The organism is Cupriavidus phytorum (assembly GCF_003254285.1).
Lineage (GTDB): Bacteria > Pseudomonadota > Gammaproteobacteria > Burkholderiales > Burkholderiaceae > Cupriavidus > Cupriavidus phytorum.
Genome location: NZ_QKZN01000002.1, coordinates 1 through 57,147 on the forward strand (window position 1 = coordinate 1; position 57,147 = coordinate 57,147).

Genomic DNA, 57,147 nt, shown 5'->3' on the forward strand with positions numbered 1-57,147 from the left:
AGCTCGGACTTCGTCGGCAGCTTGCCGTGCACCAGCAGGTGGGCGATTTCCTCGAACTCGCAGGTCTCGGCGATATCGAGGATGTCGTAGCCGCGATAGTGCAGGTCGTTGCCGGTGCGGCCGACGGTGCACAGCGCGGTGTTGCCGGCGGTCACGCCCGACAGCGCGACGGATTTCTTGACCCGCGGCGCGGCCGGCACGCTGGCCCCGGAGTCGGGTGCGGGATCGAGCGTGGGGTCGGTTGCGGCAAGCTTCGAGGCAGGCATCCGTGTCTCCTTGGGCACTGCGGATGAGGGTGGGGATGGGTTTGGGGGCTTCAGCCGAAGAACAGCGCTTCCACGTTGGCCGGCAGCGGCGTGCCGGTGGCCTGCGCGCGCTGCAGCAGCGACCAGTAATAGCGGTAGCTGGCGCGGTCGTGCAGCTGCCCTTCATGGCGGATCGGCGCCCAGTTGTTCTCGTGCGCGGCCAGCAGGATCTGGCTGGCGGCGCCGATCTCGTCAGCGCCGGGGCGGAACGCCGCCACGATCGGCGCGATCTGGCCCGGATGGATGCTCCACTTGCGCAGGTAGCCGAATTCGCAGCGCGCACGCAGCGCATCGTCGCCGGCGCGCTGCGGCGCCTGCACGTCGGTGCTGACGTTGTGCGACGGCACCTTGCCGTGGCGGTGGCAGGCCGCGGAAATTTCCAGCATGGCCCGGCGCACCAGCGGGTGTTCGAACTGCTGCGGCGAGCGCATGGCGTCGCCGGGAATCGCGCCGTGGTGGGCCGAGACAAAGTCCATCAGCCCGAAGCTCAGGCATTCCACCTGCACCAGCGCGGCGATATCGAAGGCCTGCTCCAGCGCGGCGTGGGTTTCGATCAGCACATGGATCGGGATATGGCGGGCAATGCCGGCGCTGCGCGCGACCTGGTTGACATGGTCGGTCACGCGCGCGACCTCGACCACGTCGGTGACCTTGGGCACCACCACATAGGCCAGCCGCGCCCCGGCGGCGCGGACCAGCACGTCGACGTCCTGGCGCCAGCTGGGGTGGGCCGGGTCATGGATGCGCACGCCCACGCGGTTGTGGGCATTGAGCGGGCCGTTGACCAGCTGCGCGCACAGTTCGGCGTGCTCGCGCTCATGGCCCACGGCGGCGCCGTCCTCGCAGTCGAAGGTGATGTCGAAGACCGGGCCAAGCTCTTGTTGCAGGGCCAGCGACTTGCGCATCAGCTTTTCGCTGCCCGCGTAATGGTCACACACCGGCAGCTGGACCGGGATGGCTTCGCCCTGGAACAAGACCTCGGAAGGATGCACGTGGATTCAGAAAGTTGAAGTTGGCGGACAGGCAGGGCCGCACGGCCGCTGCCTATGAAAAAACCGGGGTCCGCGCCGATTCATGAATCGTTGCGGAACCCCGGTCTTTCGTCGAGCGTTGGGAAGATCAGCCCAGCAGATGCTGCACGCCGGCCTTTTCTTCTTCCAGTTCCTTCAGGGTGATGTTGATCTTTTCCTGGCTGTAGGCGTCGATCTCCAGACCCTTGACGATTTCGTACTTGCCGTTGGCGGTGGTCACCGGGTAGCCGAACATGGTGTCGGCCGGGATGCCGTACTCACCGTTGGACGGGATGCCCATGGTGACGACCTTGCCGTTGCTGCCCAGCACCCAGTCGCGCACGTGGTCGATCGCGGCATTGGCGGCCGAGGCGGCCGACGACAGGCCACGCGCCTCGATGATGGCGGCGCCGCGCTTGCCGACGGTCGGCAGGAACACGTCGTTGTTCCACACCGGGTCGTTGATCAGGTCCTTGACGCTCTGGCCGTCGACGGTGGCGTAGCGGTAGTCGGCGTACATGGTCGGGCTGTGGTTGCCCCACACGAACAGCTTCTCGATCGACGACACCGGCTTGCCGGTCTTGGCGGCGATCTGCGACAGCGCGCGGTTGTGGTCCAGGCGCAGCATCGCGGTGAAGTTCTCGCGCGGCAGGTTCGGGGCCGACTTCATGGCGATGTAGGCATTGGTGTTGGCCGGGTTGCCGACCACCAGCACCTTGACATCGCGGCTGGCGACCTCGTCCAGCGCCTTGCCCTGCACCGTGAAGATCTGGGCGTTGGCTTCGAGCAGGTCCTTGCGCTCCATGCCCTTGCTGCGCGGACGGGCGCCCACCAGCAGGGCCACGTCGGCGTCCTTGAAGGCAACCTTGGGGTCATCGGTGATGACCACGCCGGCCAGCAGCGGGAACGCGCAGTCTTCCAGTTCCATCACCACGCCCTTGACGGCTTGCTGGGCTTGCGGGAGGTCGAGCAGTTGGAGGATGACCGGCTGGTCTTTGCCCAGCATGTCGCCATTGGCGATGCGGAACAGCAGGGAGTAGCCGATCTGGCCAGCGGCGCCGGTCACTGCGACGCGCATTGGGGCTTTAGCCATGAGTAAATCTCCAAACGATAGAAGGGGGGATGCCGGTCGGTGGCGCGCCGGCGCCATGCAGGGGCGCGCGGTGTGTCACCGGGTGCTGGTTGTCGCCACAGCGGGGAGCGGCCGTCCGCCGGAGCCAGGTGGCGGGGCCGGTGGGGGAGAGCCACAACGGGTCATGGTGATGCAACAAAGCGTTAGTCTACTGCGAAGCGAGGCGCCATTTCCAGACCGTGCCGCCGCGGGCGCGGTACATTTCCGTCCTGGGGCGGCAGCTGGCGGGCCTGGAGGCGGGCGATCGCGGGCGTGGACCAGCGCGAGTGTAGGCCCGGCTTCTCCATCCTGTCAATTCATATGTCTTATATAAGACATAAGACAATTAACGTAAGGCTGGACGTTACTCGCCCTTTTGTGGTGAAATCGCGCTATGTCCTCCCTGCCTACGTCCCTGACCGGCGCAGCCACACCCGGCGCGCAGGAATCTGGCGCCGCCACGCCTGGCGCCGGGACGCAGCCGCTTTCGCCGCCGGCGCCCGCGCCGGCCGCTGCGCCGCAGGCCGCTCCGCAAACTGGTGCCGCTTCAGGTGCCTCTCCTGGTCCCGCTTCTGGTCTGCAGTCAGTGCCATCGCCCACGTTCAGCCCGCTTTACCAGCAGATCAAGGCGCTGATCACGCGCAGCCTGCAATCCGGCGAATGGAAGCCGGGCGAGATGATTCCCAGCGAGATGGAGCTGGCGTCGCGCTACAAGGTCAGCCAGGGCACGGTGCGCAAGGCCATCGACGAACTCGCCGCCGAGAACCTGGTGGCGCGCCGCCAGGGCAAGGGCACCTTCGTGACCACGCACCATGAAGACGTGGTCAAGTTCCGCTTCCTGCGCCTCGTCCCGGACGAGGGCGAACCCCATTATGGCGCCAGCCGCGTGCTCGAATGCAAGCGCCTGCGCGCCCCCGCCGAAATCGCGCGGCTGCTCGATATCCGCACCGGCGACAGCGTGGTGCAGATCCGCCGCGTGCTGACTTTCTCCGGCGAGTCGACCGTGCTGGACGAAATCTGGCTGCTCGGCGCCAACTTCAAGGGCCTGACCGCGGAAAAGCTGACCGAATGGAAAGGGCCCATGTATGCATTGTTCGAGGCCGAATTCGGTACGCGCATGATTCGCGCCTCGGAAAAGATCCGCGCCGTGCCCGCCGACGAGACCGCCGCCGAGCTGCTGTCCGTGCCGGTGGGCGCGCCGCTGCTGTCGGTCGAGCGCGTGTCCTACACCTATGGCGACCGCCCGGTGGAAGTGCGCCGTGGGCTCTACGTCACCACCCGGCACTATTACCAGAACGACCTGAGCTGAAATGACGGCGCCGCGCCAGGTGCGCGCGCGCCGATTATTGTGGGCCTGGCCATGGTATTGCCGGCGGTTGCGTGACGCGCTGGTTGTCGCGTGAAGTGGCGCGCCGGATGTGCGAAGTGTGCGATTGTCGGGCGGCGCTTGTCGGGCCGTGATAGCAGAAAATTATTGGTGCAGCGCGCAACAAAGGCGCTAAAATCTCATGGATTTGCCCTAATGCATCCCGTTGCATGCAGGCAATGGCAGTTTCGTTTCTTTGTTTACCGCTAATGGGGTCTCGCATGGCTGAAGCCGTCAAACAAGCCAGGCCGGAGTTCCGGAATATCGGTATTTCGCAGATCGCGAAATACCGGTTGCCCTGGGCCGGCAAGGTATCCATCCTGCATCGCGTGAGCGGTGCACTGATGTTCCTCCTCCTTCCCTTCGTCCTGTATCTGTTTGAGCAGAGCATCACCTCCGAACTGAGCTTCGCAAAGTTCTCGGCCCTTCTGTCCGGCGGCTTTGTCAAGCTGGTTGTGCTGGCCCTGATCTGGGGTTATCTGCATCACTTCTGCGCCGGGATCCGCTTCCTGCTGCTGGACGTGCACGTTGGTGTCTCCAAGCCCGCCTCGGCCAAGTCTGCCGTCAGCGTGCTGGTTGTGAGCCTGCTGCTTACCCTGATTTTCGGCCTGAAGCTGTACGGCCTGTTCTGAGGAGAATCAAGGTGGCAAATAACAATATCGGTCCCAAGCGTCTTGTCGTCGGTGCGCACTACGGTCTGAAAGACTGGCTCGCGCAACGCGTCACCGCCGTGGTCATGGTGGTCTTCACCGTGATCCTGGCGATTGCCTTCCTGCTGTCGAACGGCGCTTCTTATGAAGCGTGGGCAGGGCTCTTCGCCAACCAGTGGATGAAGATCATCACGTTCCTGACCATCCTGTCGCTGCTGTATCACGCCTGGATCGGCGTGCGCGATATCTGGATGGACTATGTGAAGCCGATGGCGGTGCGCCTCGTGCTGCAAGTTCTTACGATTCTGTGGCTCGTCGGTTGCGCGGGCTACGCTGCTCAGATTCTCTGGAGGGTGTAATAAATGGTCGCAGTCAAGACTGGATTGCCGCGTCGCCGCTTTGACGTGGTCATCGTCGGTGCTGGCGGCGCCGGGATGCGCGCATCCCTCCAGCTCGCGGAAGCCGGCCTGAACGTGGCCGTGCTGTCCAAGGTGTTCCCGACCCGCTCGCACACGGTGGCGGCGCAGGGCGGCATCGGTGCCTCGCTCGGCAATATGAGCGAGGACAACTGGCACTATCACTTCTACGACACCATCAAGGGCTCGGACTGGCTGGGTGACCAGGACGCGATCGAGTTCATGTGCCGGGAAGCGCCGAAGGTCGTGTACGAGCTCGAACACTTCGGCATGCCGTTCGACCGCAACCCGGACGGCACCATCTATCAGCGTCCGTTCGGCGGCCACACCGCCAACTACGGTGAAAAGCCGGTGCAGCGCGCCTGCGCCGCGGCCGACCGTACCGGCCACGCGCTGCTGCACACGCTGTACCAGCGCAACGTGCGCGCCAAGACCCACTTCTTCGTCGAATGGATGGCGCTGGACCTGATCCGCGACCAGGACGGCGATGTGCTGGGCGTGACCGCGCTGGAAATGGAAACCGGCGAGGTCTACATCCTCGAGGCCAAGACCACGCTGTTCGCGACCGGCGGTGCCGGCCGCATCTACGCCGCTTCCACCAACGCCTTCATCAACACCGGTGACGGCCTGGGCATGGCCGCACGCGCCGGCGTGCCGCTGGAAGACATGGAGTTCTGGCAGTTCCACCCGACCGGCGTGGCCGGCGCGGGCGTGCTGATCACCGAAGGCGTGCGCGGCGAGGGCGGTATCCTGCGCAACAAGGACGGCGAGCGCTTCATGGAGCGCTACGCGCCGACGCTGAAGGACCTGGCGCCGCGCGACTTCGTCTCGCGCTCGATGGACCAGGAAATCAAGGAAGGCCGCGGCTGCGGCCCGAACGGCGACTACGTGCTGCTCGACCTGACCCACGTCGGTGCCGAGACCATCATGAAGCGCCTGCCGTCGATCCGCGAGATCGGCCTGAAGTTCGCCAACGTCGACGCGATCAAGGAACCGATCCCGGTGGTCCCGACCATCCACTACCAGATGGGCGGCATCCCGACCAACTACCACGGCCAGGTGGTGGTGCCGAAGAACGGCAACCCGAACGAAGTGCTCAACGGCTTCTACGCGATCGGCGAATGCTCGTGCGTGTCGGTGCACGGCGCCAACCGCCTGGGCACCAACTCGCTGCTCGACCTGGTGGTGTTCGGCCGCGCCGCCGGCAACCACATCATCGCGCAGAACCTGAAGCAGAAAGAGCACAAGCCGCTGCCGGCGGACGCCGCCGACCTGGCGCTGTCGCGCCTGGCCAAGCTGCAGGCCTCGTCGTCGGGCGAGTACACGCAGGACGTCGCCAACGACATCCGCAAGAACATGCAGTCGCATGCCGGCGTGTTCCGTACCCAGAAGCTGATGGACGAAGGCGTCGAGCGCATCCTGGAAGTGACCGAGCGTGCCGCCAACATCCACCTGAAGGACAAGTCCAAGGTCTTCAACACCGCGCTGGTGGAAGCCCTGGAAGTGGCCAACCTGGTGGAAGTGGCCAAGGCCACCATGATCTCGGCCGCGGCGCGCAAGGAATCGCGCGGCGCCCACGCGCACAGCGACTTCCCCAACCGCGACGACCAGAACTGGCTCAAGCACACGCTGTTCTACAGCGAAGGCAACCGCCTCGACTACAAGCCGGTGAAGATGGAACCGCTGACGGTGGAAAGCGTGCCGCCGAAGGCCCGTACGTTCTGAGCACCGCATCGTAGAGACAACAGGACCCACAGAAATGAAGCGTATTTTCGAAGTCTACCGCTACGATCCGGACAAGGATGCGGCGCCGCGCATGCAGACCTACGAGGTCGAGCTGGACGGCCACGAGCGCATGCTGCTGGACGCGCTGGTGAAGCTGAAGAAGCTGGACGAGACCATCTCGTTCCGCCGTTCGTGCCGCGAAGGCGTGTGCGGCTCGGACGCGATGAACATCAACGGCAAGAACGGCCTGGCCTGCCTGACCAACATGCGCGAGCTGCCGGACCGCATCGTGCTGCGTCCGCTGCCCGGCCTGCCGGTGGTGCGCGACCTGATCGTCGACATGACGAACTTCTTCAAGCAGTACAACTCGATCAAGCCGTTCCTGATCAACGACGAGCCGCCGCCCGAGAAAGAGCGCCTGCAGTCGCCGGAAGAGCGTGACGAGCTGGACGGCCTGTACGAGTGCATTCTCTGCGCCAGCTGCTCGACCTCGTGCCCGTCGTTCTGGTGGAACCCGGACAAGTTCGTCGGCCCGGCCGGCCTGCTGCAGGCTTACCGCTTCATCGCGGACAGCCGCGACCAGGCCACCAGCGAGCGTCTGGACAACCTGAACGACCCGTACCGCCTGTTCCGCTGCCACAGCATCATGAACTGCGTCGACGTGTGCCCGAAGGGTCTGAACCCGACCAAGGCCATCGGCAAGATCAAGGAGCTGATGGTCCGCCGCGCGGTGTGATCGCGCGGCTGTCTAAGTAGTAAGCGGCGCGTCAGCCAGAGCGGCTATATCTGGCGGGCGCGCCGAAAGTAGGAAGCCATGACTGAGAGTCCTGCCACCACCTTCTCCCATCAGGCCGATCCGCACAAGCGCGCCCGGTTGCGCTGGCGTGCCCGCCGCGGCCTCCTGGAGAACGACATCATCGTCGAACGTTTCTTCAACCGTTACGAGGAGAGCCTGTCCGACGAGGATGTGGCTGCGCTGAGCCAGCTGTTCGAGCTCAGCGACAACGAGTTGATGGACCTGCTCCTTGCGCGCAAGGAACTGGACGGTGAGCTCGACACGCCCCCGATGCAGCGAGTCATCGCCCTGCTGCGTACGGTCTGAGTTTTGGTCAACATTATTATTCACAGCATTTGAAGGATCCGACATGACGCCGTCCGATGTGAAAGCCACGCTATCGTTCTCCGATGGTTCCCCCAGCGTTGAGCTGCCGATCTACAAGGGTACGGTTGGCCCGGACGTGATCGACATTCGCAAGCTGTACGGACAAACCGGTAAGTTCACCTACGACCCCGGTTTCATGTCGACGGCTTCGTGCAATTCCAAGATCACCTATATCGACGGCGACAAGGGCGAGCTGCTGTACCGCGGCTACCCGATCGAGCAGCTGGCGCAGAAGTGCGACCACCTCGAGACCTGCTACCTGCTGCTGAAGGGCGAGCTGCCCAACGCCAAGCAGAAGGAAGAATTCGTCGGCCATGTGATGAACCACACCATGGTCCACGAGCAGATGCAGTTCTTCATGCGCGGTTTCCGCCGCGATGCGCACCCGATGGCCGTGCTGACCGGCATGGTCGGCGCCATGAGCGCGTTCTACCACGACGCCATGGACATCGACGATCCGCACCAGCGCGAGATCTCGGCCATCCGCCTGATCGCCAAGATGCCGACCCTGGTGGCGATGGCGTACAAGTACAACATCGGCCAGCCGTACATCTACCCGCAGAACGACCTGTCCTACTCGGGCAACTTCATGCGCATGATGTTTGCCACGCCGTGCGCCCCGTACACCGTGAACCCGGTGCTGGAGCGCGCGCTGGACCGCATCTTTATCCTGCACGCCGACCACGAGCAGAACGCGTCGACCTCGACCGTGCGCCTGGCCGGTTCGTCGGGCACCAACCCGTTCGCAGCGATCGCCGCGGGCGTGGCCTGCCTGTGGGGCCCGGCCCACGGCGGCGCCAACGAAGCCGCGCTGAAGATGCTGGAAGAAATCGGCAGCGTCGACAACATCAACGAGTTCATCAAGCAGGTCAAGGACAAGAACTCGGGCGTGCGCCTGATGGGCTTCGGCCACCGCGTGTACAAGAACTACGATCCGCGCGCCAAGCTGATGCGCGAAACCTGCCATGAAGTGCTGAACGAGCTGGGCCTGCACAACGACCCGCTGTTCAAGCTGGCCATGGAGCTGGAAAAGATCGCGCTGGAAGACGAGTACTTCGTCAGCCGCAAGCTGTACCCGAACGTCGACTTCTACTCGGGCATCGTGCAGCGCGCGCTGGGTATCCCGACCTCGCTGTTCACCTGCATCTTCGCGCTGGCCCGCACCCCGGGCTGGATCTCGCAGTGGGAAGAGATGATCACCGATCCGGAATACAAGATCGGCCGTCCGCGCCAGCTGTTCGTCGGCGCCGCCACCCGCGACGTGCCGGACGTGGCCAAGCGCTAAGCTGGTCCGCCGCTGCGCAGCGCAGCAATTCCAGACGCCCCGGCCCCGCCGGGGCGTTTGTCTTTGTGGCGCGGGCGCGGTTGTGCACTGCGGCGGCGGAAAGGGCAGGAAATTGCACCCTGAATGGTCCGGGGCGCAATTTGTGGAGGATTGTGTCGCGTTTTCCCAAATCCCTTCCGCATAAATTGTGCGATAGTCGCGTGCGGCAGGAAATTTGACCCTATAATGCGGGCTGCTTTGCCGACGGCAGCCGGGCCACCCTTCCGGCATGCGGTGCGGCAAGCGGGGCAGGCGAATCGCTTGCGCAATAGAGAACGCATCAAACGTTGTCTTTCCGAACCTTGGTCCCCATACCTCAGCGGGACTGACACTTGCCGGGCCCCGCATACGCTGTCTCTTCCTTGCTGGCCCGACTTCCGCGTCTCGGGTGGCGCTTTTCGCCAATCCCGATCCCAGTCGTCCGCGGGTGTTGTTCGATTGCGCAGGTCATACCGTTTCTGCCCGGATGACCCAAACATAAATCGAGGAGCTCCTGATGACGCTGTCCCGTCTTTCCACCATTTCGCTGGCTGCCATGCTGGCTACCTTTGGCGCCGCCGCCAATGCCGAAACCGTGAAGATCGCCATTGCCGGCCCGATGAGCGGCTCGGTGGCGCAGTATGGCGACATGGTCAAGGCCGGTGCGCTGACCGCCGTCGAACAGATCAATGCAGCCGGCGGCGCCGGCGGCAACAAGTTCGAGGTGGTGCTGATGGATGACGCCTGCGAGCCCAAGCAGGCGGTGGCGGTGGCCAACAAGATCGTCAGCCAGAACATCAAGTACGTGATCGGCCACGTGTGCTCGGGCTCGACCATTCCGGCCTCGGACATCTACGAGAACGAAGGCATCGTGATGGTCACGCCGTCGGCCACCGCGCCGCAGCTGACCGAAACCAAGAAGCGCAACTTCATCTTCCGCACCATCGGCCGCGACGACCAGCAGGGCCCGGCCGCCGCGCAATACATCATCGGCAAGGTCAAGCCGAAGAAGGTCGCGGTGCTGCACGACAAGCAGTCGTACGGCCAGGGCATCGCCAGCTCGGTGAAGAAGGACCTGGAAGCCGCCAAGATCCCGGTGGCCGTGTTCGAAGGCATCAACGCCGGCGACTCGGACTACTCGGCCGTGATCACCAAGCTCAAGTCGCAGGGCGTGGACTTCGTCTACTTCGGCGGCTACCACCCGGAAATGGGCCTGCTGCTGCGCCAGGCGCGCGAGCAGGGCGTGAAGGCCACCTTCATGGGCCCCGAGGGCGTGGGCAACAAGGACGTGACCGCGATCGCCGGCCCGTCGTCGGAAGGCATGCTGGTGACGCTGCCGGCCGACTTCTCGGCCGATCCCGCCAACGCCGGCCTGGTCAAGGCCTTTGCCGACAAGAAGCGTGACGCCAACGGCCCGTTCCAGATGCCGGCCTATGCCGCCGTCAAGATCATCGGCGACGCCATCGCCGGCGCCAAGAGCACCGATCCCACCAAGGTCGCGGCGTACATGCACAAGAACGCCTTCACCACGCCGATCGGCAAGGTCGAGTACGACGCCAAGGGCGACCTGAAGTCCTTCAAGTTCGTGGTCTACACCTGGCACAAGGACGCCAGCAAGACCGCCGCGAACTAAGGCGCTTGCTCTCCCGACGGGTTGCTCCCCTCTCCCGCTTGCGGGAGAGGGGCAGGGGGTGAGGGCGGGCGGGTCAAAGGCTGAGGCCGGCGGGTAAAACCGTTGGCCCCGCTTGATGTGGCTCCCCGCTAAACCACCCCTCACCCCGGCCCTCTCCCCATGCGGGGAGAGGGCGAACACCTTGCTTTGGCAAGTTCGAATGGTTTGGGCGCACCCCGCCTGGGCCAGTTCCGGCGCCTACGAGGCTTCCCCAATGAATGAATTCCTTCCACAGTTCACCCAGCAACTGGTCAACGGCCTGACGCTGGGTGCGATCTATGCGCTGATCGCCATCGGCTACACAATGGTCTACGGCATCATCGGCATGATCAATTTCGCGCACGGCGAGATTTACATGATCGGTGCCTATGTCGGGCTGGTCACGCTCACCGCCATCGGCGCCCAGGCAGGCTACCCCCTGCCACTGGTGCTCGGCGCCGCCTTGCTGGTGTCGGTGATGGTCACCGGCGTCTACGGCTATGCGGTCGAGCGGGTGGCATACCGCCCCTTGCGCGGCGGGCCGCGGCTGGTGCCGCTGATCTCGGCCATCGGCATGTCGATCTTCCTGCAGAACTATGTCCAGATCGGGCAGGGCGCGCGCGATGTGTCGGTGCCGGTGCTGATCTCGGGCGCCATCGAGTTCCAGATGGGCGGCGACTTCACCGTGACGGTGCCATACTCGCGCCTGCTGATCGTCGGCGTGACGCTGGCGCTGATGGTGGCGCTGACGCTGTTTATCGGCCGCTCGCGCATGGGCCGCGCCTGCCGCGCCTGCGCCGAGGACATGCGCATGGCCAACCTGCTGGGCATCGACACCAACAAGGTGATCTCGTTCACCTTCGTGCTGGGCGCGATGCTGGCGGCGGTGGGCGGCGTGCTGATCGGGCTGACCATCGGCAAGCTCAATCCCTTCATCGGCTTCATTGCCGGCATCAAGGCCTTTACCGCGGCGGTGCTGGGCGGCATCGGCAGCATCCCGGGCGCGATGCTCGGCGGCGTGCTGCTGGGCCTGGCGGAAACCTTCGCCTCGGGCTACATGCCGGCCGAATACAAGGACGTGGTCGCTTTCAGCCTGCTGGTGCTGGTGCTGCTGTTCCGTCCGACCGGGCTGCTGGGCAAGCCCGATGTCGAAAAGGTCTGAGGGGAGGGTGAGACCATGACCAACAATGTTTCCGCAATGCCGGCGGCAAAGGCCGCCGCGCGCGGCGCCACGCCGGGCCAGTCGCTCAAGAACGCGATCACGGCGGCGGTGGTGACCGCCATCCTGACCATTCCCATCCTGGGCCTGCAGCTGAAGCTGGAAGGCTATCAGGTAGTGCTCGAACCGCACTGGCGGCCGGTGTGGCTGGCGGTGGCGGCGGTGTTCCTGTTCCAGCTGTTCAAGCCGGTGCTGTCGCGCGCCGGCAGCGCGGTGCGCCTGCCGGCGCTGCCGCAGCTGGGTGCTCAGCAGCAGCGCGTGGCGGTGTGGGTGCTGCTGGCGGTGGGGCTGGTGTGGCCGTTCTTCGGCTCGCGCGGCGCCGTCGACGTGGCCACGCTGGCGCTGATCTACGTAATCCTGGGCCTCGGCCTCAACATCGTGGTCGGCTATGCCGGCCTGCTCGACCTGGGCTATGTCGGCTTCTATGCCGTGGGCGGCTACACCTACGCGCTGCTGAACCAGTACTTCGGCCTGAGCTTCTGGGAATGCCTGCCGATCGCGGCGGCGCTGTCGGCAGGCTTCGGTTTCCTGCTCGGCTTCCCGGTGCTGCGGCTGCGCGGCGACTACCTGGCGATCGTCACGCTCGGCTTCGGCGAGATCATCCGCCTGCTGCTGAACAACCTGACCAGCCTGACCGGCGGCCCGGACGGCGTCTCGGGCATTCCCAAGCCCAGCGTGTTCGGCCTCGAGATGGCGCGCAGCGCCAGCGTCGAGGGCACGCGCACCTTCCACGAGCTGATCGGCCTGGACTACGCCAGCCAGCACATGGTGATCTTCCTCTACCTGATCGCGCTGCTGCTGGTCGGCTTCACGCTGTTCGTCACCAGCCGCCTGATCCGCATGCCGATGGGCCGCGCCTGGGAGGCGCTGCGCGAGGATGAGATCGCGTGCCGCTCGCTGGGCCTGAACCCGACCCGCATCAAGCTGTCGGCGTTCACGCTGGGGGCATCGTTCGCCGGCCTGGGCGGCGCGTTCTTCGCCGCGCGCCAGGGCCTGGTCAATCCGGAATCGTTCACCTTCATCGAATCGGCGCTGGTGCTGGCCGTGGTGGTGCTGGGCGGCATGGGCTCGCAGCTGGGCGTGATCCTGGCGGCGATCCTGCTGACGGTGCTGCCCGAAGTGGCGCGCGGCTTTGCCGAATATCGCATGCTGATCTTCGGCCTGGTGATGGTGCTGATGATGATGTGGCGTCCGCAGGGCCTGCTGCCCGCGAGCCGCCCGCACGTGGAGCTGCCCCGATGAATGCGCCAATGAATGCTTCGATCAATACATCGGCCGAACTGCTCCGGGTGTCGGGCCTGCAGATGCGCTTCGGCGGCCTGCTGGCCGTCGACGGCATCGACTTCGATGTGCGCAAGGACGAGGTCTTCGCCATCATCGGCCCGAACGGCGCCGGCAAGACCACGGTGTTCAACTGCGTCGGCGGCTTCTACAAGCCGACCGCGGGCGACGTCACGCTCGACGGCCATGCCATCGCCGGCCTGCCCAGCCACATGGTGGCGCGCAAGGGCCTGGTGCGCACCTTCCAGAACATCCGCCTGTTCAAGAACCTGACCGTGGTCGAGAACCTGATGGTGGCGCAACACCTGCAGGTGCAGTCCGGCATCCTGCGCGGGCTGTTCGCAACCCCGGCCTACCGCCGCGCCGAACGCGAGGCGCTGCAGCGCGCCGCGCAATGGCTGGAGCGCATGGGCCTGACCAGCGTCGCCAACCGCGAGGCGGGCACGCTTTCCTACGGCCATCAGCGCCGGCTCGAGATCGCGCGTTGCATGATCACCCGGCCGCGCCTGCTGATGCTGGACGAGCCCGCCGCCGGCCTGAACCCCCAGGAAAAGCTCGAGCTGTCGCAGCTCATCGACCAGTTGCGCAAGGAGTTCGGCATTGCCGTGCTGCTGATCGAGCACGACATGAGCCTGGTGATGGGCGTGTCCGACCGCATCCTGGTGATGGAGCACGGCAAGCCCATCGTGATCGGCAAGCCCGAAGAAGTGCGCAACGACCCGCGCGTGATCAAGGCCTACCTGGGAGAGGACTGATGCTGAAGCTGGAACAGGTCCATACCCACTACGGCGCCGTCGAGGCGCTGTCGGGCGTATCGATCGAAGTCAACAAGGGGGAGATCGTCACCCTGATCGGCAGCAACGGCGCCGGCAAGACGACGCTGATGATGACCGTTTGCGGCACGCCGCGCGCCTCGAGCGGACGCGTGCTGTTCGAAGGGCAGGACATCACCCATCGCTCGACCCACGAGATCATGCGCCTGGGGCTCGCGATCTCGCCCGAGGGCCGGCGCGTGTTCCCGAGCCTGACGGTGCTGGAAAACCTGAAGATGGGTGCGTTCTTCGCCAGGCGCGATGAAATCGAGGCGGGCATCGAGCACGTGTTCAAGCTGTTCCCGCGCCTGAACCAGCGCGCCGGCCAGCGCGCCGGCACCATGTCGGGCGGCGAGCAGCAGATGCTGGCGATCGGCCGCGCGCTGATGAGCCGGCCGCGCCTGCTGCTGCTGGACGAGCCCACGCTCGGCCTGGCGCCGCTGATCATCGCGCAGATCTTCGACATCATCCGCACCATTCGTGACGAAGGCGTCACCGTGTTCCTGGTCGAGCAGAACGCCAACAAGGCGCTGCAGGTGGCGGACCGGGGCTATGTGCTGGAGACCGGCAAGGTGGTGCTGGCCGATACCGGCGCCAACCTGCTCGCCAACGACCGGATCAAGGCCGCCTACCTCGGCGGCTGATGCCGGCTGGCCGCCGCGCCCGGCGCGGCGGCCACTTTCTTCCCTTTCCGCCTTTTCGCCATCCGCGAAATCCCCCTTTCGTCAATCACATTACATTTCCACCCCGACCCGGCCCGGCCCGGCCCCCGAGCGGTGGCATAATCGATTGCCAAGTCAAGCATCGCAGCAACGCTTGAAATAACGCTCGCTTCAGGCGGCTTCCGGCGCGATCTCGTCGTCGTCCGGCTCGTCACCGCGACGAAGCGGAAAACTACCCCTGCAAACTACTGCGCGGTCCCCGCGGTCCGGCCTGCCAAGGCACGGTCATCGGTCCCGCCATCGCATCATGGCCAAGACGCTCTACGACAAACTCTGGGATGACCACACCGTCCACGTCGAGGAAGACGGCACCACGCTGCTCTATATCGACCGCCACCTGCTGCATGAAGTGACCAGCCCGCAGGCGTTCGAGGGCCTGAAGATGGCAGAGCGTCCGGTGTGGCGCATCAGCGCCAACCTGGCGGTGTCGGACCACAACGTGCCGACCACGGACCGCAGCCAGGGCATTGCCGATCCGGTGTCGAAGCTGCAGGTCGATACGCTCGATGCCAACTGCGACAGCTACGGCATTACCCAGTTCAAGATGAACGACCACCGCCAGGGCATCGTGCACGTGATCGGGCCGGAGCAGGGCGCGACGCTGCCGGGCATGACCGTGGTGTGCGGCGACTCGCATACCAGCACCCACGGCGCCTTCGGCGCGCTGGCGCACGGCATCGGCACCTCGGAAGTCGAGCACGTGCTGGCCACGCAGACGCTGCTGGGCAAGAAGGCCAAGAACATGCTGGTCCGGGTGGAAGGCAAGCTGCCGCGCGGCTGCACCGCCAAGGACATCGTGCTGGCCGTGATCGGCAAGATCGGCACCGCGGGCGGCACCGGCTACACCATCGAGTTCGCCGGCTCGGCCATCCGCGACCTGACCATGGAAGGCCGCATGACGGTCTGCAACATGGCGATCGAGGCCGGTGCGCGCGCCGGCCTGGTGGCCGTGGACGATGTCACGCTCGAATACGTCAAGGGGCGTCCGTACGCGCCGCAGGGCGTGGAGTGGGAGCAGGCCGTGGCCTACTGGCGCACGCTGCATTCGGATGCCGGTGCCAAGTTCGACCAGGTGGTCGAGCTGCGCGCGGAAGACGTGCGCCCGCAGGTGACCTGGGGCACCTCGCCGGAAATGGTGATCAGCATCGAAGACCGCGTGCCGGATCCGGAGAAGGAAAAGGACCCGAACAAGCGCAACGCGATGGAGCGCGCGCTCGAATACATGGGCCTGCAGCCCAACGTGCCGGTCGAGAGCATCAGCATCGACAAGGTCTTCATCGGTTCCTGCACCAACAGCCGCATCGAAGACATGCGCGCCGCCGCCTGGGTGGTGCAGAAGCTGGGCCGCAAGATTGCATCGAACGTAAAGCTGGCGATGGTGGTGCCGGGCTCGGGCCTGGTCAAGGAACAGGCCGAGCGCGAAGGCCTGGACCAGATCTTCAAGGCCGCCGGCTTCGAGTGGCGCGAGCCGGGCTGCTCGATGTGCCTGGCGATGAACGCCGACCGCCTCGATGCCGGCGAGCGCTGCGCCTCGACCTCGAACCGCAACTTCGAAGGCCGCCAGGGCGCGGGCGGGCGCACCCACCTGGTGAGCCCGGCGATGGCCGCCGCGGCCGCCATCGAGGGCCACTTCGTCGATATCCGCAAGCTGGGCTGAACAAGCAAGGACAGAGCACATGGAAAAGTTCACCGTACACAGCGGCCTGGTCGCGCCGCTCGACCGCGAGAACGTCGACACCGACGCCATCATCCCGAAGCAGTTCCTGAAGTCGATCAAGCGCACCGGCTTCGGTCCCAACCTGTTCGACGAGTGGCGCTACAAGGATGTGGGCGAGCCCGGCATGGACAACAGCAAGCGTCCGCTGAACCCGGACTTCGTGCTGAACCAGCCGCGCTACCAGGGCGCGTCGATCCTGCTGGCACGCCGCAACTTCGGCTGCGGCAGCTCGCGCGAGCACGCGCCGTGGGCGCTGACGCAGTACGGCTTCCGCGCCGTGATCGCGCCCAGCTTCGCCGACATCTTCTTCAACAACTGCTACAAGAACGGCCTGCTGCCGGTGGTGCTGAGCGAGCAGCAGGTCGAGCACCTGTTCAACGAGACCAATGCGTTCAACGGCTACCAGCTGACCATCGACCTCGACAAGCAGGTGGTGCTGACGCCGTCGGGGCAGGGCTACGAGTTCGACATCGCGCCGTTCCGCAAGTACTGCATGCTGAACGGCTTCGACGATATCGGCCTGACCCTGCGCCATGCCGACAAGATCAAGGCCTTCGAGGCCGAGCGCGTGGCGAAGATGCCGTGGCTGAACAACCGCCTGGTCGGATAAGGCTCTACGAGGAAAGACAACAATGAAGATCGCAGTCCTGCCGGGTGACGGCATCGGTCCCGAAATCGTTGCAGAGGCCGTCAAGGTCCTGAACGCGCTCGACGAGAAGTTCGAACTGGAAACCGCGCCGGTGGGCGGCGCCGGCTACGAGGCCGAAGGCCATCCGCTGCCGGAGAACACGCTCAAGCTGGCCAAGGAGGCCGACGCCATCCTGTTCGGCGCCGTCGGCGACTGGAAGTACGACAGCCTGGAGCGCTCGCTGCGCCCCGAGCAGGCCATCCTGGGCCTGCGCAAGCACCTGCAGCTGTTCGCCAACTTCCGCCCGGCGATCTGCTATCCGGAACTGACCGGTGCCTCGAGCCTGAAGCCCGAGCTGGTGGCCGGCCTCGACATCCTGATCGTGCGCGAGCTGAACGGCGACATCTACTTCGGCCAGCCGCGCGGCCTGCGCGAAGCGCCGGACGGCCTGTTCCAGGGCGCGCGCGAAGCCTTCGACACCATGCGCTACAGCGAGCCGGAAATCCGCCGCATCGCTCACGTGGCATTCCAGGCCGCGGCCAAGCGCGGCAAGAAGCTGTGCAGCGTCGACAAGGCCAACGTGCTCGAGACCTTCCAGTTCTGGAAGGACATCGTCATCGACGTCAGCAAGGAATATCCCGAGGTCGAGCTGTCGCACATGTACGTCGACAACGCGGCCATGCAGCTGGTCAAGGCGCCCAAGAGCTTCGACGTGATCGTCACCGGCAATATGTTCGGCGACATCCTGTCGGACGAGGCGGCGATGCTGACCGGCTCGATCGGCATGCTGCCGTCGGCGTCGCTGGATGCCAACAACAAGGGCCTGTACGAGCCCTCGCACGGCTCGGCGCCGGACATCGCCGGCAAGGGCATCGCCAATCCGCTGGCCACCATCCTGTCCGCGGCGATGATGCTGCGCTACTCGCTGAACAAGGCCGAGCAGGCCGACCGCATCGAGAACGCCGTCAAGAAGGTGCTGGCCCAGGGCTACCGCACCGGCGACATCCTGACGCCGGGTTGCAAGCAGGTCGGCACCCGCGAGATGGGCGAGGCCGTGCTGGCGGCACTGTAAGTCACACGCAAGCCACGCGCAAAAGGGCACCGCAATGCGCGGTGCCCTGCGTTTTATTTGTCCCCAATTTGCACGCTGCGGCAGCGCCGCAAAATCGTGTAGACTCTGCCGATGGCCCGATTTTCCCAGTCCACCCTGACTGCTGTTGTCGCCCTGACCGCTACCCGCGGCCCGGTTGGCACGATTTCGCTCGGCCAGACCGCAACGACGATTAAAACCACTATTAAAACCGCGATCGCCTAGATCCGTTCGTCGTGCCTGCCCGTCTTCCCCGCGCAGCCACGCCGGGCGAGGAAAATGGCGGGGAAGTAAAAATCACATCCGAGGTAAATCATGATTGTAGGTCTCGTCGGTTGGCGGGGAATGGTCGGCAGCGTCCTGATGCAGCGCATGCAGGAAGAGCGTGATTTCGACCATATCGAGCCCGTCTTCTTCAGCACGTCCAACGCCGGCGGCAAGGCGCCCGCCATGGCCAAGAACGAAACCACGCTCAAGGATGCCAACGACATCGAGGCACTGAAGAAGTGCGACGTGGTGCTGACCGCCCAGGGCGGCGACTACACCAACGAGGTCTTCCCCAAGCTGCGCGCGGCGGGCTGGAAGGGCTACTGGATCGACGCGGCGTCGTCGCTGCGGATGAAGGACGATGCCATCATCGTGCTCGATCCGGTCAACCAGGGTGTGATCAAGGACGCGCTGTCCAAGGGCGTCAAGAATTTCATCGGCGGCAATTGCACCGTCAGCTGCATGCTGATCGGTCTCGGCGGTCTGTTCCAGGCGGACATGGTCGAATGGATGACCTCGATGACCTACCAGGCGGCCTCTGGCGGCGGCGCGCAGCACATGCGCGAACTGCTGACCCAGTTCGGCACGCTCAACGCCTCGGTCAAGCCGCTGCTGGACAACCCGGCGTCGGCCATCCTGGAGATCGACCGCCAGATCCTGTCGACCCAGCACGGCCTGTCGGCGGAAGAAACCAAGCAGTTCGGCGTGCCGCTGGCGGGCAACCTGATTCCCTGGATCGACAAGGACCTGGGCAACGGCCAGTCCAAGGAAGAGTGGAAGGGCGGCGCCGAGACCAACAAGATCCTGGGTCGCGGCGAGGGCTTCCTGGGCGCGACCGGCGCCACGCCGATCGCCGTCGACGGCCTGTGCGTGCGCATCGGCGCGATGCGCTGCCACTCGCAGGCGCTGACCATCAAGCTGCGCAAGGATGTGCCGCTGGACGAGATCGAAGGCATGCTCGCCGCCCATAACCAGTGGGCCAAGGTGGTGCCGAACACGCGTGAGGCCAGCATGACCGGCCTGACCCCCGCGGCCGTGACCGGCACGCTGACCATCCCGGTCGGCCGCCTGCGCAAGATGCAGATGGGCGGCGAGTACCTGTCGGCCTTCACGGTCGGCGACCAGCTGCTGTGGGGCGCGGCCGAGCCGCTGCGCCGCATGCTGCGTATCCTGATCGAGTCCTGATCGCAGGCCGCCGCCTGAGGCCTGGTTGCGCCCGTTGCAGCCAGGCAACAGAATGCAGCGCTTTGCTTACGACGCCGCGCCCATGCGCGGCGTTGTTGTATCCGGGCGCCTATTTTGCTGGGCGATGCGTCACAATACGCCGGCATGCGCCCCGCGCCCGCAGGGACGGGCGCCTGCGCGCAGGCTGGCAAAGGGGCCGTTCAGAATGCCCCGCCGGCCGGGCGGACCTGGTTAATGGAGTCGGTTGTCGGGGTCGGTTTGTCGATTCATATCGCTACTAAAACATAACGGAGCACAAGGTGAGTGTGAGCCAACATCGCCGGAAAGATGCGCCTACTGCCCGTCAGCGCTGGTCAACGCTGGCCGTCACGGCACTGGGCCTGCTGCTTGCGCAGCCGGCCGCGTATGCCGCGGGGTTCGGGCAATTGCGGGTTCAGTCGAATCTGGGGCAGCCGCTGCAGGCTGAGATCGACATCAGCGGGGTCACCCCCGAAGAAGCTGCGGGGCTCAGCGTCAGGCTGGCGCCGCCCGGCGCCTATGCCGCGGCGGGGTTGACCTATCTGCCGAGCGTCGGCAACCTGCGCCTGGAACTGGAGCGCCGCGCCAATGGCAGCTACGTGGCACGGGTCCGCTCCAGCCAGCCGATCAGCGAGCCCTTCGTCGATATCCTGGTCGACATGAGCTGGGCCAGCGGCAAGGTCTCGCGCGCCTACACCTTCCTGCTCGACCCCGCCGGGGCCAGGGCATCCAGCCAGACTTTCTCGCCGGCACCGGTGGTGCAGGCCGCCACGCCCGACGCACCGGCCGCGCCGGCACCTGCCGCCGCGCCACCCGCGCCGGCGCAGGCCGCGCCCAGTGCCGAGGCGGAGCCGGCCCGGCCGGCCGCACCGGCCCGTCCCTCGCGCCGGCGCGCCGCGGCGACGCCGGCAGCAGGCACCGACATGGCCCCCGGCGGTGGCTATACCGTGCAGCGCGGCGACACGCTCTATGGCATCGCCGGCGAAGCCGTGCAGGGCCAGGAATCGGTCTCGCTCGACCAGATGCTGGTGGCGCTCTATCGCAACAATCCCAACGCCTTTATCGGCGGCAACATGAACCGGCTGCGTAGCGGCGCGGTGCTGCAAGTGCCGACCCAGCAGCAGGCGCAGGCGGTCACGCCCAGGGCGGCGCGCCGCGAAGTGGTGGCACGCACGCAGGGCTTCGACGCCTACCGCAGCCGGCTGGCCAGCGCCGCCGCGGCCAAATCGGTCGAACCCGACAGCGGCCGCCAGCAGTCCGGCAACGTGACCGCGCGCGTGCAGGAGCAGGCGGCGCCGAGCGACGGCCCGCGCGATGAGCTGAAGCTGAGCAAGGCTGCGCGTGGCGCGCAGGCCGACGCCGCGGCGAAGGCCGAAGCCGAGGTCGCGCGCGAGCGCCAGCTGAAGGAAGCGGAGGCGCGCCTGGCGCAGCTGCAAAAGAATGTCGGCGACATGCAGAAGCTGCTCGAGCTGAAGAACGCCGAGATCGCCAAGCTCAGCCAGTCCAACCAAGCGGCACTGGCCGACAAGGAAAAGGCCGACGCCGCCGCCAGGGCGGCAGCCGCCGCGCCCGCCGTGGTGCCGGCCGAGCCGCCCAAGGCCGACGCCGTGGCGGCCACCGCAGCGGCCGCGGCAACCGCAGCCGCTGCGGCGAATGCAGCGAGCGCACCTGCCGCGCCAGCGGCCGGCGCCAGTGCCGCGGCCGCCGTGGCGCCCGCGGCAGCCTCCGCCGTGGCCGCGGCCCCCGCCTCGCAGCCTGCCGCCGAGGTGGCAGCCAACGCGACACAGGGCGCCGCATCGATGCCTGCGGCCAAGCCTGTGCCGCCGGTGGTCGCGCAGCCCGAGCCGATGCCCGAGCCGTCGTTCCTCGATGGCCTGCTGGCCAACCCCATGCTGCTGCCGGGCGGCGGCCTGGTGGTGGCGCTGCTGGGCGTGTACGCGATCTATCGCCGCCGCCAGAAGCAGAAGGAGGGCGAGGCCACCGGCTTCGGCGACAGCATCCTGTCGCAGGAGAGCACGGTGATGGCCGGCGCCAACTCTTTGTTCGGCACCGCCGGTGGCCAGAGCGTCGACACCTCGCAGCACAGCGTGTTCGGCGCCGACTTCCGCATCGGCAACAACACCCCGGAAGCCAACGAGGTCGACCCGATCGCCGAGGCCGAGGTCTATATCGCCTACGGGCGCGATGTGCAGGCAGAGGAAATCCTGCGCGAAGCCCTGGAGAAACACCCGGAGCAGCAGCCGGTACGGCTCAAGCTCCTGGAGATTTACAGCAACAGACAGGATGTGGAAGGGTTCCGCGTGATTGCAGAGGAAATGTTCGCCCAGACCGGCGGACACGGAGCGGAATGGCTTAAGGCCGCGGAAATGGGGCGCGCGCTGGAGCCCGGCAACGCGCTGTTCATGGTGGTGACGCCGGAGGCGGCGGGCCCCGACACGGCATCGCCGGCGACCGACCAGTGGCGCACGCAGGATCCGTCGCAGAATCCCGCCTCGATCGCGCGGCTGGAGCCGTCGCTCGGCGACCTGTCGCTGCCGCTGGATGCCTTCCCGGCACCGGCCGCCGGCGACCCCATCGTCGCGCCGGCCTCGGCGGCGATGGTGTTCGGCGCCGAGACGCCGCAGCCGGGCGAGGCGGTGCGCCTCGACATGGGCCTGCCGGGCGCCGATCCGCTCGCCGACGACGACGTGCCGACGCTCGACACGCCGACCCGCGGCCGCCCGCTGGAGTTCGACATGTCCGGGCTGTCGCTGGACCTGGGCAGCGCGCCGCAAGGCAATGTCGCCGTCCCCGCCGCGCTGGACGAGGCCTCGGTGCCGCTTCCCGCTACCACCATGCTGCGCGACGGCAAGCTGGCCGAGCCGATCGACCTGTCGCGGGTGGCGCCGGATACTGCCGGCGGCCTGGGCCAGAGCGTGTCGCCGAGCACGCTGTCGACCGACGGCATGGACGGCGGGCGCGACATGCAGATCAAGCTGGACCTGGCGCGCGCCTATATCGAGATCGGCGACAAGGAGGGCGCGCGCGAACTGCTGCAGGAAGTGGTCGAGCAGTCGCAGGACCCGCTGCAGGCCGAGGCCCGCTCGCTGCTGCTGGAAGTGGCCTGAGCTATCATTGGCGGTCCGGCCGCGGCATGCGCTGCCGCGGCCCGAAGCGATGCGCCGGAAGCGTCCCTTCCGGCGCATTTGCTTTTTCGGCGCACATAGCCGGCGCGCCATGCTTTTTCCCCTGACATGAACCGCATCGCCCTTGGCCTGCACTACGACGGCGCCGCCTTTTCCGGGTGGCAGTCGCAGCCGCACCGCAATACCGTCCAGGACCACCTCGAAGACGCCATCGAGCGCTTTGCCGGCGTGCGCCTGCCGACCACGGTGGCGGGGCGCACCGATACCGGCGTGCACGCGCTGGGCCAGGTGATCCACCTGGATACCGAACTGGCGCGCGAGCCCTTTTCCTGGGTGCGCGGCGTCAACGCCTTCCTGCCGCCGTCGATCGCGCTGCAGTGGGCGCTGCCGGTCGACGATGGCTTCCATGCCCGCTTCCTGGCGTACGAGCGCATGTATTACTACGCGCTCTACACCGGTCCGCACCGGGTGCCGCTGGTGCATGGCCGCGCCGGCTACCAGATGCTGCCGCCGGGGCAACGGCTCGACGTGGACGCCATGCGCGCAGCCGCGGCGCACCTGATCGGCGAGCACGACTTTTCCGCGTTCCGCGCTGCCGAATGCCAGGCCAAGTCGCCGGTCAAGACCATGTATGACGTCACCATCCGCGACGACGGCAACTGGGTGTTCCTGCGCTTTCGCGCCAGCGCCTTCCTGCACCACATGGTGCGCAACCTGATGGGCTGCCTGGTGGCGGTGGGGCGCGGGCGCTACCCGCCGCAGTGGCTGGCGCAGGTGCTGGCCGGACGCGACCGCAAGCTGGCGGCGCCGACCTTTATGCCGGATGGCCTCTACCTGGTCGGGGTCAAGTATCCTGATGCTTACCCGATCCCCGCGGCCGACCCGTCCGCGAGCCTGTTCCATGGAGTGTTCGATGACGCACCCTGAGGGCAGTGCGGCGCACCTGCCGCAGCGCACCCGCATCAAGATCTGCGGCCTGACTCGCGAGGACGACGTCCGCGCCGCCGTCGACGCCGGCGCGGACGCGATCGGGCTGGTGTTCTACCCGAACAGCCCGCGCTACGTCGACGTGGCGCAGGCCGCGGCGCTGGCCGAGGCCGCCGGGCCGTTCGTCACGGTGACCGGCCTGTTCGTCAACGCCGACCTCGAAGACATCGCCCACGTCGCCGAGCGGGTGCCGCTGACGCTGCTGCAGCTGCACGGTGACGAAACCCCGCAGTTCTGCACCCAGGCCGCCCAGCGCTGCGCGTTGCCGTTCCTGCGCGCCGCCCGTGTCCGTGCGGGGCTCGATTTGGTAGAATTCGCCGATCAATACCGTGATGCCGCTGCCTTGCTGCTCGATGCCTTCGTCGAAGGCTATGGCGGTGGCGGCCACGTCTTCGACTGGACCCTGATTCCTCCGGCATGGCTTCCGCCCAATCCCCCGGTTATGGCAACCGGCAACCCGAACGCAAGCGGCGCTCCTCGCATCGTTTTGAGTGGTGGGTTGAACGCGCAAAACGTCGCTGGCGCGATTGAACGCGTGCGCCCCTACGCCGTCGATGTCAGCAGCGGGGTAGAGGCCGCCAAGGGCGTGAAGGACCACGCCCGCATTGCCGAGTTCGTGCGCGCTGTCCGCAGCGCCGAGGCCGGATGAGCCGGATCGAAGATCGACCCTTGTTCCCCACCGTGTCCCGCCGCTTCCCGGCGGCCGTCGCGCACCCAGTCAACCACGCGCCCTTGCCGGCTGAGGCAAGGCCGCTGTTCCGAAGAGCCTAGACATGTACGACCTGCCCGATTCCCGCGGCCATTTCGGCCCCTATGGCGGCACCTTCGTGTCCGAAACGCTGGTGCACGCGCTCGATGAGCTGCGCGACGCCTATGCGCACTACCAGAAGGATCCCGAGTTCGACGCCGAATTCCGCCGCGAGCTGAAGCACTTCGTCGGCCGCCCGTCGCCGATCTACCACGCGCAGCGCTGGAGCGAGACGCTCGGCGGCGCGCAGATCTACTTCAAGCGCGAGGACCTGAACCACACCGGCGCGCACAAGATCAACAACGTCATCGGCCAGGCGCTGCTGGCAAAGCGCATGGGCAAGCCGCGCGTGATCGCCGAGACCGGCGCAGGGCAGCACGGCGTGGCCACCGCCACCATCGCCGCGCGCTTCGGCATGGAGTGCGTGGTGTATATGGGGGCCGAGGACGTCAAGCGCCAGGCCGCCAACGTCTACCGCATGAAGCTGCTGGGCGCGACCGTGGTGCCGGTGGAAAGCGGCTCGCGCACGCTCAAGGACGCGCTCAACGAGGCCATGCGCGACTGGGTCACCAACGTCGAGAACACCTTCTACATCATCGGCACCGTGGCCGGCCCGCACCCGTACCCGATGATGGTGCGCGACTTCCAGTGCGTGATCGGCGAGGAAGCCAAGGTGCAGATGCCAGAAATGACCGGGCGCCAGCCGGATGCGGTGATCGCCTGCGTCGGCGGCGGCTCCAATGCCATGGGCATCTTCTACCCGTACATCGAGCACAACGATGTGCAGCTGATCGGCGTCGAAGCCGCCGGCGACGGACTGGACACCGGCCGCCACGCGGCCTCGCTGACCGGCGGCACGCCGGGTGTGCTGCATGGCAACCGCACCTACCTGCTGCAGGACGACAACGGCCAGATCATCGAGACCCATTCGGTCTCCGCCGGCCTCGACTACCCGGGCGTCGGCCCCGAGCATGCCTGGCTCAAGGACAGCGGCCGCGCGCAGTACGTGCCGGTCACCGACGAGGAAGCGCTCAAGGCCTTCCACGACTGCTGCCGCATCGAGGGCATCATCCCGGCGCTGGAATCGAGCCACGCCATCGCCTATGCCTGCAAGCTGGCGCCGACGCTGCCCAAGGACAAGCTCTTGCTGGTGAACCTGTCCGGCCGCGGCGACAAGGACATGCACACCGTCGCCGAGCGCGCGGGGCTCAAGCTCTGATGCGCGCGCTGCCTCCGACCGGACTTGCCGTGGGCGGCGCCGGCGCGCCGGATGCTGCCGGCGCCCCCGACTCCGCCGCGCTGCGCCTGTTCCAGGAAGACATGTTCGACGGCATTGCGCGCCTGCCGGACGGCTCGGTCGACCTGATCGTCGCCGATCCGCCGTACGGGCTGGGCAAGGACTACGGCAACGATTCCGACCTGCTGTCCGGCCAGGCCTACCTGGACTGGTCCGAGCGCTGGATGGACGCGGTGGTGCCCAAGCTCGCGCCCAGGGGCACGCTCTACCTGTTCTGCACCTGGCAGTACTCGCCCGAGCTGTTCGTAATGCTGAAGCGGCGCCTGACCATGATCAACGAGATCATCTGGGATCGCCGTGTGCCCAGCATGGGCGGCACCACGCGCAAGTTCTCGTCGGTGCACGACAACATCGGCTTCTTCGCCAGGGCGCGCGACTACTACTTCGATCTCGACCCGGTGCGCATCCCGTACGACCCCGAGACCAAGAAGGCGCGCAGCCGGCCGCGCTTCGAGGGCAAGAAGTGGCTGGAGGTGGGCTACAACCCGAAGGACCTGTGGAGCGTCTCGCGCATCCACCGCCAGGACCCGGAGCGCGCCAACCACCCGACGCAGAAGCCGCTCGAGATCGTCGAGCGCATGGTGCTGTCGAGCTGCCCGCCGGGCGGCCTGGTGCTGGATCCGTTCGCCGGCAGCGGCACCACCGCGGTGGCCTGCCTGCGCCATGGCCGGCGCTTTGTCGGCTACGAGATCAACCCCGAGTACGTGCAGGTGGCGTGCGGGCGCGTGGCCGCTGCTGCCGAGGCCATGCCCGCGATCGAGCCCGATGGTGCCCCAAGCCTCGCCACCCCAACCCTGGCCGCCGCCAACGACGATGTCTCGCCGGCGCCGCGGCCTCACCTGATTCCCTGATATGTCCCGTATCCAGAAGACGTTCGTGGCGCTGGCCGCGCAGCAGAAGAAGGGCCTGATTCCGTTTATCACCGCCGGCGATCCGGAGCCCGGCCTGACCGTGGCGCTGATGCACGCGCTGGTGGCGGGCGGCGCCGACGTGATCGAGCTGGGCGTGCCGTTCTCCGACCCGATGGCCGACGGCCCGGTGATCCAGCGCGCCTCCGAGCGCGCGCTCGCGCAGGGTGTGTCGCTGACCCAGGTGCTGCAATGGGTGCGCGAGTTCCGCCAGACCAATGCGGATACGCCGGTGGTGCTGATGGGCTATGCCAACCCGATCGAGCGCATGGGCGAGGACGCCTTCGCCAGGGCCGCCAGCGCCGCCGGCGTCGACGGCGTGCTGGTGGTCGACTATCCGCCCGAGGAGTGCGAGTCGTTTGCCGGGCTGATGCGCGACCACGGCATGGACCCGATCTTCCTGCTGGCGCCGACCTCGACCGATGCGCGCATCGAGGCGGTCGCGCGCGTCGCCAGCGGCTACTTGTACTACGTCTCGCTCAAGGGCGTGACCGGCTCGGCCGCGATCGACCTCGACAGCGTGGCGGCGCGCCTGCCGCTGATCAAGCAGCACGCCAACCTGCCGGTGGGGGTGGGCTTCGGCATCCGCGACGCGCAGACCGCGCGTGCGATCGGCAGCGTGGCCGATGCCGTGGTGATCGGCAGCCGCCTGGTGCAGTTGCTGGAAGACACGCCGCGCGAGCAGGCGGTGGCGGCGCTGCAATCGTTCATCGCCGAAATTCGCCAGGCGCTGGACGCCTGAAGTGACCCATTGCCGGCTTCGGGTGAGGCGGCAGGTGCGTTATCCTGCGCAATTCGTGCGTTGCGCTTCGAGCTCACCGGGCCGGCATGGTAAATTCGCGGGTTGATTCCCTGCCTTCCGCCAACCGGCGCCCCGACCATGGGCCTGCCGGCGGAGCGCAGTCATCCGAAAGGAGCTTTCATGAGCTGGTTGGATAAACTCCTGCCCCCCAAGATTCAACAGACCGACCCCAGCACCCGCAAGGGCATCCCCGAGGGGTTGTGGGTCAAGTGCCCGTCGTGCGAGTCCACCCTGTACCGGACCGACGTCGAGGCCAACCTGCACGTCTGCCCCAAGTGCGACCACCATATGCGCATCAGCGCGCGCGCGCGCCTGGACGCGCTGCTCGACGCCGAAGGCCGCTATGAGATCGGCCAGGAGATCGTGCCGGTCGACGCGCTCAAGTTCAAGGATTCCAAGAAGTACCCCGACCGCATCAAGGCCGCCATGGACGACACCGGCGAGACCGATGCCATGGTGGTGATGGGCGGTGCCATCCACACCATCCCGGTGGTGGCGAGCTGCTTCGAGTTCGAGTTCATGGGTGGCTCGATGGGCTCGGTGGTGGGCGAGCGCTTCGTGCGCGGCGCGCAGGCCGCGCTCGAGCAGAAGGTGCCGTTCATCTGCTTTACCGCGACCGGCGGCGCGCGCATGCAGGAAAGCCTGCTGTCGCTGCTGCAGATGGCCAAGACCACGGCGATGCTGAACCAGCTGAGCGCCGCCAAACTGCCGTTCATCAGCGTGCTGACCGACCCGACCATGGGCGGCGTGTCGGCCTCGTTCGCCTTCCTGGGCGACGTGGTGATCGCCGAGCCCAAGGCGCTGATCGGCTTCGCCGGCCCGCGCGTGATCGAGCAGACCGTGCGCGAGAAGCTGCCGGAAGGCTTCCAGCGCTCGGAATTCCTGCTGACCAAGGGCGCCGTCGACATGATCGTCGACCGCCGCAAGATGCGCGCCGAACTGGCGCAACTGCTGGCGCTGCTGCAGAAGCAGCCGGCCGACGCGGTGGCATAACGCCGCCCGTATCGCGGTACCGAAGGCGCGGGTGGTTGACGCGCCTTTCGCCTTTTCTGGACGCCCGCCGGCGCGCGCCCTTGACTTTGCGCGTGCCTGCCCGAATCTGGTAGCAAACGCTTCCAACGCTTCCCTCGCACACCCGAAATGCCTGTCTTCCACACGCTCCCCGAATGGCTCGCCCATCTCGAAACCGCCCATCCCGTGGGCATCGACATGGGCCTGACGCGCATCACGCGCGTGAAGGAGGCCCTCGGGCTGCGCATCGACGCCGCGGTCTTCACCGTGGGCGGCACCAACGGCAAGGGCTCGACCTGCGCCATGCTCGAGCGCATCCTGCTGGAAGCCGGCTACAAGGTAGGCTGCCATACCTCGCCGCACCTGATCTCGTTCAACGAGCGCGCGCGCCTGAACGGCGAGATCGCCACCGATGCGCAGCTGCTGCCGCACTTCGAGGCGGTCGAGCATGCGCGCAACAGCTTTGCCGACCCGGTCAGCCTGACCTACTTCGAGTTCACCACGCTGGCCATCCTCCATTTCTTCGCCGCGGCCGGCCTCGACGCGATCGTCCTCGAAGTGGGGCTGGGCGGCCGCCTCGATGCGACCAATGTGATCGATACCGACTGCGCCATCATCACCAGCGTCGACATCGACCATACCCAGTACCTGGGCAACACCCGCGAGGAAATCGGCTTCGAGAAGGCCGGCATCTTCCGCCCGGGCGTGCCGGCAATCTGCGGCGACCCGGTGCCGCCCAAGTCGCTGCTGGCGCATGCCGAAGCGGTCGGCGCCGAGCTGTGGCTGGTGGGGCGCGACTACCACTTCCAGGCCGCCAGGGGCCAGGAGCGCCAGCAATGGGACTGGAGCGGCGGCGGGCGCAAGCTCAACGGCCTGGGCTATCCGGCGCTGCGCGGCGCCAACCAGCTGCTGAATGCATCCGCCGCGCTGGCGGCGCTGCAGGCGCTGCGCGAGCGCCTCCCGGTGAGCGCGCAGGAAGTGCGCAACGGCCTGGCCTTCGTCGAGCTGCCGGGCCGGTTCCAGGTGCTGCCGGGCCGTCCGGCCGTGATCCTCGATGTGGCGCACAATCCGCATGCGGCGGCGACGTTGGGGCAGAATCTCGAGAACATGGGCTTCTTCCGCTACACCTATGCGGTGTTCGGCGCGATGCAGGACAAGGACATCGCCGGGGTGCTGCAGCATGTGGCCGACAAGGTCGACCACTGGTGCCTGTGCGACCTGCCGACCGAGCGCGCGGCCAGCGCCGCGGACCTGCTCGACAAGCTCGAAGCAGGGGGCTTCCAGCCCGGCCCGGATGCGACCGCGGCCTGCTTTTCCAGCCCCGAGGCGGCATTCCGCGACGCCATCGAGCGTGCCACCGAGAATGATAGAATTCTGGTCTTCGGATCGTTCTATACCGTCGCCGGCGTGATGGCCTACCGTGCCACGCAGGCTAACTGAAGCGGGCGTCCCGGCGCGCGCTGTGCTGGCAACCCCGGCGGCCTTGGCCGATCACTGAGCGGCAAACGCAACGAGCGGCCCACCGGGCCTTATCACCGCGTATCACCGAACCAATCTATGGGCCTGCTTTCGCTGTTTTCCTCCCGCAAGGGCAATGACCCGGCACCCGAGCGTGCCCGGCGCCAGCGCGCCGATACGGGTGCGGGCATCGCCTCGTCGCGCCGCCTGGCCGACGAGTATGCCGACGACACGCTGGACCCTGAATTCCCGCAGAAGCAGCGCGCGCGCCGCCGTCTGATCGGCGCCGTGGTGCTGATGGTGGCCGCCGTGATCGTGCTGCCGATCGTATTCGAGACCAAGCCGCGGCCGGTGTCCGACGATGTCTCGGTCAAGGTCGCCAATGGCGTCACCAGCTCGCAGAAGCCGCGCGTCGAGCCGCGCAAGGCCGATCCGCTGCCGCCCGCGCCGGCCTCGCGCAACGATGCCGCGGCGCTGGATGCCGGCGAGGAAATCGTCAATGCGCCGAAGGCCGCGGCGGTTGCCGCCGACAAGCCGGCGCAGCGTACCGAGGCCAAGGCCGAGCCGAAGCCCGAAACCAAGGCCGAAGCCAAGACCGGCAGCGGCAAGTACCTGATCCTGATCGGCGCGTTTTCTTCGGAAGAGCGCGCCAGGGGCTGGCTGGCCAAGCTCAAGGCGAGCAAGGTGCCGGCCTATGTCGAAAAGAAGGTGCTGGCCGATGGCGAGCGCATCCTGCTGCGTGCCGGTCCCTTCAACGACCGCGACGCCGCCGATGCCGCCGACAAGCGCGTGCGCGCCGTGGGGCTGACCTCGAAGGTCGTGGAACAGTAAGGGCGCCGCGGCCGGCGCATGTGCGCGGCCGCCAGCAACGATGCAGCCGACTTTCTTCGACTATGCCGTGGTCTTCATCCTGCTGGCCTCGGGCCTGCTGGGCGTGCTGCGGGGGCTGGTGCGCGAGGTGCTGTCGCTGATCGGCTGGGTGGTGGCGTTCTGGGTGGCATTCCGCTACGGCGCGGTGGCCGCGGGCTGGATGCCCGAGTCGCTGCCGGGCGGCGAACTGGCCCGCCATGCGCTGGGCTTCGTGGTGCTGCTGATCGGCACGGTGGTGGGGGCCTCACTGGCCGGCATGGTGGTCGGCCAATTGCTGGAGAGCACCGGCCTCAAGCCCGCCGACCGCGGCCTGGGACTGGTGTTCGGCCTGCTGCGCGGCGTGCTGCTGGTGATGGTGATGGTGACGCTGGCCAGCCTGACGAAATTGCCGGAAGAACCGTTCTGGCGCGATGCGGTAAGCCGCCCGTATGTGATGCAGGCCATGGAATCGATCAAGCCATGGCTGCCGCCGGAGCTGGCGAAGTACGTGAAGACATAAGGCCGGGCACGTCGCGCGGCTGGTAGTAACGCAGGCCTTCGGGCCCGGAGGATCCCGGGCCGGGCTGCGCCCCCTGAATCAAAGCCTTTCCTGGGAGCTTGGCATGTGCGGTATCGTCGGTGTGGTGTCATCCACGCCCGTCAACCAACTGATTTACGACAGCCTGCTGTTGTTGCAACACCGCGGACAGGATGCTGCCGGCATCGCCACCGCCAACGGCAGTACCTTCCACATGCACAAGGCCAACGGCCTGGTGCGCGATGTCTTCCGCACCCGCAACATGCGCGGCCTGCCGGGCACGGCGGGCATCGGCCAGGTGCGCTACCCGACCGCCGGCTCGGCGTCGAGCGAGGAAGAGGCGCAGCCGTTCTACGTCAACGCCCCCTACGGCATCATCCTGGCGCATAACGGCAACCTGACCAACTGGCAGCAGCTGCGCGAGGAAATGTTCCGCCGCGACCGCCGCCACATCAACACGCACTCGGATACCGAAGTGCTGCTGAACGTGCTGGCCGACGAGCTGCAGCGCGCCAGCAACGGCATGGCGCTCGATCCGGAAATGATCTTCAAGGCCGTCGCGGGCATGCACCGGCGCGTGCGCGGCTCGTACGCGATCGCGGCGCAGATCGCCGGCTACGGCATGCTGGCCGTGCGCGACCCGTTCGGCATCCGCCCGCTGTGCCTGGGCAGCGTCGAGACCCCCACCGGCAAGGAATGGATGGTGGCGTCCGAGTCCGTGGCGCTGGAAGGCATCGGCTACAAGTTCGAGCGCGACGTGGCAGCGGGCGAGGCGATCTTCATCGACCTCGACGGCAAGCTCCATAGCAAGCAGTGCGCCGACAACCCGGTGCTGACGCCCTGCATCTTCGAGTACGTCTACCTGGCCCGCCCGGATTCGTGCATCGACGGCGTGCCGGTCTATGACGCGCGCCTGCGCATGGGCGACTACCTGGCCGAGAAGATCCGCCAGGAAGTGTCGGCCGGCGATATCGACGTGGTCATGCCGATCCCGGACAGCAGTCGTCCGGCCGCGATGCAGGTGGCCAACCGCCTGGGCGTCAATTACCGCGAAGGCTTCTTCAAGAACCGCTACGTCGGCCGCACCTTCATCATGCCGGGCCAGGCGGTGCGCAAGAAGTCGGTGCGCCAGAAGCTCAATGCCATGGGCGTGGAGTTCAAGGGCAAGAACGTGCTGATCGTCGACGACTCGATCGTGCGCGGCACCACCTCGTTCGAGATCGTGCAGATGGCGCGCGACGCCGGCGCCAACAAGGTGATCTTCGCCTCGGCCGCGCCGCCGGTGAAGTTCCCCAACGTGTACGGCATCGACATGCCGACCCGCAGCGAACTGGTGGCGCATGGCCGCACGCACGAAGAGATCGCGAAGATCATCGGCGCTGACAAGCTGGTGTACCAGGACGTGGAAGCGATGAAGCAGGCGGTGCGCGACATCAACCCCGCGTTGAAGGACTTCGACGCGTCGTGCTTCGACGGCCGCTACATCACCGGCGATATCGACGAGGCCTACCTGGACCGCCTGGAAACCGCGCGCAGCCAGGCCGACCGCGACGGCACCGGCGGGGACACCGAGCGCTCGCAACTGCACCTGCAGCGCTCCGGCGGCAACGAGTAAGCTTCGCCACCGCGTTGGCGCGCGTTGACGAATGCGATGCCCGGCCGTAACATGGCCGGGCGTCGATTTGACAGTCAGCTTGCGGACGCGGGTACAGCCCGAAACAGCTAAAGAGATGGTGGCCAGCAACGATTCCCGCTGCGCAGCGCCTTGCCGGCGCGGCCAGGCCCGGAAGCCGGCCGCCACAGCCTGAAGCCCAAGGCCATACGCATACGCACACGCAGGACAGCAAGCCCGTCGATCCGACCATCCGATCGCACGGGCTTTTTTCATGGCCGCGCGCCGTCCGCCGGGCGGCGCGCAGCTTGTCGCAACCATCGCATTCGCGCGGGTACGACCGCGCCAACAGCATGAACCAACCGCTCAATCCCGATTCGCTTGGCATCGATACCCTCGGCGTGCGCGCCGGCACGCTGCGCAGCGAGTTCATGGAGCACTCCGAGGCCATGTACCTGACCTCGAGCTTCTGCTTCAACAGCGCCGCCGAGGCCGCCGAGCGCTTTGCCAACTCGGAAGAGGGCTACACCTATTCGCGCTTCACCAACCCGACCGTGTCGATGTTCCAGTCGCGGCTGGCCGCGCTGGAAGGGGCGCAGGCCTGCATGGCGACGGCCTCGGGCATGAGCGCGATCCTGTCGGTGGTGCTGTCGTCGATGCAGGCCGGCGACCACCTGGTCAGCTCGCGCGCGATCTTCGGCTCGACCATGACGCTGTTCAATAATATCTTCGGCAAGTTCGGGGTCGAGACCACCTTTGTCGATCCGACCGACCTGCAGGCGTGGCGCGCGGCGGTGCGGCCGAATACCAGGCTGTTCTTCCTGGAGACGCCGTCGAACCCGCTCACCGAGGTGGCCGACATCGCGGCGGTGGCGGATATCGCCCACGACGCCAACGCACTGCTGGTGGTCGACAACTGCTTCTGCTCGCCCGCGCTGCAGCAGCCGATGAAGTTCGGCGCCGACATCGTGGTGCACTCCGCCACCAAGCATATCGACGGCCAGGGCCGCGTGCTGGGCGGCGCGGTGCTGGGCACGCACGACTTCATCATGGGCAAGGTATTCCCGTTCGTGCGCACCGCCGGGCCGACGCTGTCGGCATTCAATGCATGGGTGCTGCTCAAGGGCATGGAGACACTGGCGATCCGCATGGAGCGTCATTCGGCCAGCGCGCTGGCGCTGGCGCAGTTCCTGGAAGCGCATCCGGCGGTGGCGCGCGTGTTCCACCCGGCGCTGGCGTCGCACCCGCAGCACCAGATCGCCATGCGCCAGCAAAGCGGCGGCGGCGCGATCGTGTCGTTCGAGCTCAAGGGCGCCACGCCCGAGCAGCAGCGCGCCAATGCCTGGCGCGTGATCGACAACACCCGGCTATGCTCGATCACCGGCAACCTGGGCGACACCCGCACCACCATCACGCACCCGTACACCACCACGCATGCGCGCGTCAGCCCCGAGGCCAAGGCGGCCGCGGGCGTCGGCGAAGGGCTGATCCGCCTGGCGGTGGGGCTGGAGTCGGTCGAAGACCTGAAGGCCGACCTGCTGCGCGGCCTGGGCGACTGAGGCGCTACTCGCTTGCCGCGACCACCGGGGCCGGTTCTTGCAGGACTGGCGCTTGCGGTGGCTGCGCTTGCGGCGCGGGCTCGTCGCTGCCGGCCATCGCCTTCACGCCGGCGGCGGTGACGTCGTAGGTGGCGCCGACCGCGGTCGAGGCCACGCTGACCGCGGCCGAGCCCACCGTCGCTACCGTCGACACCGCGGCGCTGCCGACGGCCACGGTGGCGCCGACCACCATGCAGCCGGACAGCGACGCGACGGCGCACGCGGCCGCCAGCATCAAGGCGATGCGCGGCAGGGTGGCGCAGGTTTCGCTATGGTTGCGCAGGTTGCCACGCAAGCGGGGAAATAAGGACGGCATGGAACTCTTGGTATTGGTTGAGCCTGGCATGGGGCCGAGTCAGCGCAGCAGCCGGCGGCGCAGCAGCACCAGGCACACCACCAGCGCAATGACCGCATAGGCGGCCAGCACCGCCAGGTGCAGGCCGGCGCCGTCGACCGGGCGGCCCAGCATCAGCGGCCGGATCAGCGCCACGGCGTGCGCCAGCGGCAGCGCCTTGGCGGCGGCCTGCACGCCTTCGGGCAGCTGTTCCAGCGGGAAGAACACGCCCGACAGTAGCAGCATCGGCGTCATCACCAGGGTCTGGTAGAACATGAAGAAGTCGTAGCTGGGCGCCAGCGCGGTGACGATCATCGCCAGCGCGGCGAAGGCGATCCCGGCCAGCACGATCACCGGCAGCGCCAGCAGCGCCCCCGGCATCTGCGCATAGCCGAGCAGGCCCGCCACCAGCATGATGGCCAGCCCCGACAGCACCGCCTTGCTGGCGGCCCAGGCGATCTCGCCCAGCACCACGTCGCCCAGCGTCAGCGGCGCATGCATGATCGCTTCCCAGGTGCGCTGCACATGCATGCGCGAGAACGCCGAATACATCGACTCGAAGCTGGCCGACATCATCACGCTCGACGCGGTGGTGCCGGCCGCCAGGAAGGCGATATACGACACCCCGTCGACCTGGCCCACCATCAGCCCGAGCCCGAGGCCGAGGCCGAACAGGTAGATCATCGGGTCGGCCAGGTTGCCGATCATCGACGGGATCGCCAGCTTCTTCCACACCATGTAGTTGCGGTACCAGACCATCATCCAGTTGCGCAGGTTGCGCGGCAGCAGCGGCTGCGGATAGGTCTGCCGCGCCGCCATGGCGACGGCGGGGGAGGCATCGGTGGCGTCCGCGCGGGGGTCCTGTTCGCTCATGTCGTCCCTTGGTTCAGTCCCGCATCTCGCGGCCGGTCAGCTTGAGGAATACGTCCTCGAGGTTGGCCGGGCGGTGCAGGTAGCGCACGCCGCTCCTGCCGTGCAGCGCCGCCAGCAGCGGGGCGGGCTCGCGCACGTAGCAGAACAGTGTCTCGCCGCTCATTTCGGTGCGCTGCGCCAGCGGCGTCAGCGTGCCGCGCAGCGTCTCAAGTTCATCGCCATAGACCTCGACCACGTCGCAGCCGATCTGGCTGTCGATCAGCTCGTGCGGCTTGCCTTCGGCGATCTTGCGGCCGCCGTCGATCACGCACAGGTAGTTGCACAGCCGCTCGGCTTCTTCCATGAAGTGCGTGGTCAGCAGGATGGTCTTGCCGCTGGCCATCAGCGACTTCAGCCGCTCCCAGATCAGGTGGCGCGCCTGCGGGTCGAGGCCGGTGGTGGGCTCGTCCATCACCAGCAGGTCCGGGTCGTTGATCAGCGCGCGCGCCACGGTCAGGCGCCGGCGCATGCCGCCGGAGAGGTCGCGCACCTGCGCGTCGGCGCGGTTTTCGAGCCGCGCGAATTCCAGCAGCTTCGGCACGCGCCGCTCGATCTCGGCCGACGACAGCCCGAAGTAGCGGCCGAAGATGCGCAGGTTCTCGATCACCGAGAAGTCGGGGTCGAGATTGTCGAACTGCGGCACCACGCCCACGCGCATGCGCGCCTGCGGCGCACGCTCGGGGATGGGCTCGGCGCACAGCGTCAGCGTGCCCGCCAGCGGCGTGGTCAGGCCCAGCAGCAGCCGCAGCGTGGTGGTCTTGCCGGCGCCGTTGGGGCCCAGCAGGCCGAAGCACTGGCCGCGGAAAACCTGCAGGTCGAGGTCGTCGACCACGACCGTGTCGCCGTATTGCTTGCGCACCTTGCGCAACTCGAGGATGGCAGTCAAGACAGGGTCCGGTGTGGCGCCGCAACGGCGCAATATCCGCCATTATGCCGGTCATCGGCGCCGGCCTCAGGTGGCGCGCTGCAGCAGGCGCGGGCCCCGGCGCACAGGCATAAAAAAAACCGCCAGCGAACTGGCGGTTTTTCTTGCCTGGCGAGGCCAGGCGGCGAAGCGTACCGGAATCAGTACATCTTCTTCGGCAGCATCTGCATGCGCAGGCGCTTGCGCAGGCGTGCTTCGGCGGCCTTCTTCTTGCGCTTGCGCTCGGTCGTCGGCTTCTCGTAAGCGGTACGGCTCTTGAGTTCAACGATCAGGCCAGTCTGCAGAATGGCACGACGGAAACGCCGCATTGCAACTTCAACGGGCTCACCGGGTTTCAAGACGATCTTAGTCAATTCAGTCCTTTAGGGGATTGCCGCCGGGGCGGCTGGTTCACACGGGGGGAAACTGCGGTCGCCGGAGCGACTGGTATTGCACGCCGGGCTGTTGCCCTGGTGCGCCCCCGCGAACCTGAAAGATGTGGACGTTTCAGTCCGTGCAACCAGTGTCAGGGGTGATAGCGCCAGGTCCGAACATAACTGGAGCCTGACAGTACCGGTTTCCATGAATGCTATACGCCCGTAACTATGGCATGTATACGACGGCGCTGTCAAGAATGCAGTGCAACGTACGCGCGGTGGTCGGCCTGAAGTTATCCCCGGGCCACTTCAAGCGCGCCGCGGCGTCTGCGGCCGTCCGCGAGCCGTCTTTATACCGTTTTTATAGCCGGCGCGGGCCTTTCTACCCCGTTTTTATCCCCGCATCCCTAATCTGGGTGACGTGTGCCACTCACGATTCTGCTCGTCATGGATGCGATGTTCCTGCTCGTTCTGATTGCCTTCGGCGCCGCAAGCGTCGCCCTGGTCGCGCTGTGCGCATGGCTGTGCGGCCCGGCGCGGCCGGTATCCGCCGCGGAGCGGCCGCAGCCGGACGCCGCCACCGGCGGAGACCGCTGATGGACTGGACCGAACTGCTGGCCGGCGTGCTTGCCGTGGCCATCTTCCTCTACCTGCTGATTGCGCTGTGCCGTCCGGAGAAGTTCTGATGCCGACCGATTTCCCGGGCCTGCTGGCCCTGTACCTGGCCATCCTGCTGGCCCTGGCCCCATTGCTGGGCCGCTACCTGCGCCGCGCGGTCGAAGACGAGCACTATCGCCTGACCGGCTGGGGCCGGCCGCTCGAGCGCGCGCTGTACCGGCTCGCCGGTGTGCATGGCGGCGAGCGGGGCGGCGCGCAGATGGGCTGGCGGCGCTATGCGCTGGCCGTGCTGGCCTTCAACCTGCTCGGCGCGGTAGCGGTCTATGCGCTGCAGCGCCTGCAGGGCTGGCTGCCGCTGAACCCGCAGGGTTTCGGCGCGGTGTCGCCGGATTCGGCCTTCAACACCGCGGTGAGCTTCGTCGCCAATACCAACTGGCAGGGCTATGCCGGCGAATCGACCATGAGCTACCTGACGCAGATGCTGGCGCTGACGGTGCAGAACTTTGTCTCGGCGGCCACCGGCATCGCCGTGGTGTTCGCGCTGATCCGCGGCTTCGCGCGCCAGCGCGCGGGCGGCATCGGCAACTTCTGGGTCGACCTGACGCGCATCACGCTGTACGTGCTGGTGCCGCTGGCATCGGTGATTGCGCTGGCGCTGGCGAGCCAGGGCGTGATCCAGAACTTCAGCGGCTATCGCGATGCCGCGCTGCTGCGACCGGTGGCCTACAGCCAGCCGGTCACGGACGCCGCCGGCAATCCGGTCGCCGATGCGCAAGGCCAGCCGCTGACCCGTGCGGCCACGGCGCACACGCAGACGTTGCCGATGGGGCCGGTGGCGTCGCAGGAAGCGATCAAGATGCTGGGCACCAACGGCGGTGGCTTCTTCAACGCCAACTCGGCGCATCCGTACGAGAACCCGACCGCGCTGTCCAACATGATCGAGATGCTGGCGATCTTCCTGATCCCCGCCGCGCTGTGCTTCACCTTCGGCGAGATGGTGCGGGACCGGCGCCAGGGCGTGGCGGTGCTGGCGGCGATGACGCTGCTGTTCGTGGCCATGGCGTGCCTGGCCGCGCTCGCCGAGCAGCGCGCCGGGACGGTGCTGTCAGCGCTGCCGCTGGATCACGCGGGCACTGCGCTGCAGGCGGGCGGCAATATGGAAGGCAAGGAGACGCGCTTCGGCGTGGCCGCCTCCGCGCTGTTCGCGGCCATCACCACGGCGGCGTCGTGCGGCGCGGTCAATGCCATGCACGATTCCTTCACCGCGCTGGGCGGCATGGTGCCGATGCTGCTGATGCAGCTGGGCGAGGTGGTGTTCGGCGGGGTCGGCTCCGGCCTGTACGGCATGCTGGTCTATGCGGTGCTTGCGGTGTTCATCGCCGGCCTGATGATCGGGCGCACGCCGGAATACCTCGGCAAGAAGATCGAGGCCTTCGAGATGAAGATGACCGTGATCGTGATCCTGGTCACGCCGCTGCTGGTGCTGCTGGGCACGGCGGTGGCGGTGATGGCAGGCGCGGGGCGCGCGGGCGTGCTCAACCCGGGCGCGCACGGCTTTTCCGAGATTCTCTACGCGCTGTCTTCGGCCGCCAACAACAACGGCAGCGCATTCGCGGGCCTGTCCGCTAACACCCCGTTCTACAACACGCTGCTGGCCGCGGCGATGTGGTTTGGCCGCTTCTGGATCGTGATCCCGGTGCTGGCGCTGGCGGGGTCGCTGGCGGCCAAGCCGAAGCTGCCGGCCACCGGCGGCACCATGCCCACGCACGGCGCGCTGTTCGTGGTGCTGCTGGCCGGCGCCGTGCTGATGGTGGGCGCGCTGACCTATGTCCCGGCGCTGGCGCTGGGCCCGGTCGCCGAACACCTGCAGGGCGTGCTGGCGGGCGCCGCGCGCTGATCGCCAGTCCTGACGAATCGCCACTCGCGAACCTGTATCCATGATGCAACCCGATACCCTGACCACGCGGCCCCAGGCCGCCCCGGAGCGCGCCGAGGACGGCGCCGCCCACGATCCAGCCCACGATGCCGCGCATGATCCGTCGCGCGCGCCGCGCGGCCTGCTGTCGCCCGAGCTGGTGCGCCCGGCGCTGCTCGCGGCGCTGCGCAAGCTGTCGCCGCGCGAGCAGCTGCGCAACCCGGTGATGTTCGTGGTCTATGCCGGCGCCGTGCTGACCACGCTGCTGGCGCTGCGCGCGCTGGTCGCGCCGCCGCCGCATGCCACCGAAAGCACCGGCTTTATCGTCGCGGTCACGATCTGGCTGTGGGTCACCGTGCTGTTTGCCAACTTTGCCGAGGCCCTGGCCGAAGGGCGCAGCCGCCAGCAGGCCGCGTCGCTGCGCGGACTCAAGCGCACCGCAAGCGCGCGCGTGCTGGCCGAGGGCCGCCGCGACGGTGCCATGCAGGTGCGCCCGGCCACCACGCTGCGCCGCGGCGACGTGGTGCTGGCCGAGGCCGGCGACATGATCCCCGGCGACGGCGAGGTCATCGAGGGCGTGGCCTCGGTCGACGAAAGCGCCATCACGGGCGAGTCGGCGCCGGTGATCCGCGAATCCGGCGGCGATTTCTCGTCCGTCACCGGCGGCACCCGCGTGCTGTCCGACTGGATCGTGGTGCGCATCACCACCAATCCCGGCGAGAGCTTTATCGACCGGATGATCTCGATGGTCGAAGGCGCGCGGCGCCAGAAGACCCCCAACGAGCTGGCGCTGACCATCCTGCTGGTCGGGCTGTCGATGGTGCTGCTGCTGGCCACGGCCACGCTGCTGCCGTTCTCCGCCTACAGCGTGCTGGCGACGGGCGCGGGGCTGCCGGTCACCGTGACGGTGCTGGTGGCGCTGCTGGTGTGCCTGATCCCGACCACCATCGGCGGGCTGCTGTCGGCGATCGGCGTGGCCGGCATGAGCCGCATGATGGCGGCCAACGTGATCGCGACCTCGGGCCGCGCGGTGGAAGCGGCCGGCGACGTCGACGTGCTGCTGCTCGACAAGACCGGCACGATCACGCTCGGCAACCGCCAGGCCGCACGGATGCTGCCGGCGCCCGGTGTGAGCGAACGCCAGCTGGCGGCCGCCGCGTGGCTGTCGTCGCTCGCCGATGAAACCCCCGAGGGCCGCAGCATCGTGGCGCTGGCGCGCCAGCAGGCCGGCGCCGACGCCCCGGGCATGGGTGCGGCACGGCCGGTGTTCGTGCCGTTCAGCGCGCAGACGCGCATGAGCGGCGTCGACCTCGACGACGGCGCGTCGCGGCGCAGCGTGCGCAAGGGCGCGGCCGATGCCGTGCGCCGCTACGTGGCCGAGCATGCGGGCAAGTTCCCGGATGCGGTCACGCGCGCGGTCGAGGACGTGGCGCGGGCCGGCAGCACGCCGCTGGTGGTGGCCGAGCTGGCCGGGACCGAGGTGCGCGTGCTGGGCGTGGTCGAGCTGAAGGACACGGTCAAGCGCGGCATCCGCGAGCGCTTCGGCGAACTGCGCCGCATGGGCATCCGCACCGTGATGATTACCGGCGACAACCGGCTGACCGCCGCCGCGATCGCCGCCGAGGCGGGCGTCGACGACTTCCTCGCCGAGGCCACGCCCGAAGCCAAGCTCGCGCTGATCCGCCAGTACCAGGCCGAAGGGCGGCTGGTGGCGATGACCGGCGACGGCACCAACGACGCCCCGGCGCTGGCGCAGGCCGACGTCGCGGTCGCCATGAACAGCGGCACGCAGGCCGCGCGCGAGGCCGGCAACATGGTCGACCTCGACAGCAACCCGACCAAGCTGATCGAGATCGTCGGCATCGGCAAGCAGATGCTGATGACCCGCGGCGCGCTCACCACTTTCAGCGTAGCCAACGACCTGGCCAAGTATTTCGCGATCATTCCCGCGGCCTTTGCCACCACCTATCCGCAGCTCGGCCTGCTCAACGTGATGGGGCTGGCCACGCCGGCATCGGCGATCCTGTCGGCGGTGATCTTCAACGCGCTGATCATCGTGGTACTGATCCCGCTGGCGCTGCGTGGCGTGCGCTACCGCGCGCTCGGCGCCGCCGCGCTGCTGCGCCGCAACCTGCTGGTGTACGGGCTGGGCGGCATCGCGGTGCCGTTTGCCGGCATCAAGCTGATCGACCTGGGCCTGGCCGCGATGGGCTGGGCCTGATCCGACCCGACCTCAAAACAATGTTCGGAGCAACCATGTCCAATCCAATCACCGCCGACACCGCGCACGCCGCACAAACCGAAGCGCAGGGCGGCGTGCTGCGTCCGGCGCTGGTGATCCTGCTGGCGCTGTCGCTGCTGACCGGCCTGCTGTACCCCGCGGCGATCACCATGATCGCCGGCGCGGCCTTCCCGCGCCAGGCGGCCGGCTCGCTGATCGTGCGCGACGGCAAGGTGCTGGGATCCGAGCTGATCGGCCAGCCATTCTCCGCGCCCGGCGACTTCTGGGGCCGGCCCTCGGCCACCGCGCCGATGCCTTATAACGGCGGAGCTTCCGGCGGCTCCAACCTGGGACCATCGAACCCGGCGCTGGCCGACGCGGCCCGCGCGCGCATCGACGCGCTGCGCGCGGCCGATCCCGGCAATACCGCGCCGGTGCCGGTGGACCTGGTGACCGCCTCCGGCAGCGGCCTGGACCCGCATATCAGCGTGGCCGCGGCCGAGTACCAGGCGGCGCGCGTGGCGCGGGCGCGGGGCTTGCCGCTCGCGCAGGTGCGCGCGCTGATCGCCGCGCATACCGACAAGCCGCTGCTGCCGGTGCTGGGCGAGGCCGGCGTCAACGTGCTGCGGCTGAACCTGGCACTGGATGCGCTGCCGGCGCGCTGAGGCGGGAGGCCACGTTGGGGGCCACGCGCCGGCCTGCATGGCACAATCTGGCTGCGCTTGCGCTGCCGCAACGTGAGCGCGCCCACCATGCCCGCGCGCCCAGCCGACGACCTCCGCCCCGATCCCGACCACCTGCTGCAACGCCTGCAGGCCGATGGCGAACGCGCCGCGCGCGGACGCTTGCGCATCTACTTCGGCGCCTCGGCCGGCGTCGGCAAGACCTTTGCCATGCTGGCGGCCGCGCGCGCGCTGCGCGAACAGGGCGGCGATGTCGTCGTGGGCGTGGTAGAAAGCCATGGACGCGCCGAGACCGAGGCGCTGGCCGAAGGGCTCGAGCAGCTGCCGCGGCGCGTGCTCGAGCACCGCGGCCGCGCGCTGCAGGAATTCGATCTCGACGCCGCGCTGGCGCGCCGGCCGGCGCTGGTGCTGGTGGACGAACTGGCCCACAGCAACGCGCCCGGCAGCCGCCATCCCAAGCGCTGGCAGGACATCGCCGAGCTGCGCTCGGCCGGCATCGACGTCTGGACCACCGTCAACGTCCAGCACCTCGACAGCCTGAACCAGGCGGTGGCCGGCATCACCGGCATCCGCGTGCGCGAGACCGTGCCCGACGCGGTCTTCGACGAGGCCGACGAAGTCGTGCTGGTCGACCTGCCCGCCGACGAACTGCTGCGCCGGCTGCGCGAAGGCCGGGTGTACGTGCCCGAACAGGCCCGCCACGCGGTGCAGCACTTTTTTCGCAAGGGCAACCTGATCGCGCTGCGCGAGCTGGCGCTGCGACGCACCGCCGACCGCGTCGACGACGATGTGCGCGCCTACCGCCAGCAGGCGTCGATCGAGCCGGTGTGGCGCACGCGCGAAGCGGTGCTGGCCTGCATCGGCCACGGCAGCGATGCCGCGCAGGTGGTGCGCAGCGCGCGCCGGCTGGCCGCGCAGCTCGATTGCGACTGCCATGTGGTGACGGTGTCGGTGCCGCGGCTGGCGCCGGTGCCCGACCCGCTGCGCGCGCAGCTGGACGAGGCCATGCGGCTGGCCGAGTCGCTGGGCGCGCGCACCGAGACCCTGGCCGGCAGCGACATGGTGACGGCGGTGGCCGGCTATGTGCGGCGGCACAACCTGACCAAGGTCTTGCTCGGCCGCACCCCGGCGCGCTGGCGTGACCGCGGCGGTGCGCTGCCCGGCCGCCTGCATGCCTGGCTGGCGCAGCTGCTGGCGCCGTGGCTGGGCGCGCGCGCCTGGCTGTTCGGGCGCAGCAGCTTTGCCGATGCGCTGGCGGCCGCGTGCCCGGAGGTCGACGTGATCCGCGTCGCCGCCGACGGGGTCCGGCATGAGGCGCCCGATGCCGCCCGAGGTGCGCATGGCATCGACCTGCAAGCTGAAGAGTCGCGTCCGGCGCAGTGGCCCGGCCTGCTGTGGGCAGCGGCCTGGTGCGCCGGCGCCACCGCGCTGTCGGCGCTGGCGCGGCCATGGTTCGACCTAGTCAATATCGCCATGCTGTTCCTGTTGGCGGTGGCGGGCGTGGCGCTGCGCCACGGACGCACCGCCGGCGCCTTCGCCGCGCTGGTGGCGGTGGGGGCGTTCGACTTCTTCTTCGTGCCGCCGCAGCTGTCGTTCGCGGTCAGCGACGTGCAATACCTGGTGACCTTCCTGGTGATGCTGGCGGTGGGGCTGGTGATCGGGCAGCTCACCGCCGGGCTGCGCGAGCAGGCGCGCGTGTCGGTCCAGCGCGAGACCGATGCGCGCACGCTGTACGAGCTGGCGCGCGAACTGTCGGCGGCGCTGACCGATGCGCAGATCGTCGCCATCGGCAGCCGCTTCCTGCGGGCGGCGTTCGACGCGCGTGCGGCATTCTTCCTGGCCGGCCCGCAAGGGCGGCTGCTGCCTGCCGCCATCGATGCAGAGAGCAATGCGCAAGCCGGCGTCGCGGCGCAGAGCGACGCCATCGATCATGTGCTGGCGCAATGGGTGTTCGACCACGGCCAGCCGGCCGGCACCGGCACCGACACGCTGCCGGCGGGCACGGTGCTGTACCTGCCGCTGAAAGCGCCGATGCAGGTGCGCGGCGTGCTCGCGGTCGAGCCGCGCGCCTGGCGTGCCTTTGCGCAGCCCGCGCTGCGGCGCCAGGCCGATGTCTTTGCCACGCTGATCGCGATCGCGCTGGAGCGGCTGCATTACGTCGAGGTCGCGCAGCAGGCGCTGCTGACGATGGAGTCGGAGCGCCTGCGCAGCTCGCTGCTGGCGGCGGTGTCGCACGACCTGCGCACGCCGCTGACCAGCCTGATCGGCATGACCGAGACCTTGCAGCGCGGCACGCCGCCGCTGGCGCCGGGCGTGGCCGACACGGTCGGTGCCATGCGCGATCAGGCGCGGCGCATGCATGCGATGGTGGCCAACCTGCTCGACATGGCGCGGCTGCAGGGCCCCGACGTGGCGCTGCGCAAGACTTGGCAGTCGTTCGAAGAGCTGGCCGGCGCGGCGCTGGCATCGCTGCGCGATGCGCTGGCGCGGCACCGTGTGGTGGTGGCCGACCTGTCGGCGCTGCCGCTGGTCGAATGCGACGGCGTGCTGATCGAGCGCGTGCTGTGCAACCTGCTCGAGAACGCCGCCAAGTACACCGCGCCGGGCACCGAGATCCGGCTGCGCGGCGAGGTCACCGAAGCGTCGGTGCATCTGATCGTCGAGGACGACGGTCCCGGCGTGCCGGCCGCGATGGCGCGCCAGGTGTTCGAGAAATTCACGCGCGGCGAGCGCGAATCCGCCACCAGCGGCGTCGGCCTGGGCCTGGCCGTGTGCGAGGCGATCGTGCAGGCGCACGGCGGCAGCATCCGGGTCGAGCCGGTGCATCCGGCGCAGGCTGCGAAGGCCGATGAGGCCGGCGCGCGCTTCGTGGTCACGCTGCCGCGCGGCACCCCGCCGGTGCTGGAGCCCGAAGCGGCCGGCGTGCCGGCCTGAACCCGCCAACCTTGCAAGGAAGCAACGCGTCATGCCATTCGAGTTTTCGCCCACGGTGCTGCTGGTGGAAGACGAACCCCATATCCGCCGCTTCGTGCGCGCGGCGCTGCAGGACGAGGGCTGCACCGTGCACGAGGCCGATACGCTGCAGCGCGGCCTGATCGAGGCCGGCACGCGCCAGCCCGACCTGGTGATCCTGGACCTGGGCCTGCCGGACGGCGACGGCGTCTCGATGATCGGCGAGCTGCGCACCTGGACCGAGGTGCCGGTGCTGGTGCTGTCGGCGCGCACCGACGAGACCGAGAAGATCCGCGCGCTCGACGCCGGCGCCGACGACTACCTGACCAAGCCCTTCGGCGTCGGCGAGCTGGTGGCGCGGCTGCGTGTGCTGTTGCGCCGGCACGCGCGCGCCGGCGCGCAGGGGCGGGCGCAGGTGGCGTTCGGCGAGGTCGCCGTCGACCTCGCCAACCGGCAGGTCACGCGCGGCGGCGAGGCGGTGCACCTGACCCCGATCGAATACCGCCTGCTGGCGGTGCTGCTGGCGCACCGCGGCAAGGTCATGACGCACCGCGAGCTGCTGCGCGAAGTATGGGGGCCGTCCCATGCCGACAGCAGCCACTACCTGCGGGTCTACATGGGTCACCTGCGCCACAAGCTGGAGGCCGACCCGGCCCAGCCGGCGTGGTTGCTGACCGAGGTCGGCGTGGGATACCGCTTCGCCGGCTGAGCGCCGCAAGCCGTTTCACATCATCCGTTTCAGGTCGATCACGCGCCGCGTGAGGTGAGCGCTCGTCCATGCCGTCCGCTCCCGGTAAACCCGCACACGCGTCGAAATCGTTTGACGGACAAATTCATGTGTATAAACTATTATTCATAAACATGAATTCAGGCAGGAGACCCGCATGCCGGACCAACGCGTGTATTTCATCTCGACCGACGAGGTCGACGGCTACCACCCCGCCAACCATGTCGGCACGCTCAACCGCCGGCTGATCGCGCCCGAGACGGTTGGCTCGCGCCACCTGGAAGTGATCCACGGCACCATCGAGAAAGGCAAGGGCGCGCTGCCGCACGCGCATCCCGGCATCGAGCAGGTCTGCTACGTGCTGGAAGGACGCGCCATTGCCGAAGTCGGCGGCCAGCGCCGCGAGCTGGGTCCGGGCGACTGCTGCTTTTTCCCGCCGGACCAGATGCACGTCTTCACCGTGGTCAGCGACGAGCCGGCGAAGATTCTGGTGATCTATTCCCCGCCCTACGAGGAATCCCCTGAACGCGTGATACGGCCCGCCTGAGAGGCGGCGGTCGCGGGACACAAAACTACAGGAGACAACCACCGTGAAGTCCTTCAAGAACGCTTTTGCCAGCCTGGTGCTGGGTTGCAGCGCGGCGCTGGCTGCCACCCCGGTGCAGGCCGCCGATGAATTCCCTGCCAAGCCGCTGCGCCTGGTGGTGCCGTTTGCCGCCGGCAGCGGCACCGATGCGGTGGCGCGCCTAACCGCAAAGTACCTGGGCGAGTCGCTGCAACAGCCGGTGGTGGTCGACAACAAGCCCGGTGCCAACGGCACCATCGCCGCGGAGTTCGTCGCCAAGGCGCCCGCCGACGGCTATACGCTGTTCATGACCACCAACACCACGCATTCGGCCAACCCGTCGCTGATGAAGCAGTTGCGCTATGACCCGGTCAAGGATTTCACGCCGATCTCGCGCATGGGCAACCTGCCGTTCATGCTGGTGGTCAACCCGGCGCTGCCGGTCAAGACCCTGCGCGAGTTCGTCGACTACGCCAAGGCGCATCCCGGCCTGACCTATGCCAGCGGCAACAGCACCGGCATCGTCTCGGGCGCGACGCTGTCGAAGATGGCGGGGCTGAAGATGCTGCACGTGCCGTACAAGAGCACGCCGCCGGCGATGACCGACGTGATGGGCGGCCAGGTGCAGGCGATGTTCGTCGACTTCGCCGCCGGCATCGCCAACGTGCGCGCCGGCAAGCTGCGCGCGCTGGCGGTCACCACCGCGCAGCGCAGCGCGCTGCTGCCCGATCTGCCGCCGCTGGCAAGCGTGCCGGAACTGAAGGGCTTCGACGTGACCTCGTGGAACGGCGTGTTCGCGCCGGCCGGGGTGCCGGCCCCGATGGTCGAGCGCCTGAACCGCGAGCTGGTGGCGATCGCCACCAGCAAGCAGCATGCGGCGCAGTTCCACGCGCTCGGCTTCGAGCCGTTCGGCAGCACGCCGGCCGAGCTCAACCAGTTTGTCGTGGCCGAGTTGCAGAAGTGGGCGCGGCTGGTAAAGGACGCGGGCATCCAGCCGGAATAAGACACCATCGAACCGACAACGACAGCAGGCAGGTAACGCAATGAATTTCGATCTCTCCGAAGAACAGGCCTCCATCGTCGAGGCGGTGCAGCAGGTCTGCGGGCAATTCGACATGGAATACTGGGACCGACTCGACAAGTCCGGCACCTATCCGCACGAGTTCTACCAGACGCTGTGCGAAGGCGGCTGGCTTGGCGTGGCCATGCCCGAGGCCTTCGGCGGCGCCGGACTGGGCATCCTGGAAGCGGCGCTTGTGATGCAGACCATCTCGCAGTCGGGCGCGGGCATGACCGGCGCGTCGGCGGTGCACATGAACGTGTTCGGCCTGAACCCGGTGGTGGTGTTCGGCACCGACGCGCAGAAGGGCCGCTTCCTGCCGCCGCTGATCGCAGGCCAGGAGAAAGCCTGCTTTGGCGTGACCGAGCCCGACGCCGGGCTCGACACCACCAAGCTCAAGACCTTTGCGCGCAAGGTGCCGGGCGGCTATTCGGTGAGCGGGCGCAAGATCTGGATCTCGACCGCGCAGGTGGCCGACCGCATGCTGCTGCTGGCGCGCACCACGCCGCTGGAGTCGGTGAAGAAATCGACCGAGGGGCTGTCGCTGTTCTATACGAAAGTCGACCGCAGCAAGATCGAGATCCGCGAGATCGACAAGATGGGCCGCGCCGCCGTCGACACCAACATGCTGTTCATCGATGACCTGTTCATTCCCGACGAGGACCGCATCGGCGACGAGGGCAAGGGCTTCGAGTACATCCTGCACGGGCTCAACCCGGAGCGCATCCTGATCGCGGCCGAGGCCATCGGGCTGGGCCGCGCGGCGCTGGCCATCGCCACGCAGTACGCCAAGGAGCGCGTGGTGTTCGGCCGCCCCATCGGCATGAACCAGGGCGTGCAGCATCCGCTGGCGCAGGCGTGGATGCAGCTGGAGTCGGCCAACCTGATGATGCTCAAGGCCGCGGCGCGCTACGACGCGGGCCAGTCGTGCGGAGCCGAGGCCAACGCCGCCAAGTACCTCGCGGCCGAGGCGGGCCACAATGCCTGCCAGACCGCGATCCTGACGCTGGGCGGCATGGGTTACTCGCGCGAGTACCGCGTCGAGCGGCTGCTGCGCGAATCGTATATCCCGCGCATCGCGCCGGTCAGCCCGCAGCTGATCCTGTGCTTTATCGCCGAGCGCGTGCTGGGCTTGCCCAAGTCTTACTGAGCGGGAACGTCGATGCAAGAACAGCCTGCACAGCCGCTTGCGCCGACCGGGCCGCTGGCCGGGATCCGCGTGATCGACATGACCTCGGTGGCGATGGGGCCGTATGCCACGCAGATCCTCGGCGACATGGGCGCCGAGGTGATCAAGGTCGAGCCGCCCGCCGGCGACGTGTTCCGCCACGCCGAGCCGGCGCGGCACGCCGCCATGGGCGCCAGCTTCCTCAACCTGAACCGCAACAAGCAATTCGTGGTGCTGGACGTGAAGCAGCCCGACGACCTGGCGGCGCTGAAGGCGCTGATCGCCGGCGCCGATGTCTTCGTTTCCAACGTGCGGCCGCAGTCGTTGCGCAAGCTCGGGCTCGACTATGCCTCGCTGTGCGCGGACCATCCGCGGCTGATCTACTGCGGTGCCTATGGCTATTCGGAGTCGGGGCCGTACGCCGGCGCGCCCGCCTTCGACGACATCATCCAGGCGCGCAGCGGCATGGCACAGTTCCAGGGCGCCAACTCGAACGAAGGGCCGCAGTACGTCAACACCATCCTCGCCGACAAGGTCGCCGGGCTGACCGTGGCCTATGCGATTCCGATGGCGCTGTACGAGCGCGAGCGTTCCGGCCGCGGCCAGGCCATCGAGGTGCCGATGTTCGAGACGCTGGTGTCGTTCCTGGCCACGGAGCAGCTGGCCGGGCAGACCTTCGTGCCGCCGCTCGGGCCGGCCGGCTATCCGCGCGTGATGTCGCTGCACCGCAAGCCGTACCGCACCCGCGACGGACATATCGCGCTGCTGCCATACACCAGCGCGCAATGGCAGCGCTTCTTCGATGTCTCCGGCCATGCGCCGCTGGCCAGCGATCCGCGCTACGCGACGCCGGCCGCGCGCAGCGCCAATATCGACGCGCTCTATGCCACGCTGGCCGATATCGTCGCGCAGCGCACCACCGCCGAATGGCTGGCGCTGCTGCGCGATGCCGACATCCCGCACAGCGAAGTGCCGCACTTCGACAGCCTTGCCGACGACCCGCACCTGCGCGCCACCGGCATGATGTTCGAGTACGACCATCCGAGCGAAGGGCGCCTGCGCGGCGTCGGCATTCCCACGCGCTTCTCGCGCACGCCGGGCAATATCCGCAGCTGGCCGCAGGCCTTGCCGCCCGGCGCGCGTCAGGAGGACTGACCCGCGCTGCCGCCGCGTACAATCCCGGCCAACGGATACTGAAGTCGAGGAAGCCAAACGATGGCAGCAAACGAAGCGGCGGAGAAGTCCGGTTACGGCAGCGTCAAGACGGCGCTGCGCGTGATCGAGATCATGGAAATCTATGCGCGCGAAGGGCGCTCGCTGACGCTGACCGAGCTGGCCAAGCTGCTGGGCGCGCCGATGTCGAGCTGCCTGGGGTTGATCCGCACGCTGGCTTCGCTGGGCTATCTGTACGAGACCGGGCGCCGCCAGGGCTACTACCCGACGCGCCGGCTGCTCGATATCGCGCAACGCATCGCCCGCAACGACCCGCTGCTGGAGCGCGTGCAGCCGGTGCTGGAATCGCTGCGCGACACCACCGGCGAGACCGTGGTGTTCGGCAAGCTGCAGGAGGACGGGCGCGTGCTGTACCTCGAGGTGCGCGAGTCAGCCAATCCTGTGCGCTATATCGCTGCGCCGGGCGAACTGCGCGACGCGCATGTCAATTCGATCGGCCGCGCCATCCTCGGCACCATGACCATGGAAAGCCGCGCGGAACTGCTGGCCGGCGTTTCCTTTGCGTCGCGCACCGGCCGCACGGTGGACTCGCTGCGGGTATTCGAGGCGGCGATGCAGCAATGGCAGGCGCAGGGGTGGTATCCGAATTTCGGCGAGTCGTTCCCCGACCTGGGGGCCATCGCGATGCCGGTATCGCTCGGCGGCGTTGTCTACGGGATGTCGGTGGCTGGGCCGCTGCATCGGGTCGAAGCCAATGCGGAGGCGATCGTCGTGGCGCTGAAGGCCGCAAGCGCTGCGCTGCAGGGGTAAGACGAAGGGCGGGGCACTGCGGCAGCCCCGAACCAAACCGTTGCGACCCACAAATACGAACGGAAAACGAAAAAGCCCGGTGCGTTTGCACCGGGCTTCCGTATCGGTTGGCTCCCCGACCTGGGCTCGAACCAGGGACCTGCGGATTAACAGTCCGTCGCTCTACCGACTGAGCTATCGGGGAACAGCTGAGAAAGAAATTATAGCCAGTTTCTCTTTTCTTCGTCAACACCCTTTCGGCATTTAGTTCCCGGGGTGCGGGGAAGGCTGGCTTGCTGCCTGGCGTGCGATCCAGAAGGCTGGATGCCGGCTTTGCGGCCGTGGGCGCCGAACAGCGAGGCCGCATTATAGCGACGCTTCCGGCTTTGTGCCAGAAAAAAACCGCCTCGCGGCGGCTTTTTTCTGCGGGGACCCACAGCGGGTCAGTCGAACACCGGCGATTCCACGCCCAGCACCTTGTGCAGCTTCGGCGAGGTGGTGGTGTACTGCATGTGGATCTTCTTCTCGGGGAAGATATACGGCGCAGCACCGAACGCGGCCAGCGCGGCCTCGTGGAAGCCCGACAGGATCAGCTTCTTCTTGCCGGGGTAGGTGTTGATATCGCCGACCGCGAAGATGCCGGGGATATTGGTCTGGAATTTCTCCGTGTCCACCTTGATCTGCTTGCGCTCCAGGTCCAGGCCCCATTCGGCGATCGGGCCCAGCTTGGGCGACAGCCCGAAGAACACCAGCAGGTCGTCGAGCGGCAGGCGGCGGGTCACGCCGTCTGCGCCGGACACCTTGATCTCGGTGAGCACGCCGTCCTTCTCTTCATAGCCGCTGATCTGGCCGACCAGGAACTGCATTTCCATCTGCTCGCACAGTTCCTTCATCTTGGCGACCGACGCCGGCGCGGCGCGGAAGCCGTCGCGGCGGTGGATCATCACCACTGACTCGGCCTTGCCGACCAGGTCCAGGGTCCAGTCCAGCGCCGAGTCGCCGCCGCCGACGATCACCAGGTTGCGGCCGTGGAAGCGGCTCGGATCCTTGACGCGGTAGAACAGCTGCTTGCCGTCGAACTTGTCGATGCCATCGACCTTGAGCGTGCGCGGCTGGAACGAGCCCACGCCGGCGGCGATGAAGATGGTCTTGGTGATGAAGCGCGTGCCGAGCGAGGTCTCGACGAAGAAGCGGCCGTCGTCACGGCGCTCGACCACGGAGACTTCCTGGCCCAGGTGGAAGGTGGGCTCGAACGGCTCGATCTGCTTGAGCAGGTTGTCGGTCAGCTCCTGGCCGGTGCAGCTGGGCACGGCCGGGATGTCGTAGATGGGCTTGTCCGGATACAGCTCCACGCACTGGCCGCCAACGACCTTCAGGGAATCGATGACGTGGGCCTTGATTTCGAGCAGGCCCAGTTCGAACACCTGGAACAGACCGACCGGGCCGGCACCGACGATCAGCGCATCGATTTCGAGGGGCTGGCCGCCTGCGGGGCTGCCGCCCTCGACCTGCCTGGTCGTGTCGGCAACGGGATTTGGAATGCTCAAGTCCATATTCGTCCTGATACGTTGGTTGGGCACGCGGGGTGCCCGGCATTGCGGAAAGCGCGTGGGGACGGCTTTCTTTACTGCCCGGTGCGCTCAGCGCTCCAGGTACTGCAGCTTGTCGGTGGCGTCCTTCCACTCCTCGGCCTCGGCCAGCGGGGCCTTGGTCTTGGTGATGGAAGGCCAGGCGCGCGCCAGTTCGGCATTCAGTTCGATGAACTGCTGCTGGTCGCCCGGCACGTCTTCCTCGGCGTAAATGGCGTTCACCGGGCATTCGGCCACGCACACGGCGCAATCGATGCACTCATCCGGGTCGATGGCCAGGAAATTCGGGCCTTCGCGGAAACAATCGACCGGACACACGTCAACGCAGTCTGTGTAGCGGCAACGGATGCAGGATTCGGTGACAACGTGAGTCATTTCGGTTCCAGGAAAACGGGTCGGCTTTTAATGGGAAACTGTGGGGCCGCTTCTTGCCGGCGAGACGCGCCGCATTCATCACATGGGGTGCCCGCGTGCCGCAGGGCAGCATGGGCGGGGCGAGCGCCGGCCGAGGCCTTTCGGAAACCGGTATTGTAGCCGAGCCTTCTGGCAAGAATAGCTGGTCTATATAGCCGGATCAGATAGTTTTCTTATTTCTTTATGTACTTTTGATTTAACGCATGGTGGCCGGCTGGCGTCTTTGTCTGGTCGCCGGCATGCTGCGCGGCACCACCTGGCCAGCCGGCAGCGGCCGGACTTCAGGTAGCATGGCGTTCTGACCCGGCATCGCCGTCTGGCCCGCTATGATCATCCAGTCTCTGCTCGACACCGACCTGTACAAATTCACGATGATGCAGGTGGTGCTGCATCAGTTTCCACAGGCACAAGTGGAATACCGCTTCAAGTGCCGCAACGCGGGTATCGATCTGACCCCGTATATCGACGAGATCCGCGCCGAGGTGGCGCGCCTGTGCCAGCTGCGCTTCACCGAGGAAGAGCTGGCCTACCTGCGCGGCCTGCGCTTTATCAAGAGCGATTTCGTCGATTTTCTCGGGCTGTTCCACCTGAACGAGAAATATGTCTCGGTGCGCCCGTCGCCGCTGGGCAACGGCGAGATCGAGATTTCCATCACCGGCCCGTGGCTGCACACCATACTGTTCGAAGTGCCGGTGCTGGCCATCGTCAACGAAGTCTATTTCCGCCGCACCCAGCCCCAGCCCGACCTGGCCGAAGGCCGCCGCCGGCTGGAAACCAAGCTGGCGCTGCTACAGACGCCAGAGCTGGGCGATTGCGTGATCGCCGACTACGGCACGCGCCGGCGTTTCTCGCGCGACTGGCAGGAAGAGGTGCTGCTGACCATGCGGCGCCTGCTGGGGCCGCAGCTGGCCGGCACCAGCAATGTCCACTTCGCGCGCCTGCACAATATGGTGCCGCTGGGCACGATGGCGCATGAATACCTGCAGGCCTGCCAGGCGCTTGGGCCGCGGCTGCGTGACTCGCAGGTGTTTGCGCTGGAGCGCTGGGCGCGCGAATACCGTGGCGACCTGGGCATCGCGCTGTCGGATACCTATGGCTTCGACGCCTTCCTGCGCGACTTCGACCTGTATTTCTGCAAGCTCTTCGACGGCGTGCGCCATGATTCCGGCGATCCGGTGCTGTGGGGCGAGCGCATGGTGGCCCACTATGCCGCCAACCGTGTCGACCCGCGCACCAAGACGCTGATCTTCAGCGACAGCCTCGACATCCCGCGCGTGATCGAGCTGTACCAGCGCTTCCATGGCCGCTGCCGGCTGGCGTTCGGGGTCGGCACCAACCTGACCAACGACCTGGGCTACACGCCGCTGCAGATCGTGCTGAAGATGGTGCGCTGTAACGGGCAGCCGGTGGCCAAGCTGTCGGACACGCCGGAAAAGACCATGTGCGACGATCCCGGCTACCTGGCCTACCTGCGCCAGGTGTATTCGGTGCAGCCCGCCGCGTAGCAGGTTTTGGCACGGCGCGCCGCTGTATCGCCCCTATAATCGCCGCATCGCGCCCTTGCGCACTGCCATCACAAGCCAGGCCACATGGAAACCAACGACGCCCGCGACCGCATCTTTGCCCGCATCCGTGCCGCCCAGGGCAGGCCGGCCCGGCCAAGCGCGGGGGAGCGCGGCGCCGTCGCCGACTACCTGGCGCGCCACCCGCAGGGCCCGCGTCCGGCCGTCCCGCCCGACCTGGCCGAAGCCTTCCTGGCGCAGGCGCAGCGCATGGCCTCGACCGTTGAGCGCGTCGCGACCCTGGCCGACGTGCCCGCCGCCACGGTGCGCTATCTCGACAGCCTCGGCCTGGTGCGCCGCGCGGTCGCCTGGGATGAGTTCGACCCGTTGCCGTGGCAGGACGCGGGGCTGGCGGTGGAGTGCCGCCCGCCGGTGCGCGACGCCGCGGCCGACCGCGAGCATGGCGACCTGGTCGGCATCACCGGATGTTTCTGCGCGATTGCCGAGACCGGCTCGCTGATGCTGCTGTCCGGCCCCGCCACCTTCGCCTCGGCCGCGCTGCTCCCCGAGACCCATATCGCGGTGGTGCCGCGCTCGCGCATCGTCGCCGGCCTGGAAGATGCGTTCGCGCTGGTGCGCAGCGAGCGCGGCGAGCTGCCGCGCGCCACCAACATCATCAGCGGTCCGTCGCGCACCGGCGATATCGAGCAGACCATCGTGCTGGGCGCCCACGGCCCGTACCGCGTGCATGTGATCCTGGTCGACGCGGCCTGATCTGCGCGGCGCGACGCCAGCGCGCCGCAATCCGAAAATGCACGCCGCAAGGGGAAGCGCGGCAGGGCCTTGCATTACACTTGCAGGCTTGCCCGCGCGCTCTGGCATCGCGCCGCGCGCTCCCATGACCGCTGCATTGTTCGAGGAGATCCTGCCTGATGCGACGTGCCCCCGTGCTGTTGCCACTGCTGGCCATGCTGGCCGCCTTTCCCGCCGCCGGCCATGCCGCCGACCTCGACGGGGCGTCGCTGTCGCCGCTGTGGGGACTGCCCTTTGCCGGCATCCTGCTGTCGATCGCGCTGTGGCCGCTGCTGGGGCCGAAGTTCTGGCACCACCATTACGGCAAGATCGCCGCGGGCTGGGGCCTGCTGTTCCTGCTGCCGTTCGCTTTCGTGTTCGGCGCGCATGCCGCCGCCGTCAGCACCGTGCACGCGCTGCTGGCCGAGTACATTCCGTTCATAGCGCTGATCACCACGCTCTATATCGTTGCCGGCGGCATCTGCGTGCGCGGCAACCTGCACGGCACGCCGGGGCTCAATACCGGCATCCTGGCTTTGGGCACGGTCCTGGCCAGCTTCATGGGCACCACCGGCGCCGCCATGCTGCTGATCCGGCCGCTGCTGCGCGCCAATGACAACCGCCGCCACGTGGCGCACGTGGTGGTGTTCTTCATCTTCCTGGTGGCCAACGCCGGCGGCTCGCTGACGCCGCTGGGCGACCCGCCGCTGTTCCTGGGCTTCCTGAAGGGCGTCGACTTCTTCTGGACCCTGCGCAACATCTTCCCGGAAACGCTCTTTATCTGCGCGGTGCTGCTGCTGGTGTTCTACCTGGTCGACCGGCACTACTACCGCAACAAGGAAGAACAGCTGTCGGTCGATCCGACCCCGGATTCGGGCAGCATCGCCATCGAAGGCAAGTTCAACTTCGTGCTGCTGCTGGCGGTGGTCAGCCTGGTGCTGATGAGCGGGCTGTGGAAGCCGGGCATCTCGTTCGACATCCTGGGCACCGAGGTGCCGCTGCAGGCGGCGGTGCGCGACGCCCTGCTGGTGGTGGTGGCGGTGGTGTCGATGCTGGTCACGCCGCGGGCGGCGCGCGTGGGCAACGAGTTCAACTGGGAACCGATCCTCGAGGTGGGCAAGCTGTTCGCCGGCATCTTCCTGACCATCATCCCGGTCATCGCGATGCTGAAGGCGGGTACCGACGGCGCCTTCTCTGGGGTGATCCGCGCGGTCAGCGACGCCAACGGCCAGCCGGTCGACAGCATGTATTTCTGGGCGACCGGCGTGCTGTCCTCCTTCCTCGACAACGCGCCGACCTACCTGGTGTTCTTCAATACCGCCGGTGGCGACCCCGCCACGCTGATGACGCGCGATGCCTCGACGCTGGCCGCGATCTCGGCGGGGGCGGTGTTCATGGGCGCCAACACCTATATTGGCAATGCACCCAACCTGATGGTCAAGGCCATCGCCGAAAACCGCGGCGTGCGCATGCCGAGCTTCTTCGGCTACATGCTGTATTCGGGCATTTTCCTGATGCCGCTGTTCGTCATCATGACCTTCCTCTTCTTCCATATCTGATGCCATGAAGCCGTCCGTCCTGGTCACCCGCGCCATCTATCCCGAAGTCATCGCGCACCTGGCGCAGTATTTCGATGTCGACGACAACCAGCAGGACGCGGTGCTCGACGCCGCCGCGCTGAAGGCGCGGCTAGCGGGCAAGGCCGGCGTGCTGGCCAATGCCGCCGACCGCATCGACGCCGGCGTCGTTGCCGGGCTGCCGGCACTGCGCGCGGTGTGCAACATGGCGGTCGGCTACAACAACCTGGATCTGCCGGCGCTGACCGCCGCGGGCATCGTCGCCACCAATACGCCGGACGTGCTGACCGAAACCACCGCGGAT

General features: G+C 67.5%; 53 protein-coding genes and 1 tRNA gene (1 of these 54 only partly in view). 44 read left to right on the forward strand and 10 right to left on the reverse strand.

Translation table 11 applies throughout. The features are described from left to right. The 3 genes from C7416_RS05265 to C7416_RS05275 form a co-directional block, all read right to left on the reverse strand. On the reverse strand, positions 1-266 hold a 266-nt coding region (locus C7416_RS05265; RefSeq protein WP_309250938.1), incomplete at its 3' end, for a citrate/2-methylcitrate synthase. A 50-nt stretch (positions 267-316) separates the two neighbouring features. Beyond that, the gene (locus tag C7416_RS05270; protein ID WP_111517509.1) at positions 317-1,297 is read right to left on the reverse strand and encodes an HpcH/HpaI aldolase/citrate lyase family protein; all 981 of its coding nucleotides are present in this window, start codon (positions 1,295-1,297) and stop codon (positions 317-319) included. Positions 1,298-1,424: 127 nt separating this feature from the next. After that, entirely contained in the window at positions 1,425-2,408 is a 984-nt protein-coding gene (locus C7416_RS05275) for a malate dehydrogenase (protein ID WP_111517510.1), read from the reverse strand. Positions 2,409-2,820: 412 nt separating this feature from the next. Between C7416_RS05275 and C7416_RS05280 the strand changes: the two genes are divergently transcribed. The 28 genes from C7416_RS05280 (at position 2,821) to C7416_RS05415 (ending at position 34,532) form a co-directional block, all read left to right on the forward strand. Further along, entirely contained in the window at positions 2,821-3,735 is a 915-nt protein-coding gene (locus C7416_RS05280; RefSeq protein WP_111517511.1) for a GntR family transcriptional regulator, read from the forward strand. 278 nt (positions 3,736-4,013) lie between these two features. Beyond that, entirely contained in the window at positions 4,014-4,424 is a 411-nt protein-coding gene (sdhC, locus tag C7416_RS05285; RefSeq protein WP_111518060.1) for a succinate dehydrogenase, cytochrome b556 subunit, read from the forward strand. 11 nt (positions 4,425-4,435) lie between these two features. Beyond that, complete coding sequence (gene sdhD, locus C7416_RS05290; RefSeq protein ID WP_012353372.1) at positions 4,436-4,801, forward strand: succinate dehydrogenase, hydrophobic membrane anchor protein; 366 nt, start codon at positions 4,436-4,438, stop codon at positions 4,799-4,801. 3 nt (positions 4,802-4,804) lie between these two features. Continuing rightward, entirely contained in the window at positions 4,805-6,583 is a 1,779-nt protein-coding gene (gene sdhA, locus C7416_RS05295) for a succinate dehydrogenase flavoprotein subunit (protein WP_111517512.1), read from the forward strand. A 34-nt stretch (positions 6,584-6,617) separates the two neighbouring features. After that, positions 6,618-7,319, forward strand: coding sequence for a succinate dehydrogenase iron-sulfur subunit (locus C7416_RS05300; protein ID WP_011298473.1), 702 nt, complete (start codon positions 6,618-6,620; stop codon positions 7,317-7,319). Between the two features lie 78 nt (positions 7,320-7,397). Continuing rightward, positions 7,398-7,685 (forward strand): FAD assembly factor SdhE, encoded by a 288-nt coding sequence (locus C7416_RS05305; RefSeq protein ID WP_012353370.1) that lies wholly within the window; start codon positions 7,398-7,400, stop codon positions 7,683-7,685. Positions 7,686-7,728: 43 nt separating this feature from the next. Further along, on the forward strand, positions 7,729-9,030 hold the full coding sequence (gene gltA / locus C7416_RS05310) for a citrate synthase (protein WP_012353369.1): 1,302 nt from the start codon (positions 7,729-7,731) through the stop codon (positions 9,028-9,030). A gap of 535 nt (positions 9,031-9,565) precedes the next feature. Then, positions 9,566-10,681, forward strand: coding sequence for a branched-chain amino acid ABC transporter substrate-binding protein (locus tag C7416_RS05315; protein WP_062800981.1), 1,116 nt, complete (start codon positions 9,566-9,568; stop codon positions 10,679-10,681). A 253-nt stretch (positions 10,682-10,934) separates the two neighbouring features. Further along, positions 10,935-11,861: a high-affinity branched-chain amino acid ABC transporter permease LivH gene (livH, locus tag C7416_RS05320; protein WP_012353367.1), complete on the forward strand. Its 927-nt coding sequence runs from the start codon at positions 10,935-10,937 to the stop codon at positions 11,859-11,861. 36 nt (positions 11,862-11,897) lie between these two features. Further along, entirely contained in the window at positions 11,898-13,160 is a 1,263-nt protein-coding gene (locus C7416_RS05325) for a high-affinity branched-chain amino acid ABC transporter permease LivM (RefSeq protein WP_111517513.1), read from the forward strand. A 20-nt stretch (positions 13,161-13,180) separates the two neighbouring features. Beyond that, positions 13,181-13,954, forward strand: a complete 774-nt coding sequence (gene livG / locus C7416_RS05330; RefSeq protein WP_111518062.1) for a high-affinity branched-chain amino acid ABC transporter ATP-binding protein LivG — start codon at positions 13,181-13,183, stop codon at positions 13,952-13,954. Then, positions 13,954-14,655 carry an ABC transporter ATP-binding protein gene (locus C7416_RS05335; RefSeq protein ID WP_111517514.1) on the forward strand — a complete coding sequence of 234 codons (702 nt, stop codon included), beginning with the start codon at positions 13,954-13,956 and terminating at the stop codon, positions 14,653-14,655. Before livG ends, C7416_RS05335 begins: the two co-directional genes overlap by 1 nt. A 325-nt stretch (positions 14,656-14,980) precedes the next feature. Further along, entirely contained in the window at positions 14,981-16,390 is a 1,410-nt protein-coding gene (leuC, locus tag C7416_RS05340; RefSeq protein ID WP_111517515.1) for a 3-isopropylmalate dehydratase large subunit, read from the forward strand. A gap of 19 nt (positions 16,391-16,409) precedes the next feature. Then, entirely contained in the window at positions 16,410-17,060 is a 651-nt protein-coding gene (gene leuD, locus C7416_RS05345) for a 3-isopropylmalate dehydratase small subunit (RefSeq protein ID WP_111517516.1), read from the forward strand. 22 nt (positions 17,061-17,082) lie between these two features. Then, positions 17,083-18,150, forward strand: coding sequence for a 3-isopropylmalate dehydrogenase (gene leuB / locus C7416_RS05350; RefSeq protein ID WP_111517517.1), 1,068 nt, complete (start codon positions 17,083-17,085; stop codon positions 18,148-18,150). A gap of 333 nt (positions 18,151-18,483) precedes the next feature. Then, the gene (gene asd, locus C7416_RS05355) at positions 18,484-19,620 is read left to right on the forward strand and encodes an aspartate-semialdehyde dehydrogenase (protein WP_111517518.1); all 1,137 of its coding nucleotides are present in this window, start codon (positions 18,484-18,486) and stop codon (positions 19,618-19,620) included. A gap of 299 nt (positions 19,621-19,919) precedes the next feature. Continuing rightward, positions 19,920-22,745 carry a motility hub landmark protein FimV gene (locus tag C7416_RS05360; protein ID WP_111517519.1) on the forward strand — a complete coding sequence of 942 codons (2,826 nt, stop codon included), beginning with the start codon at positions 19,920-19,922 and terminating at the stop codon, positions 22,743-22,745. A gap of 126 nt (positions 22,746-22,871) precedes the next feature. Then, entirely contained in the window at positions 22,872-23,690 is an 819-nt protein-coding gene (gene truA / locus C7416_RS05365; protein WP_111517520.1) for a tRNA pseudouridine(38-40) synthase TruA, read from the forward strand. Next, positions 23,677-24,399 (forward strand): phosphoribosylanthranilate isomerase, encoded by a 723-nt coding sequence (locus C7416_RS05370; RefSeq protein WP_111517521.1) that lies wholly within the window; start codon positions 23,677-23,679, stop codon positions 24,397-24,399. The genes truA and C7416_RS05370 overlap by 14 nt, the downstream gene beginning before the upstream one ends. A 124-nt stretch (positions 24,400-24,523) precedes the next feature. Next, positions 24,524-25,717: a tryptophan synthase subunit beta gene (gene trpB / locus C7416_RS05375; protein WP_111517522.1), complete on the forward strand. Its 1,194-nt coding sequence runs from the start codon at positions 24,524-24,526 to the stop codon at positions 25,715-25,717. Next, positions 25,717-26,646 carry a DNA-methyltransferase gene (locus tag C7416_RS05380; RefSeq protein WP_111517523.1) on the forward strand — a complete coding sequence of 310 codons (930 nt, stop codon included), beginning with the start codon at positions 25,717-25,719 and terminating at the stop codon, positions 26,644-26,646. The genes trpB and C7416_RS05380 overlap by 1 nt, the downstream gene beginning before the upstream one ends. A 1-nt stretch (position 26,647) precedes the next feature. After that, the gene (trpA, locus tag C7416_RS05385) at positions 26,648-27,445 is read left to right on the forward strand and encodes a tryptophan synthase subunit alpha (protein ID WP_111517524.1); all 798 of its coding nucleotides are present in this window, start codon (positions 26,648-26,650) and stop codon (positions 27,443-27,445) included. Between the two features lie 180 nt (positions 27,446-27,625). Next, positions 27,626-28,498: an acetyl-CoA carboxylase, carboxyltransferase subunit beta gene (accD, locus tag C7416_RS05390; RefSeq protein WP_018005191.1), complete on the forward strand. Its 873-nt coding sequence runs from the start codon at positions 27,626-27,628 to the stop codon at positions 28,496-28,498. Between the two features lie 147 nt (positions 28,499-28,645). Further along, entirely contained in the window at positions 28,646-29,956 is a 1,311-nt protein-coding gene (gene folC / locus C7416_RS05395) for a bifunctional tetrahydrofolate synthase/dihydrofolate synthase (protein ID WP_111517525.1), read from the forward strand. A 117-nt stretch (positions 29,957-30,073) separates the two neighbouring features. Then, positions 30,074-30,805 carry an SPOR domain-containing protein gene (locus C7416_RS05400; RefSeq protein ID WP_111517526.1) on the forward strand — a complete coding sequence of 244 codons (732 nt, stop codon included), beginning with the start codon at positions 30,074-30,076 and terminating at the stop codon, positions 30,803-30,805. 40 nt (positions 30,806-30,845) lie between these two features. Further along, positions 30,846-31,343 carry a CvpA family protein gene (locus C7416_RS05405; RefSeq protein WP_111517527.1) on the forward strand — a complete coding sequence of 166 codons (498 nt, stop codon included), beginning with the start codon at positions 30,846-30,848 and terminating at the stop codon, positions 31,341-31,343. 103 nt (positions 31,344-31,446) lie between these two features. Next, entirely contained in the window at positions 31,447-32,976 is a 1,530-nt protein-coding gene (gene purF, locus C7416_RS05410; RefSeq protein ID WP_111517528.1) for an amidophosphoribosyltransferase, read from the forward strand. Between the two features lie 350 nt (positions 32,977-33,326). Beyond that, the gene (locus C7416_RS05415; RefSeq protein WP_111518064.1) at positions 33,327-34,532 is read left to right on the forward strand and encodes an O-succinylhomoserine sulfhydrylase; all 1,206 of its coding nucleotides are present in this window, start codon (positions 33,327-33,329) and stop codon (positions 34,530-34,532) included. Positions 34,533-34,536: 4 nt separating this feature from the next. On the opposite strand, the gene C7416_RS05420 is transcribed toward C7416_RS05415, so the two are convergent. The 4 genes from C7416_RS05420 to rpsU form a co-directional block, all read right to left on the reverse strand. Continuing rightward, complete coding sequence (locus C7416_RS05420; protein ID WP_111517529.1) at positions 34,537-34,887, reverse strand: hypothetical protein; 351 nt, start codon at positions 34,885-34,887, stop codon at positions 34,537-34,539. Positions 34,888-34,926: 39 nt separating this feature from the next. Continuing rightward, complete coding sequence (locus tag C7416_RS05425; protein ID WP_111517530.1) at positions 34,927-35,778, reverse strand: ABC transporter permease; 852 nt, start codon at positions 35,776-35,778, stop codon at positions 34,927-34,929. Positions 35,779-35,791: 13 nt separating this feature from the next. Beyond that, positions 35,792-36,703 carry a nodulation factor ABC transporter ATP-binding protein NodI gene (nodI, locus tag C7416_RS05430; RefSeq protein ID WP_111517531.1) on the reverse strand — a complete coding sequence of 304 codons (912 nt, stop codon included), beginning with the start codon at positions 36,701-36,703 and terminating at the stop codon, positions 35,792-35,794. 179 nt (positions 36,704-36,882) lie between these two features. Next, on the reverse strand, positions 36,883-37,095 hold the full coding sequence (gene rpsU / locus C7416_RS05435) for a 30S ribosomal protein S21 (RefSeq protein ID WP_010814647.1): 213 nt from the start codon (positions 37,093-37,095) through the stop codon (positions 36,883-36,885). Positions 37,096-37,545: 450 nt separating this feature from the next. Here rpsU and C7416_RS29085 point away from each other — a divergent pair, with 450 nt between their 5' ends. From C7416_RS29085 to C7416_RS05490, 12 genes are all read left to right on the forward strand, one after another. After that, the gene (locus tag C7416_RS29085; protein ID WP_181461154.1) at positions 37,546-37,695 is read left to right on the forward strand and encodes a hypothetical protein; all 150 of its coding nucleotides are present in this window, start codon (positions 37,546-37,548) and stop codon (positions 37,693-37,695) included. Continuing rightward, positions 37,695-37,784 carry a potassium-transporting ATPase subunit F gene (locus C7416_RS05440; protein WP_111517532.1) on the forward strand — a complete coding sequence of 30 codons (90 nt, stop codon included), beginning with the start codon at positions 37,695-37,697 and terminating at the stop codon, positions 37,782-37,784. Before C7416_RS29085 ends, C7416_RS05440 begins: the two co-directional genes overlap by 1 nt. Beyond that, on the forward strand, positions 37,784-39,613 hold the full coding sequence (gene kdpA / locus C7416_RS05445; RefSeq protein ID WP_111517533.1) for a potassium-transporting ATPase subunit KdpA: 1,830 nt from the start codon (positions 37,784-37,786) through the stop codon (positions 39,611-39,613). The genes C7416_RS05440 and kdpA overlap by 1 nt, the downstream gene beginning before the upstream one ends. A gap of 40 nt (positions 39,614-39,653) precedes the next feature. Further along, positions 39,654-41,852 carry a potassium-transporting ATPase subunit KdpB gene (gene kdpB, locus C7416_RS05450; RefSeq protein ID WP_373424961.1) on the forward strand — a complete coding sequence of 733 codons (2,199 nt, stop codon included), beginning with the start codon at positions 39,654-39,656 and terminating at the stop codon, positions 41,850-41,852. Between the two features lie 35 nt (positions 41,853-41,887). Further along, complete coding sequence (gene kdpC / locus C7416_RS05455) at positions 41,888-42,517, forward strand: potassium-transporting ATPase subunit KdpC (protein WP_111517534.1); 630 nt, start codon at positions 41,888-41,890, stop codon at positions 42,515-42,517. A gap of 87 nt (positions 42,518-42,604) precedes the next feature. Next, positions 42,605-45,469: a DUF4118 domain-containing protein gene (locus tag C7416_RS05460; protein ID WP_111518068.1), complete on the forward strand. Its 2,865-nt coding sequence runs from the start codon at positions 42,605-42,607 to the stop codon at positions 45,467-45,469. Between the two features lie 31 nt (positions 45,470-45,500). Then, positions 45,501-46,196 carry a two-component system response regulator KdpE gene (gene kdpE / locus C7416_RS05465; RefSeq protein ID WP_111517535.1) on the forward strand — a complete coding sequence of 232 codons (696 nt, stop codon included), beginning with the start codon at positions 45,501-45,503 and terminating at the stop codon, positions 46,194-46,196. A gap of 175 nt (positions 46,197-46,371) precedes the next feature. Further along, positions 46,372-46,761 (forward strand): cupin domain-containing protein, encoded by a 390-nt coding sequence (locus C7416_RS05470; RefSeq protein WP_111517536.1) that lies wholly within the window; start codon positions 46,372-46,374, stop codon positions 46,759-46,761. Between the two features lie 43 nt (positions 46,762-46,804). Next, the gene (locus C7416_RS05475) at positions 46,805-47,782 is read left to right on the forward strand and encodes a Bug family tripartite tricarboxylate transporter substrate binding protein (protein ID WP_111517537.1); all 978 of its coding nucleotides are present in this window, start codon (positions 46,805-46,807) and stop codon (positions 47,780-47,782) included. Between the two features lie 40 nt (positions 47,783-47,822). Further along, positions 47,823-48,989, forward strand: coding sequence for an acyl-CoA dehydrogenase family protein (locus C7416_RS05480; protein WP_111517538.1), 1,167 nt, complete (start codon positions 47,823-47,825; stop codon positions 48,987-48,989). A gap of 12 nt (positions 48,990-49,001) precedes the next feature. Beyond that, positions 49,002-50,162: a CaiB/BaiF CoA transferase family protein gene (locus C7416_RS05485; RefSeq protein WP_111517539.1), complete on the forward strand. Its 1,161-nt coding sequence runs from the start codon at positions 49,002-49,004 to the stop codon at positions 50,160-50,162. A 60-nt stretch (positions 50,163-50,222) separates the two neighbouring features. Next, the gene (locus tag C7416_RS05490; RefSeq protein WP_062800919.1) at positions 50,223-50,990 is read left to right on the forward strand and encodes an IclR family transcriptional regulator; all 768 of its coding nucleotides are present in this window, start codon (positions 50,223-50,225) and stop codon (positions 50,988-50,990) included. Between the two features lie 108 nt (positions 50,991-51,098). On the opposite strand, the gene C7416_RS05495 is transcribed toward C7416_RS05490, so the two are convergent. The 3 genes from C7416_RS05495 to fdxA all read right to left on the reverse strand — a co-directional run bounded on the left by C7416_RS05495 (position 51,099) and on the right by fdxA (position 52,933). Continuing rightward, a tRNA-Asn gene (locus tag C7416_RS05495) sits at positions 51,099-51,174 on the reverse strand. Positions 51,175-51,412: 238 nt separating this feature from the next. After that, on the reverse strand, positions 51,413-52,522 hold the full coding sequence (locus tag C7416_RS05500; protein WP_111517540.1) for an NAD(P)/FAD-dependent oxidoreductase: 1,110 nt from the start codon (positions 52,520-52,522) through the stop codon (positions 51,413-51,415). Positions 52,523-52,609: 87 nt separating this feature from the next. Then, positions 52,610-52,933 carry a ferredoxin FdxA gene (gene fdxA, locus C7416_RS05505; RefSeq protein ID WP_012353337.1) on the reverse strand — a complete coding sequence of 108 codons (324 nt, stop codon included), beginning with the start codon at positions 52,931-52,933 and terminating at the stop codon, positions 52,610-52,612. Between the two features lie 365 nt (positions 52,934-53,298). Between fdxA and pncB the strand changes: the two genes are divergently transcribed. From pncB to C7416_RS05525, 4 genes are all read left to right on the forward strand, one after another. Next, positions 53,299-54,477: a nicotinate phosphoribosyltransferase gene (gene pncB / locus C7416_RS05510; protein WP_111517541.1), complete on the forward strand. Its 1,179-nt coding sequence runs from the start codon at positions 53,299-53,301 to the stop codon at positions 54,475-54,477. 84 nt (positions 54,478-54,561) lie between these two features. After that, complete coding sequence (locus tag C7416_RS05515) at positions 54,562-55,248, forward strand: LutC/YkgG family protein (protein WP_111517542.1); 687 nt, start codon at positions 54,562-54,564, stop codon at positions 55,246-55,248. Positions 55,249-55,406: 158 nt separating this feature from the next. Then, positions 55,407-56,825, forward strand: coding sequence for a sodium:proton antiporter (locus tag C7416_RS05520; protein WP_111517543.1), 1,419 nt, complete (start codon positions 55,407-55,409; stop codon positions 56,823-56,825). 4 nt (positions 56,826-56,829) lie between these two features. Beyond that, positions 56,830-57,147: the beginning of a 2-hydroxyacid dehydrogenase gene (locus C7416_RS05525; RefSeq protein WP_111517544.1), read on the forward strand. 678 nt of this gene lie beyond the right edge of the window; the window shows 318 of its 996 coding nt (coding positions 1-318); its start codon is at positions 56,830-56,832; its stop codon lies beyond the right edge, outside the window.

What these genes read in the sequence shown, in the direction of transcription:
- C7416_RS05335 (WP_111517514.1), top strand. Translation starts at nt 13,954, where the DNA reads ATGCTGAAGCTGGAACAGGTCCATACCCACTACGGCGCCGTCGAGGCG.
- C7416_RS05400 (WP_111517526.1), top strand. Translation starts at nt 30,074, where the DNA reads ATGGGCCTGCTTTCGCTGTTTTCCTCCCGCAAGGGCAATGACCCGGCA.
- C7416_RS05515 (WP_111517542.1), top strand. Translation starts at nt 54,562, where the DNA reads ATGGAAACCAACGACGCCCGCGACCGCATCTTTGCCCGCATCCGTGCC.
- leuB (WP_111517517.1), top strand. Translation starts at nt 17,083, where the DNA reads ATGAAGATCGCAGTCCTGCCGGGTGACGGCATCGGTCCCGAAATCGTT.
- folC (WP_111517525.1), top strand. Translation starts at nt 28,646, where the DNA reads ATGCCTGTCTTCCACACGCTCCCCGAATGGCTCGCCCATCTCGAAACC.
- gltA (WP_012353369.1), top strand. Translation starts at nt 7,729, where the DNA reads ATGACGCCGTCCGATGTGAAAGCCACGCTATCGTTCTCCGATGGTTCC.
- kdpA (WP_111517533.1), top strand. Translation starts at nt 37,784, where the DNA reads ATGCCGACCGATTTCCCGGGCCTGCTGGCCCTGTACCTGGCCATCCTG.
- C7416_RS05315 (WP_062800981.1), top strand. Translation starts at nt 9,566, where the DNA reads ATGACGCTGTCCCGTCTTTCCACCATTTCGCTGGCTGCCATGCTGGCT.
- trpA (WP_111517524.1), top strand. Translation starts at nt 26,648, where the DNA reads ATGTCCCGTATCCAGAAGACGTTCGTGGCGCTGGCCGCGCAGCAGAAG.
- C7416_RS05440 (WP_111517532.1), top strand. Translation starts at nt 37,695, where the DNA reads ATGGACTGGACCGAACTGCTGGCCGGCGTGCTTGCCGTGGCCATCTTC.
- C7416_RS05485 (WP_111517539.1), top strand. Translation starts at nt 49,002, where the DNA reads ATGCAAGAACAGCCTGCACAGCCGCTTGCGCCGACCGGGCCGCTGGCC.
- C7416_RS05480 (WP_111517538.1), top strand. Translation starts at nt 47,823, where the DNA reads ATGAATTTCGATCTCTCCGAAGAACAGGCCTCCATCGTCGAGGCGGTG.
- C7416_RS05305 (WP_012353370.1), top strand. Translation starts at nt 7,398, where the DNA reads ATGACTGAGAGTCCTGCCACCACCTTCTCCCATCAGGCCGATCCGCAC.
- fdxA (WP_012353337.1), bottom strand. Translation starts at nt 52,933, where the DNA reads ATGACTCACGTTGTCACCGAATCCTGCATCCGTTGCCGCTACACAGAC.
- kdpE (WP_111517535.1), top strand. Translation starts at nt 45,501, where the DNA reads ATGCCATTCGAGTTTTCGCCCACGGTGCTGCTGGTGGAAGACGAACCC.
- livH (WP_012353367.1), top strand. Translation starts at nt 10,935, where the DNA reads ATGAATGAATTCCTTCCACAGTTCACCCAGCAACTGGTCAACGGCCTG.
- kdpC (WP_111517534.1), top strand. Translation starts at nt 41,888, where the DNA reads ATGTCCAATCCAATCACCGCCGACACCGCGCACGCCGCACAAACCGAA.
- C7416_RS05500 (WP_111517540.1), bottom strand. Translation starts at nt 52,522, where the DNA reads ATGGACTTGAGCATTCCAAATCCCGTTGCCGACACGACCAGGCAGGTC.
- C7416_RS05325 (WP_111517513.1), top strand. Translation starts at nt 11,898, where the DNA reads ATGCCGGCGGCAAAGGCCGCCGCGCGCGGCGCCACGCCGGGCCAGTCG.
- C7416_RS05520 (WP_111517543.1), top strand. Translation starts at nt 55,407, where the DNA reads ATGCGACGTGCCCCCGTGCTGTTGCCACTGCTGGCCATGCTGGCCGCC.
- sdhA (WP_111517512.1), top strand. Translation starts at nt 4,805, where the DNA reads ATGGTCGCAGTCAAGACTGGATTGCCGCGTCGCCGCTTTGACGTGGTC.
- C7416_RS29085 (WP_181461154.1), top strand. Translation starts at nt 37,546, where the DNA reads ATGGATGCGATGTTCCTGCTCGTTCTGATTGCCTTCGGCGCCGCAAGC.
- kdpB (WP_373424961.1), top strand. Translation starts at nt 39,654, where the DNA reads ATGATGCAACCCGATACCCTGACCACGCGGCCCCAGGCCGCCCCGGAG.
- C7416_RS05370 (WP_111517521.1), top strand. Translation starts at nt 23,677, where the DNA reads ATGACGCACCCTGAGGGCAGTGCGGCGCACCTGCCGCAGCGCACCCGC.
- pncB (WP_111517541.1), top strand. Translation starts at nt 53,299, where the DNA reads ATGATCATCCAGTCTCTGCTCGACACCGACCTGTACAAATTCACGATG.
- purF (WP_111517528.1), top strand. Translation starts at nt 31,447, where the DNA reads ATGTGCGGTATCGTCGGTGTGGTGTCATCCACGCCCGTCAACCAACTG.
- truA (WP_111517520.1), top strand. Translation starts at nt 22,872, where the DNA reads ATGAACCGCATCGCCCTTGGCCTGCACTACGACGGCGCCGCCTTTTCC.
- leuC (WP_111517515.1), top strand. Translation starts at nt 14,981, where the DNA reads ATGGCCAAGACGCTCTACGACAAACTCTGGGATGACCACACCGTCCAC.
- C7416_RS05300 (WP_011298473.1), top strand. Translation starts at nt 6,618, where the DNA reads ATGAAGCGTATTTTCGAAGTCTACCGCTACGATCCGGACAAGGATGCG.
- leuD (WP_111517516.1), top strand. Translation starts at nt 16,410, where the DNA reads ATGGAAAAGTTCACCGTACACAGCGGCCTGGTCGCGCCGCTCGACCGC.
- asd (WP_111517518.1), top strand. Translation starts at nt 18,484, where the DNA reads ATGATTGTAGGTCTCGTCGGTTGGCGGGGAATGGTCGGCAGCGTCCTG.
- C7416_RS05425 (WP_111517530.1), bottom strand. Translation starts at nt 35,778, where the DNA reads ATGAGCGAACAGGACCCCCGCGCGGACGCCACCGATGCCTCCCCCGCC.
- C7416_RS05380 (WP_111517523.1), top strand. Translation starts at nt 25,717, where the DNA reads ATGCGCGCGCTGCCTCCGACCGGACTTGCCGTGGGCGGCGCCGGCGCG.
- C7416_RS05460 (WP_111518068.1), top strand. Translation starts at nt 42,605, where the DNA reads ATGCCCGCGCGCCCAGCCGACGACCTCCGCCCCGATCCCGACCACCTG.
- trpB (WP_111517522.1), top strand. Translation starts at nt 24,524, where the DNA reads ATGTACGACCTGCCCGATTCCCGCGGCCATTTCGGCCCCTATGGCGGC.
- C7416_RS05420 (WP_111517529.1), bottom strand. Translation starts at nt 34,887, where the DNA reads ATGCCGTCCTTATTTCCCCGCTTGCGTGGCAACCTGCGCAACCATAGC.
- C7416_RS05415 (WP_111518064.1), top strand. Translation starts at nt 33,327, where the DNA reads ATGAACCAACCGCTCAATCCCGATTCGCTTGGCATCGATACCCTCGGC.
- C7416_RS05490 (WP_062800919.1), top strand. Translation starts at nt 50,223, where the DNA reads ATGGCAGCAAACGAAGCGGCGGAGAAGTCCGGTTACGGCAGCGTCAAG.
- accD (WP_018005191.1), top strand. Translation starts at nt 27,626, where the DNA reads ATGAGCTGGTTGGATAAACTCCTGCCCCCCAAGATTCAACAGACCGAC.
- C7416_RS05470 (WP_111517536.1), top strand. Translation starts at nt 46,372, where the DNA reads ATGCCGGACCAACGCGTGTATTTCATCTCGACCGACGAGGTCGACGGC.
- C7416_RS05275 (WP_111517510.1), bottom strand. Translation starts at nt 2,408, where the DNA reads ATGGCTAAAGCCCCAATGCGCGTCGCAGTGACCGGCGCCGCTGGCCAG.
- C7416_RS05405 (WP_111517527.1), top strand. Translation starts at nt 30,846, where the DNA reads ATGCAGCCGACTTTCTTCGACTATGCCGTGGTCTTCATCCTGCTGGCC.
- sdhC (WP_111518060.1), top strand. Translation starts at nt 4,014, where the DNA reads ATGGCTGAAGCCGTCAAACAAGCCAGGCCGGAGTTCCGGAATATCGGT.
- C7416_RS05280 (WP_111517511.1), top strand. Translation starts at nt 2,821, where the DNA reads ATGTCCTCCCTGCCTACGTCCCTGACCGGCGCAGCCACACCCGGCGCG.